Annotated in this window: 57 protein-coding genes and 2 pseudogenes; 44 read left to right on the forward strand and 15 right to left on the reverse strand. The window is 30.3% G+C overall.

Annotated elements, in window-relative coordinates:
- Window positions 1-1087 precede the first annotated feature (1087 nt).
- Both HMPREF2647_RS08080 and HMPREF2647_RS08085 read left to right on the forward strand, forming a co-directional pair.
- Window positions 1088-1297: pseudogene (locus HMPREF2647_RS08080) on the forward strand (hypothetical protein); the annotation flags it as partial.
- Window positions 1298-1478: 181 nt separating this feature from the next.
- Entirely contained in the window at window positions 1479-2150 is a 672-nt protein-coding gene (locus tag HMPREF2647_RS08085) for a type 1 glutamine amidotransferase (protein ID WP_070859900.1), read from the forward strand.
- A gap of 50 nt (window positions 2151-2200) precedes the next feature.
- On the opposite strand, the gene HMPREF2647_RS08090 is transcribed toward HMPREF2647_RS08085, so the two are convergent.
- On the reverse strand, window positions 2201-3487 hold the full coding sequence (locus HMPREF2647_RS08090; protein ID WP_070859902.1) for an aminotransferase class I/II-fold pyridoxal phosphate-dependent enzyme: 1287 nt from the start codon (window positions 3485-3487) through the stop codon (window positions 2201-2203).
- Window positions 3488-3956: 469 nt separating this feature from the next.
- Between HMPREF2647_RS08090 and HMPREF2647_RS08095 the strand changes: the two genes are divergently transcribed.
- From HMPREF2647_RS08095 to HMPREF2647_RS08135, 9 genes are all read left to right on the forward strand, one after another.
- Complete coding sequence (locus HMPREF2647_RS08095) at window positions 3957-4133, forward strand: SE1626 family protein (RefSeq protein WP_002455099.1); 177 nt, start codon at window positions 3957-3959, stop codon at window positions 4131-4133.
- 187 nt (window positions 4134-4320) lie between these two features.
- Window positions 4321-4701, forward strand: a complete 381-nt coding sequence (locus tag HMPREF2647_RS08100; RefSeq protein ID WP_002450053.1) for a PSM export ABC transporter transcriptional regulator PmtR — start codon at window positions 4321-4323, stop codon at window positions 4699-4701.
- Window positions 4698-5597, forward strand: coding sequence for a phenol-soluble modulin export ABC transporter ATP-binding protein PmtA (locus tag HMPREF2647_RS08105; protein WP_019835507.1), 900 nt, complete (start codon window positions 4698-4700; stop codon window positions 5595-5597). Before HMPREF2647_RS08100 ends, HMPREF2647_RS08105 begins: the two co-directional genes overlap by 4 nt.
- On the forward strand, window positions 5594-6256 hold the full coding sequence (locus tag HMPREF2647_RS08110) for a phenol-soluble modulin export ABC transporter permease subunit PmtB (protein ID WP_017175264.1): 663 nt from the start codon (window positions 5594-5596) through the stop codon (window positions 6254-6256). Before HMPREF2647_RS08105 ends, HMPREF2647_RS08110 begins: the two co-directional genes overlap by 4 nt.
- Before the next feature lie 17 nt (window positions 6257-6273).
- Window positions 6274-7146, forward strand: a complete 873-nt coding sequence (locus tag HMPREF2647_RS08115; RefSeq protein WP_017175263.1) for a phenol-soluble modulin export ABC transporter ATP-binding protein PmtC — start codon at window positions 6274-6276, stop codon at window positions 7144-7146.
- Window positions 7147-7875 (forward strand): phenol-soluble modulin export ABC transporter permease subunit PmtD, encoded by a 729-nt coding sequence (locus HMPREF2647_RS08120; RefSeq protein WP_017175262.1) that lies wholly within the window; start codon window positions 7147-7149, stop codon window positions 7873-7875.
- 144 nt (window positions 7876-8019) lie between these two features.
- The gene (locus HMPREF2647_RS08125) at window positions 8020-8505 is read left to right on the forward strand and encodes a hypothetical protein (RefSeq protein WP_002450066.1); all 486 of its coding nucleotides are present in this window, start codon (window positions 8020-8022) and stop codon (window positions 8503-8505) included.
- Window positions 8506-8553: 48 nt separating this feature from the next.
- Complete coding sequence (locus HMPREF2647_RS08130; RefSeq protein WP_048679601.1) at window positions 8554-9108, forward strand: HAAS signaling domain-containing protein; 555 nt, start codon at window positions 8554-8556, stop codon at window positions 9106-9108.
- Between the two features lie 141 nt (window positions 9109-9249).
- Window positions 9250-9951 (forward strand): DUF4097 family beta strand repeat-containing protein, encoded by a 702-nt coding sequence (locus tag HMPREF2647_RS08135; RefSeq protein ID WP_256326484.1) that lies wholly within the window; start codon window positions 9250-9252, stop codon window positions 9949-9951.
- A gap of 65 nt (window positions 9952-10016) precedes the next feature.
- Here the strand turns inward: HMPREF2647_RS08135 and HMPREF2647_RS08140 are convergent, their stop codons facing one another.
- Window positions 10017-11057 (reverse strand): C45 family autoproteolytic acyltransferase/hydrolase, encoded by a 1041-nt coding sequence (locus tag HMPREF2647_RS08140; RefSeq protein WP_070859904.1) that lies wholly within the window; start codon window positions 11055-11057, stop codon window positions 10017-10019.
- Window positions 11058-11336: 279 nt separating this feature from the next.
- Here HMPREF2647_RS08140 and HMPREF2647_RS11205 point away from each other — a divergent pair, with 279 nt between their 5' ends.
- Complete coding sequence (locus HMPREF2647_RS11205; RefSeq protein WP_002450085.1) at window positions 11337-11510, forward strand: hypothetical protein; 174 nt, start codon at window positions 11337-11339, stop codon at window positions 11508-11510.
- Window positions 11511-11632: 122 nt separating this feature from the next.
- Window positions 11633-12679: a 6-phosphogluconolactonase gene (locus HMPREF2647_RS08145; protein WP_070859906.1), complete on the forward strand. Its 1047-nt coding sequence runs from the start codon at window positions 11633-11635 to the stop codon at window positions 12677-12679.
- Between the two features lie 57 nt (window positions 12680-12736).
- Here the strand turns inward: HMPREF2647_RS08145 and HMPREF2647_RS08150 are convergent, their stop codons facing one another.
- The 3 genes from HMPREF2647_RS08150 to HMPREF2647_RS08160 all read right to left on the reverse strand — a co-directional run bounded on the left by HMPREF2647_RS08150 (window position 12737) and on the right by HMPREF2647_RS08160 (window position 15837).
- Entirely contained in the window at window positions 12737-14119 is a 1383-nt protein-coding gene (locus HMPREF2647_RS08150; protein WP_002450045.1) for an aldehyde dehydrogenase, read from the reverse strand.
- A 179-nt stretch (window positions 14120-14298) separates the two neighbouring features.
- A complete protein-coding gene (locus tag HMPREF2647_RS08155) occupies window positions 14299-15228 on the reverse strand; it encodes a manganese-dependent inorganic pyrophosphatase (protein ID WP_002450056.1) in 930 nt (309 codons plus the stop codon).
- A 48-nt stretch (window positions 15229-15276) separates the two neighbouring features.
- Window positions 15277-15837 carry a cysteine hydrolase family protein gene (locus HMPREF2647_RS08160; RefSeq protein WP_002450084.1) on the reverse strand — a complete coding sequence of 187 codons (561 nt, stop codon included), beginning with the start codon at window positions 15835-15837 and terminating at the stop codon, window positions 15277-15279.
- A 133-nt stretch (window positions 15838-15970) separates the two neighbouring features.
- Here HMPREF2647_RS08160 and HMPREF2647_RS08165 point away from each other — a divergent pair, with 133 nt between their 5' ends.
- Window positions 15971-17053, forward strand: a complete 1083-nt coding sequence (locus HMPREF2647_RS08165; RefSeq protein ID WP_039984319.1) for a glycosyl hydrolase family 28-related protein — start codon at window positions 15971-15973, stop codon at window positions 17051-17053.
- Between the two features lie 240 nt (window positions 17054-17293).
- Entirely contained in the window at window positions 17294-18853 is a 1560-nt protein-coding gene (locus HMPREF2647_RS08170) for an SLC13 family permease (protein WP_070859908.1), read from the forward strand.
- Window positions 18854-19033: 180 nt separating this feature from the next.
- Here HMPREF2647_RS08170 and pheA read toward each other — a convergent pair whose 3' ends face one another.
- Entirely contained in the window at window positions 19034-19834 is an 801-nt protein-coding gene (pheA, locus tag HMPREF2647_RS08175; protein ID WP_049379615.1) for a prephenate dehydratase, read from the reverse strand.
- 30 nt (window positions 19835-19864) lie between these two features.
- On the reverse strand, window positions 19865-20932 hold the full coding sequence (locus HMPREF2647_RS08180; protein ID WP_070859909.1) for a nitric oxide synthase oxygenase: 1068 nt from the start codon (window positions 20930-20932) through the stop codon (window positions 19865-19867).
- Between the two features lie 178 nt (window positions 20933-21110).
- Between HMPREF2647_RS08180 and HMPREF2647_RS08185 the strand changes: the two genes are divergently transcribed.
- The 10 genes from HMPREF2647_RS08185 (at window position 21111) to HMPREF2647_RS08230 (ending at window position 32475) form a co-directional block, all read left to right on the forward strand.
- Complete coding sequence (locus tag HMPREF2647_RS08185; protein ID WP_070859911.1) at window positions 21111-22580, forward strand: nicotinate phosphoribosyltransferase; 1470 nt, start codon at window positions 21111-21113, stop codon at window positions 22578-22580.
- The gene (gene nadE, locus HMPREF2647_RS08190; protein WP_019835497.1) at window positions 22573-23409 is read left to right on the forward strand and encodes an ammonia-dependent NAD(+) synthetase; all 837 of its coding nucleotides are present in this window, start codon (window positions 22573-22575) and stop codon (window positions 23407-23409) included. The genes HMPREF2647_RS08185 and nadE overlap by 8 nt, the downstream gene beginning before the upstream one ends.
- Window positions 23410-23519: 110 nt before the next feature.
- Window positions 23520-24125, forward strand: coding sequence for a DUF2179 domain-containing protein (locus HMPREF2647_RS08195; RefSeq protein WP_049379617.1), 606 nt, complete (start codon window positions 23520-23522; stop codon window positions 24123-24125).
- On the forward strand, window positions 24106-24288 hold the full coding sequence (locus HMPREF2647_RS08200; RefSeq protein WP_002455112.1) for an NETI motif-containing protein: 183 nt from the start codon (window positions 24106-24108) through the stop codon (window positions 24286-24288). The genes HMPREF2647_RS08195 and HMPREF2647_RS08200 overlap by 20 nt, the downstream gene beginning before the upstream one ends.
- 222 nt (window positions 24289-24510) lie before the next feature.
- Window positions 24511-25806 carry an adenylosuccinate lyase gene (gene purB, locus HMPREF2647_RS08205; RefSeq protein WP_049379618.1) on the forward strand — a complete coding sequence of 432 codons (1296 nt, stop codon included), beginning with the start codon at window positions 24511-24513 and terminating at the stop codon, window positions 25804-25806.
- A gap of 104 nt (window positions 25807-25910) precedes the next feature.
- Entirely contained in the window at window positions 25911-26213 is a 303-nt protein-coding gene (locus tag HMPREF2647_RS08210) for a YerC/YecD family TrpR-related protein (RefSeq protein WP_017175247.1), read from the forward strand.
- A 159-nt stretch (window positions 26214-26372) separates the two neighbouring features.
- Window positions 26373-27065: a heptaprenylglyceryl phosphate synthase gene (locus HMPREF2647_RS08215; RefSeq protein ID WP_017175246.1), complete on the forward strand. Its 693-nt coding sequence runs from the start codon at window positions 26373-26375 to the stop codon at window positions 27063-27065.
- The gene (pcrA, locus tag HMPREF2647_RS08220) at window positions 27065-29257 is read left to right on the forward strand and encodes a DNA helicase PcrA (protein WP_002450038.1); all 2193 of its coding nucleotides are present in this window, start codon (window positions 27065-27067) and stop codon (window positions 29255-29257) included. The genes HMPREF2647_RS08215 and pcrA overlap by 1 nt, the downstream gene beginning before the upstream one ends.
- Before the next feature lie 3 nt (window positions 29258-29260).
- Window positions 29261-31264 carry an NAD-dependent DNA ligase LigA gene (ligA, locus tag HMPREF2647_RS08225; RefSeq protein WP_070859913.1) on the forward strand — a complete coding sequence of 668 codons (2004 nt, stop codon included), beginning with the start codon at window positions 29261-29263 and terminating at the stop codon, window positions 31262-31264.
- Window positions 31265-31275: 11 nt separating this feature from the next.
- Complete coding sequence (locus HMPREF2647_RS08230; protein WP_049417644.1) at window positions 31276-32475, forward strand: CamS family sex pheromone protein; 1200 nt, start codon at window positions 31276-31278, stop codon at window positions 32473-32475.
- A 59-nt stretch (window positions 32476-32534) separates the two neighbouring features.
- Here HMPREF2647_RS08230 and putP read toward each other — a convergent pair whose 3' ends face one another.
- Complete coding sequence (putP, locus tag HMPREF2647_RS08235) at window positions 32535-34073, reverse strand: sodium/proline symporter PutP (protein WP_070859915.1); 1539 nt, start codon at window positions 34071-34073, stop codon at window positions 32535-32537.
- Window positions 34074-34498: 425 nt separating this feature from the next.
- Between putP and gatC the strand changes: the two genes are divergently transcribed.
- The 7 genes from gatC (at window position 34499) to dinB (ending at window position 42291) form a co-directional block, all read left to right on the forward strand.
- Window positions 34499-34801, forward strand: coding sequence for an Asp-tRNA(Asn)/Glu-tRNA(Gln) amidotransferase subunit GatC (gene gatC / locus HMPREF2647_RS08240; protein ID WP_002450027.1), 303 nt, complete (start codon window positions 34499-34501; stop codon window positions 34799-34801).
- 1 nt (window position 34802) lies between these two features.
- The gene (gene gatA / locus HMPREF2647_RS08245) at window positions 34803-36260 is read left to right on the forward strand and encodes an Asp-tRNA(Asn)/Glu-tRNA(Gln) amidotransferase subunit GatA (RefSeq protein ID WP_070672024.1); all 1458 of its coding nucleotides are present in this window, start codon (window positions 34803-34805) and stop codon (window positions 36258-36260) included.
- A gap of 12 nt (window positions 36261-36272) precedes the next feature.
- A complete protein-coding gene (gatB, locus tag HMPREF2647_RS08250; RefSeq protein WP_017175240.1) occupies window positions 36273-37700 on the forward strand; it encodes an Asp-tRNA(Asn)/Glu-tRNA(Gln) amidotransferase subunit GatB in 1428 nt (475 codons plus the stop codon).
- 313 nt (window positions 37701-38013) lie between these two features.
- On the forward strand, window positions 38014-38934 hold the full coding sequence (locus HMPREF2647_RS08255; protein WP_048761651.1) for a diacylglycerol kinase: 921 nt from the start codon (window positions 38014-38016) through the stop codon (window positions 38932-38934).
- 131 nt (window positions 38935-39065) lie between these two features.
- A complete protein-coding gene (gene rlmD, locus HMPREF2647_RS08260) occupies window positions 39066-40427 on the forward strand; it encodes a 23S rRNA (uracil(1939)-C(5))-methyltransferase RlmD (protein ID WP_037541699.1) in 1362 nt (453 codons plus the stop codon).
- 136 nt (window positions 40428-40563) lie between these two features.
- Complete coding sequence (locus HMPREF2647_RS08265; protein WP_017175237.1) at window positions 40564-41112, forward strand: DUF3267 domain-containing protein; 549 nt, start codon at window positions 40564-40566, stop codon at window positions 41110-41112.
- A gap of 108 nt (window positions 41113-41220) precedes the next feature.
- Complete coding sequence (gene dinB, locus HMPREF2647_RS08270) at window positions 41221-42291, forward strand: DNA polymerase IV (RefSeq protein WP_017175236.1); 1071 nt, start codon at window positions 41221-41223, stop codon at window positions 42289-42291.
- A 27-nt stretch (window positions 42292-42318) separates the two neighbouring features.
- Here the strand turns inward: dinB and HMPREF2647_RS08275 are convergent, their stop codons facing one another.
- Window positions 42319-42876, reverse strand: a complete 558-nt coding sequence (locus tag HMPREF2647_RS08275; RefSeq protein WP_070859918.1) for a 3'-5' exonuclease — start codon at window positions 42874-42876, stop codon at window positions 42319-42321.
- Window positions 42877-43117: 241 nt separating this feature from the next.
- Between HMPREF2647_RS08275 and HMPREF2647_RS08280 the strand changes: the two genes are divergently transcribed.
- Together HMPREF2647_RS08280 and HMPREF2647_RS08285 are read left to right on the forward strand one after the other, a co-directional pair.
- Complete coding sequence (locus tag HMPREF2647_RS08280; protein WP_064207052.1) at window positions 43118-44428, forward strand: lipid II isoglutaminyl synthase subunit MurT; 1311 nt, start codon at window positions 43118-43120, stop codon at window positions 44426-44428.
- A gap of 2 nt (window positions 44429-44430) precedes the next feature.
- Entirely contained in the window at window positions 44431-45147 is a 717-nt protein-coding gene (locus tag HMPREF2647_RS08285; protein WP_002450023.1) for a lipid II isoglutaminyl synthase subunit GatD, read from the forward strand.
- Between the two features lie 44 nt (window positions 45148-45191).
- On the opposite strand, the gene HMPREF2647_RS08290 is transcribed toward HMPREF2647_RS08285, so the two are convergent.
- Complete coding sequence (locus tag HMPREF2647_RS08290) at window positions 45192-46181, reverse strand: FUSC family protein (protein WP_049417637.1); 990 nt, start codon at window positions 46179-46181, stop codon at window positions 45192-45194.
- A gap of 173 nt (window positions 46182-46354) precedes the next feature.
- Between HMPREF2647_RS08290 and map the strand changes: the two genes are divergently transcribed.
- A complete protein-coding gene (gene map, locus HMPREF2647_RS08295; protein WP_049382583.1) occupies window positions 46355-47107 on the forward strand; it encodes a type I methionyl aminopeptidase in 753 nt (250 codons plus the stop codon).
- 254 nt (window positions 47108-47361) lie between these two features.
- Here the strand turns inward: map and HMPREF2647_RS11480 are convergent.
- Window positions 47362-47454 (reverse strand): annotated as a pseudogene (locus tag HMPREF2647_RS11480) (hypothetical protein); the annotation flags it as partial.
- Window positions 47455-47784: 330 nt separating this feature from the next.
- On the opposite strand from HMPREF2647_RS11480, the gene HMPREF2647_RS08300 reads away from it, so the two are divergent.
- Genes HMPREF2647_RS08300 through vraR form a run of 4 tightly spaced genes read left to right on the forward strand, consistent with a single transcriptional unit; the run spans window position 47785 to window position 50556 of the window.
- Window positions 47785-48171, forward strand: coding sequence for a hypothetical protein (locus tag HMPREF2647_RS08300; protein WP_049415632.1), 387 nt, complete (start codon window positions 47785-47787; stop codon window positions 48169-48171).
- A gap of 21 nt (window positions 48172-48192) precedes the next feature.
- Window positions 48193-48894, forward strand: coding sequence for a cell wall-active antibiotics response protein VraT (gene liaF, locus HMPREF2647_RS08305; RefSeq protein WP_017175229.1), 702 nt, complete (start codon window positions 48193-48195; stop codon window positions 48892-48894).
- Entirely contained in the window at window positions 48891-49925 is a 1035-nt protein-coding gene (locus tag HMPREF2647_RS08310; protein WP_049415634.1) for a sensor histidine kinase VraS, read from the forward strand. Before liaF ends, HMPREF2647_RS08310 begins: the two co-directional genes overlap by 4 nt.
- A gap of 1 nt (window position 49926) precedes the next feature.
- The gene (gene vraR, locus HMPREF2647_RS08315) at window positions 49927-50556 is read left to right on the forward strand and encodes a response regulator transcription factor VraR (RefSeq protein ID WP_049415635.1); all 630 of its coding nucleotides are present in this window, start codon (window positions 49927-49929) and stop codon (window positions 50554-50556) included.
- Between the two features lie 79 nt (window positions 50557-50635).
- Here the strand turns inward: vraR and HMPREF2647_RS08320 are convergent, their stop codons facing one another.
- The 3 genes from HMPREF2647_RS08320 to HMPREF2647_RS08330 all read right to left on the reverse strand — a co-directional run bounded on the left by HMPREF2647_RS08320 (window position 50636) and on the right by HMPREF2647_RS08330 (window position 52687).
- Window positions 50636-51844 (reverse strand): YihY/virulence factor BrkB family protein, encoded by a 1209-nt coding sequence (locus tag HMPREF2647_RS08320; RefSeq protein ID WP_049415638.1) that lies wholly within the window; start codon window positions 51842-51844, stop codon window positions 50636-50638.
- 91 nt (window positions 51845-51935) lie between these two features.
- Window positions 51936-52217, reverse strand: coding sequence for a hypothetical protein (locus HMPREF2647_RS08325; RefSeq protein ID WP_002450075.1), 282 nt, complete (start codon window positions 52215-52217; stop codon window positions 51936-51938).
- A gap of 5 nt (window positions 52218-52222) precedes the next feature.
- Window positions 52223-52687, reverse strand: coding sequence for a low molecular weight protein-tyrosine-phosphatase (locus tag HMPREF2647_RS08330; RefSeq protein WP_017175226.1), 465 nt, complete (start codon window positions 52685-52687; stop codon window positions 52223-52225).
- A gap of 141 nt (window positions 52688-52828) precedes the next feature.
- On the opposite strand from HMPREF2647_RS08330, the gene HMPREF2647_RS08335 reads away from it, so the two are divergent.
- Genes HMPREF2647_RS08335 through HMPREF2647_RS08345 form a run of 3 tightly spaced genes read left to right on the forward strand, consistent with a single transcriptional unit; the run spans window position 52829 to window position 54860 of the window.
- Entirely contained in the window at window positions 52829-53035 is a 207-nt protein-coding gene (locus HMPREF2647_RS08335; protein ID WP_002450082.1) for a DUF1128 domain-containing protein, read from the forward strand.
- A gap of 11 nt (window positions 53036-53046) precedes the next feature.
- Window positions 53047-54294, forward strand: a complete 1248-nt coding sequence (locus tag HMPREF2647_RS08340) for an aminopeptidase (protein WP_061544624.1) — start codon at window positions 53047-53049, stop codon at window positions 54292-54294.
- Between the two features lie 32 nt (window positions 54295-54326).
- Window positions 54327-54860 carry an acyl-CoA thioesterase gene (locus HMPREF2647_RS08345; protein WP_017175224.1) on the forward strand — a complete coding sequence of 178 codons (534 nt, stop codon included), beginning with the start codon at window positions 54327-54329 and terminating at the stop codon, window positions 54858-54860.
- A 302-nt stretch (window positions 54861-55162) separates the two neighbouring features.
- Here the strand turns inward: HMPREF2647_RS08345 and yfkAB are convergent, their stop codons facing one another.
- Window positions 55163-56308 (reverse strand): radical SAM/CxCxxxxC motif protein YfkAB, encoded by a 1146-nt coding sequence (gene yfkAB / locus HMPREF2647_RS08350; RefSeq protein ID WP_049420015.1) that lies wholly within the window; start codon window positions 56306-56308, stop codon window positions 55163-55165.
- 143 nt (window positions 56309-56451) lie between these two features.
- On the opposite strand from yfkAB, the gene HMPREF2647_RS11215 reads away from it, so the two are divergent.
- Window positions 56452-56613 carry an SE1561 family protein gene (locus tag HMPREF2647_RS11215; RefSeq protein ID WP_002450046.1) on the forward strand — a complete coding sequence of 54 codons (162 nt, stop codon included), beginning with the start codon at window positions 56452-56454 and terminating at the stop codon, window positions 56611-56613.
- Between the two features lie 109 nt (window positions 56614-56722).
- Window positions 56723-57241, forward strand: a complete 519-nt coding sequence (locus HMPREF2647_RS08355; protein WP_002450071.1) for a type 1 glutamine amidotransferase domain-containing protein — start codon at window positions 56723-56725, stop codon at window positions 57239-57241.
- The last annotated feature ends 62 nt before the right edge of the window (window positions 57242-57303 follow it).

The raw sequence follows: 57303 nt of genomic DNA on the forward strand, positions 1-57303 counted from the left end.
TAAGTTATTAATTATTTTAAGACGCTGAGAGAGGCTCTGTGTTGCATCGAGAAACGAAAAGACGGATAACTATATCACAAAATGTTTAGTATAGTGAATGTATATAACTGAAATATTCAAATACAGAAAAAATATTTAAAAATTAAAAATGATGAAGATTTTTGACTAACATCAAATATAAATCAGTTAATCCAAGACAAAATATACATATCAATCTTTTATTGGCGTGTGCGTATAAAAAAAGACAAATATATTGATACTGAAGAAGTAGAAAAAGTTAAATATTCTTATCCGTATTTTAAACGAGTATCAAATATTAAAATAGATAATATAGATGAGTTGGAAATCTATGATGAAACAAATCATGTTTTTGTTGGTAAATCGACTGTGGTAATTAAGGGTAGCGACATCTTTTTCTTAGAGTTTGTGTCATGACATAATTATGACATAATAGAATAGAAAAACTGAAAATAATGGTATAATTAAAATATGAAAGTACTGATTTAATAAGATTTTAAACATGTATTATATCTTATTTTTAGTTATACATAATGCCAGGTATGATGTAAAAACGCCTATAAATGTTGATATATCAATGTTTTGTGTTTTTACTGGTCATAATTTAGTTATAGAAATTTAGGAAATATAATAAAAAGACTGATAAGTTCATTTTGAAGTGTGCTTTGTCAAATAGACAAGTAAATAATTAAAAGATATGGTTGGTTTTGTTTTATGCAAAATCAGCCATTTTTAATGTTAGTTTTTTATATTAAAAAAATGGACATATTCTTTAATTATTTGTTTAGCTTCACTGATATCTTTAAATATAATTTAAATATTTTTTACATAAAACTTGTCGAAATTTTACATCTTTTGATTTTCAACAATTTTATTTAATATACAAATTGAAAAAAAGAAAAAGATAATAAATAAAAATGCTAAATTTAATAATCAAAATAATAATATAGATTAATATAGTGATAAAAGAATTCTTGCTTTTTATATTTATGTTGTTATTTAATTTTCTGACGGTTTTGATTATAGAGTGAATCTGTACTGAAATATTGATTAGTTAATTCAAAATAATCCAGTTAAAGGTGATGTGTGGGCTAAATAGTATGCAAATTTATTAAATGTTAATCCTAATATGAATATTGAACTAGCGTCTTCATTTGAACGTGGTGCTAGTAATGAAAAATTCAAAAAACAAGGTGGAACACTGATTTATACTACATGGAAAGATGGAATGAACCCTATTAAATACTATAGTGACTTAATAGGGAATAGAAAAGTATGAGTTTTATATTGGAGTCTATGGCAAAAAATGATTGTCTTAGATTCTTTATATATATTGGATTGCTTATAAAAGTTTTTAAATATAAAAATTATATAATTTTTATGATATTTATTTTAAGTGTTTCGAAGTATAATGATAGCAAAGATATAAATAAACATTGACTTTTAAAGGAGAATCAACAATGAGGATTAATATTTTACAACATACCCCTAATGAAGGTCCTGGAGTTATCAGAGATTGGGCTACCGAGCATCACCATGAATTATATATTTATCATCCTTATTTTAATGGCGGTATCATTCCCAATGTTAAAGAAACAGATTTACTTATTATTTTAGGAGGACCCATGAGTCCTAATAATGAGAATAAATGGATTTTTGAAGAAAGAGAATTAATTCGCAATTTAATACAGCAAAATAAGCCAATATTTGGTATATGTTTTGGCGCTCAACAAATTACTAAAGCACTAGGATATACTGTAGGAAAATCTCCAGTAAAAGAAGTCGGTTGGGATAAAGTTTATCTTGAGTCACCGATCATTCCTAATATTCCAAAAGTATTGATGGCATTACATTGGCATGAAGAAACATTTTATATACCTAAAAATGCACAATTATTATTTTCAAGTCAATATTTAAAAAATCAAGGATTTATTTTGAATAATAATATTATTGGACTACAATTTCATTTTGAACCAGATGCTCATGATATAAAAGAGATTGTCATGAATGATGCTTCATACGCGGTTGATTCCGTATTAAATCAAACGTCAGAACAGATTCTTAACCAAGAAGTACCAAAAGAGAATAAAGAAGTAATGTTTAAATTATTAGATTTTATTACAAGTCATTAAAAAATAGCGAGAGCCTTCCTGGTTAGGTCTCTCGCTATTATACTTTTATGTTATTTTAAGTCATCAATTGCTTTAGCAATAGAATCAAAAACATGTGGAATATCGTTTTTTTCAACACAACTAAAAGCAATACGAATATCTGTATCATTAAGTGCAATAATACCAATTGAGTATTTATCGATTAAATGAACACGAAGTTCTTCAGGGTTAACACCGATTACTTTAAGTGCCATAAAATATCCAGAGTTAAAATCATATGCTTGCCAATATTGTTTATATTTTTCATCATAAACTACTTCTTTTGTTACTTCATAACGCTCTTGTAGTGTTTTTACATTAGCTTGTATTTCTTTATCAAATTGTTCATGGTTCTCTAGTATATATTTAATTGCACTTTGAGAAGGCATTGCTCCACTTGAAATATTACTTCTAATTAATCCTTTAACTTTAGCCTCTAATACGTCTTTAGCTTTTTGATTATTTAATCCAAATGTAAGGAAGCCAACACGTAAACCCCAAGCAAAAAATTCTTTAGTTGCACCGTCAAGGCGTATCGGTAGAATGTTTTTTGAATCTAATTGAGTAATTGCAGTAAAAATAGATTGTGTATAGACATCTTCATAAAATAAACCATAGTATGCATCATCTACGACTGTAATCACCTTAGTTCCTTTTTCTGCTAAGCGTTCAATTGCTGAGACAATTGTATGAACTTCTTCTTGAGTAGGTGTATAGCCTGTTGGATTATTAGGATAATTTAAGATAATAATTGCTTTATCTTGTTTAAAATTATCTAAAGTAGATACAAGTGAATTTGTTGTATAATGTCCATCTTGATCGAAAATAGCATAAGTTTCAATATTTGCATTATGTCTTGTATTAAAAATAAGTTTATAGTTTCCCCAGTTATGTGTTGGTAATAAAATTGTATCTTCATCATTTACAAATAAGTCAGCAACTAAAGATAAACCATGTGTTAATGCATTCGTCACGATTGGACGGCTTATAGATGAAGCTTTTAAACTAGGATTTTCTTTTAACATTTTTTGTTGCCATAAATCTCTTAAAGTTTCAATTCCTTGTGGCGGAGCATATGGGAAAATCTCATCCGGAGAAAGATGATTGTAGACATCAAATAATGTGTCTGCATACATTTTTCCTTTATCATTAGTTGCCATACCAATTGTTGCATTGTATTTTGTTGATTTAGCTTCTGCAGACTGAGACAGAATACCTTTGGGATAAAACATAGATTGACCTAATGTCGATAACATGCTTAATATTTCAGGACGGTCATCGCCTAGTTGATCGTTTAAATGTTGTGCTAAAGGATTCATTTTCATAACCTCGCTTTAAATTGTTATTCACATTATATATTATCTTGAATTAAACAAAATATAAAGTTTTCTAATAAAAATAAAGCAGAGAAGTGTTTTTATTAGAAAACGGAACGTATGTTCTGTTTGTGTGTTAAAATATATATATAGGTCATCATGAGATATGACACTTTACTTTGTGGAGGTGTAGTGTAATGTCGTGGTTATTAGAAGGTTTAGTCACACTTATAACAGGGAGTATGCTAATTATATTTCGAGTTTGGTTAGAAACTAAGTGGAAAAATAAATAAGATGACCTTACACAAAAACCCCTTAACTTGATGTGGCAAGTTAGGGGGTGTAATGCAATTTGTGGATATAACACTATCTTAACATAGAACATATACAATTCAATTTTAATTAAATAAATGATTAATGCATATAAAATAAAAAATTTGATATAATTATTATAATGAGGTGACTAAAAATGATGAAACACCTAACAAAAATTTTTGTAGGTTTAGCTATTGTTTTGTTTGTCATTGGATATTATCTACAAGCCACTGGACATGAAAGTCAAGGTATAAAGTTATTATTGGCTGCCATTATGTTTATGATATGTGCATTTATTAATCGTAGCAATGACAGACGTAAAAATAAAAAGTAACATATGAAAACTATGATGCAATTACCACTGTAATACTGTATCATAGTTTTTTTGTTTAACTATGTTTATAGTGTATATACAACTTATGTCTTAAGAATACTGATTTTATCTTATTTTTATTATTTCACTTTACAAATCTGTATATACTGTATATATTATTTATATACAGTTGTAAAGGGGGACATAAATGAAAGTTATTCTAAAAAACACCAGTGAACAGCCCATTTATGAACAAATTAAACAACAAATTAAAGAAAATATATTAAAAGGTTACGTTGAAGCTGGAAGTCACTTACCATCTATGAGGGAACTGGCGAAAGATTTGCAAGTCAGTTTAATTACAACAAAGCGTGCCTATGAAGATTTGGAAAAAGAAGGGTTTGTCACAACAATAAGAGGTAAAGGAACATTCGTAAAAGAACAAGACAGTTCAATTTTAAAAGAAAAACAATTTTTTGTAATTGAACATCTTGCACGTTCCATGGTAAAAGAAGCAAAAACAATTGGTATGCCTCTAAAAGAATTAAATGAAGTTTTAGCTTTAATTTACGAGGAGGAAGATGAATGAAAGCGATTGAAGTTAAACACGTAAGTTATAACACTAAAACTTTCCAAATCAAAGATCTTTCATTCAGTATTCCTCAAGGGTTTGTTACGGGCTTTATTGGGAGTAATGGTGCTGGCAAGACAACAATGATTCGATTAATGATGGATTTACTTGAACCTAATACTGGAGAAATTAAAATCTTAGGACGACAAATGAAAGAATCAGCAAAATGGATTAAAAATAAAATTGGTTTTGTTTACTCAGAAATGTATTTCAACCAACAATGGAATATAAAAAAACTAGAAAATATGATTTCTCCTTTTTATTCTAAGTGGGATAGTCATATATTCCATCAGTATTTAGAGCGATTCAATATACCAAGTCATCTTAAAATTAAGCATTTCTCTAGTGGAATGAAAATGAAGTTATCTTTAGCCATTGCTTTAAGTCATCACGCTGAGTTATTTATATTAGATGAACCAACAGCAGGTTTAGATCCAATTGTAAGAAATGAAGTTCTAGAAATATTGCAGCAAGAATTAATAGATGAAAATAAAACGGTTTTTATTTCGACTCATATTATTTCAGACTTAGAAAAAATAGCAGATTATCTTGTATATATAAAAACAGGCAATCTTGTACTTGAAGGCTATTGTGATGATATAAAAGAGAAATATTTTATCGTAAAAGGTGATAACAAAGATTTAGATGATGAATTAAATCAACTCCTTTTATATAAAGAAGAAAAGCAGACAGGTTATGTTGGTTTTACAAAACATGGTCAAACATTTAAGGAACTATTTGGAAAACAAGTTGAAATAAAACATCCAACGATTGAAGAATTAATGATTTACCTTGAGAAAATGAAAGAAACTAATGATGTTGAAACTCAAAATAGAAACGGGTTGATGACATGAAGCAACTAATAATAAGAAATTTTAAGTTAAGACGTTGGACGCTTATCATTTATTTAGTGCTTATTGTTATTAATCCTATTTATACACTATTTTTTTCAAAAACAAGCTATGGTTTCGTTGTATATATTCCACTTGCCATTACATTAATGATTATAAGCATTTTAGATTCAGGACAATTATTTAGAGTACATAGACGGTTAGGTGGAAAAGAGGCGTATCTTTTTTATGAAAGTTTACCAATAACTAAGAAAGAATTGCTTAATGCAAATTATCTGACATGTATTATATTAACGATTTTAGGAACATTGATTATTGGATTATATAATTTTCAATCAACAAATATTCAGGTAAATGAGTTGCGTTATTCAACAGCACTTTCATTTTTAAGTGTAAATTTATTTAGCATTCCTATTGCCTTTAGTAAAAGTACAGAAAGAAAAAGAGAATATATTTCTTACACTGTTTATATTATTTTAATGGTACTTGCTATACCGATGGCAATTGCATTTATCTTTTTGACTATTAATTTATTTATCTTTCATAATGCACTTGATCCAAATGTATTTAATAAATATTTAAGTATTGGATTAGTTATTATAAGTGTGATTTGGCTAGTTATAAATTATTTTATTCAAATAGCACGTATTAATCGTCGCTAGAAAAAAGGAGGACTTTTATGAAATTAGAAAATATTACTAAAACATACGGTAATCATAATGTTTTAGACAATATAGATTTTGATTTTGGAGATAGCAAAATTGTAGGACTCATTGGTAAAAACGGTGTAGGTAAAACTACACTGATGAAAGTGATGAATGGAAATATTATTAATTACAAAGGTAAAGTTAATTTAAAAGATGATGAAAATATTGGCTATCTCATTGAACATCCAAAACTTTATGATAATAAAACGGGGCTTTATAATTTAAGACTCTTTGCTCAGGTGCTTGGTCAAGGATTTGATAAAGCCTATTCAGATAAAATTATAGATGCTTTTGGTATGCGTCCTTATATTAAGAAAAAAGTTAAAAAATATTCAATGGGTATGAAACAAAAATTAGCGATTGCCGTATCATTAATGAACAAACCAAAATATCTTATTTTGGATGAACCTACGAATGGTATGGATCCAGATGGCTCAATCGATGTTCTAGAAACGATACAATCTTTAGTAAATGAATTAAATATGAAAATTCTTATTTCAAGTCATAAATTAGAAGACATCGAATTGATTTGTGATAGAGCTGTCTTTTTAAGAGATGGACATTTCGTTCAAGATGTCAATATGAAAGATGGTAGTGCAGAAGAAAGTACCTCTATTACGTTGGACAATGATGATTTTGATCAAGCGCTAAATTATTTACAAGAACATTTTAATGTTATTCATTCTTATAAACAAAATGGAGAAATTCTTATTAAAGCAGAACGAGATTATCGAACATTGCTTAAAGCGCTCGCACATATTAATGTGTATCCTAAATATATTGAAACACGTAAAAATTCGCTTCGAGATACGTACTTTAATATTAATCAAAGAGGTGACCATTAGATGAAGAGTTTACAATTAGTTAAATATGATATATTAAGTTTTTTTAAAAGTTATTTAACATATATCGCGCTTATATGTATCTGGGGTATCATCACAGCAATGACTGTACTATTAGCAAAAAATAATGATAAAGTCGATTATTCAATGATATTACCAATGGCAAATTGGATGTTTCTATTCTTTGGTTTACTCGTTGTTATTAAAACAATTACACGTGACTACTCTCAAGGAACGATTCAACTTTATATGAATAAAGTGAAAAATAGAGTAGGTTATGTGATAGCGAAAACGATTTCGATTATTATTTTTTCGTTCATATTTACACTTATCACGTATGTTACACTTTTAGTTATTCAGACTTTTACAGATGGTAAAAATTTAAATGGAGATAAATTCCTAACGAATATTTGGTTCTATCTTATCTTCTTACTATTTTTTGGACTATTATTATTCTTAATTACTTTAATTGTCCAAAAACCAGCAGTCATTTTTACATTAGGTATCTTTTTAGTGTTTATCGTACCATTTTTACAACCATTTTTAGGTTTAATCCCTGAATGGGGCGATAATATTCAAAAATCACTCAAATATATACCTTTTAGTTACTTAACAGAAAAATCATCATCAGGTAGTATTAAATTTACGAATTGGCAATGGTTCATTTCTATTGCATCTATTGTTATTTTATTTATCGCTGATGTACTTTATGCTGCTAAACGAGACATTTAAATTAATAACTTTTTAATAAAACTGGCGACGATACGTTCAATTTTTGTCGCCAGTTTTATTTGCATTGAAAGGTACTTTAATATTTTTTGAATATAATCATAGTTATGATATATTAAAAAAATAAGTATATAAGTGGTGGTCCTATTGCATATTCAAAATAGATGGGTTATCTCAATTTTATTTATTGTCATTTCTTTATTAGTTGTACTAGGATTGACAATTTATAAAAATGAAAAAACGGTTGATTTAAGTGATGTAGAAATTAATCATTTAAAGCTTAATGAAACGTTTGATAACTCAGAATATAGTTTAAATAAGCATGTGAAATTAGATAGGTATGTTTTTTATAATCATAATAAATATAAAAATTTAACAATAAAAGTCAAGAAAAAACATCACAAAATTAAAGGAATTATCTTAGTTAAAGATACTTTTGTTAACACAAATTTTGATGTTCATATAGGTGACCAAATCGATGCTGTTATAGATAATCTAGGTTATAACTATGACAAAGATAAGGTAGGTAAAGGTTATGATGCTTTAGTGTATCTTGATAAAGATCATCACATGAAATTATCAATTTTATATAAAGATAATATTGTTAAGCGAATTGAATTCTTTAGTCGTTGATAGTTAATAAAAATAAATTTATGTTTTAAGAAAGTATGTGAAAGAGAAATGGATAAAATTACTTTTTTGAATGAACTGGAAACGGAACTTGATGATTTACCACGTAAAGAAAAAGATAAAGTTATGAATGAATATGAAGATATCTTTTATAATCAAGAAACAAAAGGCAAGACAGATGCTCAAATATTAGATGATTTGAAAAATCCTTATACTATTGGAAAAGAAATAAAAGCTAAAGAAGCAATTTCACATGCTAAAGTTACACCTAACTTTCGTAATATTGTAAAAGCTATTATGGCATCATTAAGTTTGGGCGTTATTTCTTTCTTCTTAATTGTTATCCCAATGATAATATTCTTAATATTTCTAGCCTTTGTTTTCGTCATTTCAATTGTGCTTATTTGTTTACCTATCTTATTAATTATTATTAGTATTCTTAAAGGTACTCCTGACTCTTTAAGTAATTTTCTTTATAGTATTTCTTATGCTGGTATAGGTATATTAGTGTTCGTTGCAATAATAAAAATTGTTCAGAATTTATATAAACTTGTTTTAAAATATTTATCATGGTATATAAAAATAATTAAAGGAAGAATCCAGTGATGAAAAAATTAACAATAAGTGGATTAGTTATATTTGTTGTTTTTTTTTCTAGCAGCCACGTTAGTATGGTTTGTTCATGATAAAGATATCTATAAACGACTGAAATATAATGAAACGTTTCATCAATCATCTATCTCTAAATTGAATATAGATAGTTATAGTTCTGATATCACTATTACTCAAGGTTCTTCATTTAGAGTGAAATATTACGGGGACAATAGTATAAAAGTGAACACTCAAAAAGACAGCTTAAATGTAAAAGAATCACGTTCTTCTAAAAGAGGATATAGTTTTAATTTAAACCCTTTTAAAAGAAGCAAGTTTAACATACATATAACCATTCCACCTGATAAATTAAAACAATTAAATATTGATGCTAAATTAGGAAAATTAAATATTAATAACATAGATATCAAAAAAGCTAGAATTAGAAAAGACGGAGAAAATTTAAATATCAAAGAAGCTAAACTTGATCATATTGATTATTATAGCGATCATGGCACAATTAATATTAAAAATAGTGATATTAAAAATAGTCAATTTAAAGTAATAAATTCTAATATTGTGGTTAATCATTGTACCTTGAAAAATGGGTTATTCATTACAAATGAAGGAAAGCTTGACTTTAAAAACATGCCAAGTCAAATTGATATGAAGAGTTCAAGTAAAAAAGGTGATATAAACATTGAGTATAAAACTAAGCCTAAAGACACCTTGTTAAAACTACATCCAGGAATGGGTGACAATAACATTAAGAATCCTTATTTTAAAGATAGCAAAGTAGGTAATAGTTATAATATTATAGAGTGTTATAACGTTAAAGGTGATATAAATATTAAATAGGATGAAAAAGATTAGACAAAACGTTGATTAATTAAATTTTAAAACGTTTATCTAATCTTTTTTTATTAATACGTAGCAAATGTTAAATCAGTATCTAGCTTTCCAGTAAATTCTATTAAATCAAGTTCATGACCCTCTAACCATGATTGAAAGTCGATAGATAGAGGGGGTCTATTCTCACCTAATGTCATCCAAGCTTTTAAATGCTTAGGTTCATACATTGATGTATGAATTGTTCCTGACCAACTTTTAAATAACTTACTATAAATGTCATATTTAGGATCATTAAAAAGTTTAAACGCAGTATATTTATCTATATCTTCTGAAGTTTGACTAATTGTGCGAGCAAGACGTTCTTTAGATTCTTTGGTATAGTTACGATTTTCATGTGTTAATATTTCAAAGTGATTAGTACAAACTTTATCATATCTAACATCAAATGAGCGTGGCGTAATTTCAACAATTGCATGATTTAAATGCTTATCCATTAAAATATAACTAAATGAACTTCTATGGGGTAACTCTTTTAGAAATTGAATTGCTTCTTTTACATCTTTACAATATTCTAAGACAAGTCGTCCTACCATATAACATACAAATCCATTTGCAGGATGCTTACGGTGCATAAAATTATATCCCATCACAAGACCTGCTTCATTCATACCATCCATACGACCAGTTACTCTAGAGGTTGGTCCTATTTGCGCGAGTCCACCATCATTTGGTTGATAAAGAAGATATCTGCCATCATATGTAGCAGGATGATAGTCATAATTACGAACCATATAATCTTTACCTTGAAAAACTGTACATCCACTTTCATTTAAATCAGTAAAACGATAGTGACCGAAATTTAAAATCATTTGTTTAGTCGGTAAATTTAATATCTCTTGCATTCCTAATAATTCTTCCCAGATTTCTGGTGCATACGTTTGGAAAATGCTATATGTTTCATTAACATCAATGTCAAAACGAGGTATACGCTTCTTCCATTCACGTTCTCTATTTTCTAGTAAGGGCGTCTGTTTTAACCACTGAGCAGTTTTGACACCTAAATCAAAATGTGATCCGCGAAAGGTCATAATATCTGACTTAACTTCTTGCATGAAAAATCCTCCTATCATTTGTTTTATTACTTATATTGAACAATAATTTATATTAAATTTAAAGCCTTATAATGTTTATTTATATATGATAGTAATTCACTGTGTAAATAAGACAAATGTCATTCATTATAAATAAAGAAAAAATATTTGATTTTTTAAAAATCTTTAATTTTAGGTTTGAAATAATATATAAAAAGGTATGTATTTAATCATAACGTTAACTATGTTAAAATGATTTAATGTAAACGTATTTATTTTAAGTACAGGGGTGAAACATAAATGTGGGATTTCATTAAAGGTTTATTTAAATTCTTATTAAGCTTTACAGCTATTACAGCACTAGTTGTTGGTGTAGTAGTAGTAGTATTTGGCTTTATTTTCAAAAAAGACTTTGAAGATATCGAAAGAAAAACAAAAGAAATCGTATCTGATATTGAAAGCAATAATGCTTAATGCAATGATGTACCATATACCAGTAATTTCATTTGAAGTTACTGGTTTTTTTTATTACTCTTAAATAAATACAATTAGCTAGTATAAATATTAATGATATTGAATATAATGGAGGTATTAAAATGACAACTAAAGGTTATGTGGGATCTTATACAAAAAAAGAAGGTAAGGGTATTTATATATTCGAACTTAATGAAGATAATGGAGAAATACAATCAGTAGATACAGGATATGATATCGAAGCATCGACTTATCTTGCTCAAACTGAACAATTTTTGTATGCAATTACTAAAGAGAATGAGGCATGTGGTGTAGCTGCATTTAAAAAAGGCGAGAATGGACAGCTTACACTCATTAATAAATGTTTAGCTTCAGAGAATGGAACAGGGTGTTATATTTCTGTTTCTAGTGATCATAACTTCTTATTCGAAGCGGTTTATACTGCTGGAATAGCACGTATATATCAACTTAATCCAGAGACAGGCGAAGTGGTAAAATTAATTGAAGAGTTAGAACATAGTTATCCAACTGGAACACATGAGCGTCAAGATCATAATCATGTTCATTTCATTAGAGAAACCCCTGACCATAAATATGTAGCTGTGACTGATTTAGGTGCAGATAAAATTGTAACATATACATTCGGAGTTGAAGGGTTTAAAGAACATGCGGTATCAGAATTCCATGCTGAAGATGGACCGCGTCATATTGAATTCCATAATAATGGGAAATACGCGTATGTTGTTCATGAGTTATCTAATAGAGTAAGCGTTGTACAATATCATGATGGAAAATTTGAAGAAATTGAACGTCATTTAACGATTCCTGAAGATTTCACTGGAGAAACTAAATTAGCAGCTGTGAGACTATCTCATGATGAACAAAATTTATATATTAGTAATCGTGGACATGATAGTATAGCGATATTTACAGTAGTTGATGATGGAAAAGGAATTAACCCAGTTGAAATAGTAAAAAGCGGGGGAGAATTTCCAAGAGATTTTAATATTACTGAGTCAGATGAATACCTTGTATGTGCACATCAAGAAAGAAATTACGCGTTAACAGTATTTAGACGTGATACAAATAGTGGTATGTTGATTGCTACTGACAATCAGTATACCGCACCTGAAGGTGTATTTGTTGATTTCTTGAATTCATCGTTATAGATAAAAAATACCCCTATAATGTAAACACTTGTAAAGTGAGCCATTATAGGGATTTTTTTATAAGTTTTTGAAAAATGTTCTAATATATTTGAATTTACCTTTATAAGGGGGATAGATAATACTCGAATCTAGTCGAGTAGATTTAAAAATATATGATTTCATATGACTAAATGTATCAAATGAATATTTGCCATGATATTCGCCAATTCCTGAAGCACCTACGCCACCAAAGGGTAAATTTGGGTTAGCTAAATGCATTAAAGTGTCATTGATTGCACCGCCACCAAATGACAATTCTTCTAGCACACAGTTCGTTGTATTTTCATCTTCACTAAATAAATATAAGCTTAGAGGTTTAGATTTGCTTTGAATAATATCTATCGCTTCATTAAAATCATCGTAGACGATGATTGGTAATAATGGACCAAAAATTTCTTCTTCCATAATTTTAGATTGTGGAGTAATACCGTCTAAAATTGTAGGTTCGATATATTGTTCATTTTCATCAGTATGCCCACCAAAAATCACTTCATTACGATGTATTGCTAATAATTCAGAAAGTCGATTGAAATGTTTTGTATTAACAATACGTCCAAAATCAGGGCTATTTTGAATATTTTTGCCATAGAATTCTTCAATAGATTGTTTAAATGCTTGAATTAATTCATTTTTAACTTTTCTATTCACTAAAATATAATCTGGTGCTACACAAGTTTGACCAGCATTGGTGAATTTACCGAAGCTAATACGATCACTTGCTACTTTAATATTAGCAGTTTCATCTACAATCACTGGTGATTTACCACCAAGTTCAAGTGTGACAGGAACTAAATTTTTACTTGCTGCTTCGTAAACAATTCGACCTACATTTTCGCTACCAGTAAAGAATATATAATCAAATGGAAGATTGATTAATGTTTGAGTTTCTTCAACGCCACCTTCAACGACAGCTACAAAATCGCTTGCAAACACATCTTCAATCACTTTTCGCACTACTTGTGCAACATGAGGAGTAAGTTCAGAAGGTTTAATGATGGCGTTATTACCAGCTGCTATAGCACCAATAAGAGGTTCGAATAAAAGTTGTACAGGATAATTAAATGGACCGATAATTAATATTGTCCCATAGGGCTCAGGCTTAATATAACTCTTTGATGGAAACATAAATAGGGGTGTATCTACTTGCTTAGTTTTAGCCCAGTTTTTTAATTCTTTACGAGCTGTTTTTATACTTTTTAAAAGTATACCAATTTCAGTAGCATACGCTTCTACTGAACCTTTCCCTAAGTCTATTTTTAACGACTCTAATAATTCTGTTTCATGGTCTTTAATACTTTTACTTAATAATTTTAATTGTTGTTTACGAAATTTGATATCTTTAGTTTGATGTGTTTTAAAAAACTGTTTACTTTCTTGAAATTGTTTTTCTATTAAATTCAATTGTAGTACCTCCTGTACAGTCAATCCTAATACCGTTATAGGTGTGATTGACTATATAATTTTAGTTAAATGTATCCAAGGTTAAAACATTTGAATGAATGATTAAAATAAATTAAAAAAAGGCTGAGAGTTAAGTAACCTACTATCTCAGCCTTATTATATATGAATTAAAATATGAATTATTTAGTTAAAATTTCAGTGATTTGAGGTACAACTTGTTTTTTACGAGAAACTACACCTGATAAGAAAGCCATACCATCATCTAATTGAACATTGAAGGCTTGACCAACTTTATCTTTTTCAGCCCCGACAACTAAAATTTTAGAATCACTGTTAATAATATCAGTGACAACTAATACAAATAAATCATATTTTTCGTTTGCACTTGTTTCTAACATTGCTTTTTCCAATTCATCTTTACGATTTAAGACTTCATCAATATCTACAGTATTGACTTGAGCAATACGAGTAACATAATCTCCCATATTAAATGATTTAGCATCCATATTTAATAACTCTTCAGCAGATTTATCAGTTGTTGAAGCACCTGCTTTCAACATTTCTAAACCATATTCATCTAAATCGACATTAGCAATGTCTTTTAATGCTTTAGCAGCATTTACATCTTCTTCAGTACATGTTGGAGATTTAAATAATAAACTATCTGAAATAATAGCTGAAATCATTAATCCAGCAATTTCAGGTTTAATCTTAAAGTTACGTTCTTTATACATTTTATAAAGAATTGTAGCAGTACAACCTACAGGTTCTGCACGATAGTATAAAGGACCTGCTGTTTCAAAGTTCGCAATTCTATGATGATCTACGACATTCACAATATTCGCTTTAGCAATAGTTTCAGCACTTTGTTGGAATTCATTGTGGTCAACTAAGATAACGTCTTGACCTTCTAAATCATCATTTAATAAAGTTGGTGCATCAACTTTAAAATGATCTAATGCATATTTTGTTTCAGCACTCACTTCACCTAAGCGATAAGGAGTTGCTTCAGAATTTCCAGTTTGTTGTTCAAAATCAGCCATTATAATAGCTGAAGATATTGCATCTGTATCCGGATTTTGATGTCCAAAAATATAAGTTTTTGCCATTGATTTATTCACCCTTAATTTTTAAATTTATCCTTATTTTAGCATGTTTTAATTGATAACTTCTACCTTTGCACCTAATGAGTTTTTAAAATGAGCTAAAGCGAACTGATGACCCTCTTCATTAAATGAGGCAACACCTTGTTCAGGGATAATAATATGATAGCCTAAATTATAAGCAGAAATTGCTGTATGGAGTACACATATATCAGTACATACACCTACAATTTCAACAGTATCAATATGTCTTTCTCTTAATAAACTATCTAAAGCAGTACCATAAAAAGAATCATAACGTCGCTTATCTAAATAATGTACAGTATCTTCATTTTTATATTTATCAAAAAATGATTTTACCTTACCATATAATTGACGACCTGAAGTGCCTTCAATGTTATGTGGTGGGAATAATTTAGTTTCAGGATGATACGGGTCTTCTTCAAAATGTAAATCCATCATGAAAAAGATATTATCATGTTGATGTTGATATTGATTGAGTCTTTCTACAATAAACTGTTCAATATCTTGGCCTGGTTTACCACAAGTTAATCGGCCGTCATCAGCGATAAAATCATAAGAATAATCTACAACAATCAATGCTTTGTTAGTCATAATAAACATCCCTTTCTTAATAAATGTTTGAATACCTTAAAAAATGTATAATATTAAATTATAAATATAGTATAGCTATACACCATTATGGTTACAAATATATTTAATAACAACATAAGATAGGGGATAAAAAATATTGATCAATGCACAGGATTTTGGTTTAAAAGGAAAACATAAACGAAGAGATACTAAAGCTATACAAAAAGCACTTAATGCCGCAAGATACGGAGAACATACAGTTTATATACCATCTGGGACTTATTATATTAGTAAAGCATTAGTGATATATGATCATACCACTTTAATATTAGAAGATGATACCATCTTGCAGCGTCACTCGAGAGATGCATTGTTAAAAAATGGTAAAAAATTTGGTTTCTATCATGGATATCAAGGAAATGGGCATATTAAAATAAAAGGTGGTATATTTGATATGAACGGTTCAAAGTACCCCTACAATAATACCGCAATGTCTATAGGTCATGCTGAAGATATCGAGTTAATAGATATTACAGTACTTGATGTTGTAGGTGGACATGCACTAGATGCTTGTGGAATCAATGGTTTATATATTAAGAACTGTAAGTTTAAAGGCTTTTTTGATGTAAATGGTGATCGCTCATTTTCTGAAGCAATTCAATTAGACATTCAAGTGCCTGGGTCATTTCCTAAATTTGGTACGACTGATGGCACGATTACCAAAAATGTTGTCATTGAAGATTGCTATTTTGGAAATTCAAACCAACCTAAAATGCAAGCTTGGAATAGAGCGATAGGCTCTCATGCCAGTCGTTATAATCGCTTTTACGAAAATATTCATATAAGGAATAATGTGTTTAACGGAATGAATGAATATGCATTAACTCCGTTAAAATCAAAGACAATGTTTATCTCAAATAATACCTTTATAAATTGTAATGGTGGTATTCGTTTTCTTGGAGTTAAAGATGGGAAAAATGCGGCTGATGTTTCTACAGGACAAGTTCAAAAGACTCAAGCTGGAGATAATTTGACTGTAACCGGTAATCATTTCGAAGGAGAAATGAAAAGAGATGCTATACACGTGAGAAGTTATAATAATGTAAAACATACTAATGTTTTTATTGCAGGTAATTCGTTTAATCATTCGACACAAAGATTACATTTAGAAGATATTTCTAATTTGACATTTAATCAAAATGATAAAGTTAAAGTTAAAAAAATTAATATTGATTAGTATTTAATTTAAAAAGATATAATTATAGATGAAAAATAAATGATACGCGCTTTATTATGATATATAATAAAGCGTTTTCTTTTATGTTATAATATCATTATATATTTTCAAAAAAGTCAGATTTCTATGAGGCTTGTTTGCAATATAATAGGTATCAAATCAACTTTGTTGAGATGATGCCATATTTCTAAAAATAGAATATATTAAGTTAAGTTTCTAATTTTAAAGGGGGAGAATTAGATGACTAAGCAATCAGGTTTTCGAAGAAATGCACAATACTTAACATTTTTTTCTAAAAAAGATCATACAAATCAATCTTATTCTATGGGGCAATTATTGGGGCTCATTTTAGGACCGTTATTGTTTGTTCTTATCTTATCATTCTTTCATCCAGTAGAACTTCCTTTCAAAGGGGTATATGTTTTAGGAATTACGGTGTGGATAGCTATTTGGTGGATTACAGAAGCGATACCAATTGCTGCAACGAGTTTTTTACCACTCATACTTTTGCTTTTAGGACATGTACTTTCGCCTGAACAAGTCTCTTCTGAATATGGTAATGATATTATCTTTTTATTTTTAGGTGGTTTTATTCTTGCAATTGCTATGGAAAGGTGGAATTTACATACACGTGTAGCTTTAACTATTATTAGATATATTGGGGCAAGCACGAGTAAAATATTATTAGGATTCATGATTGCTACAGGATTCCTATCAATGTTTGTATCAAATACAGCGGCTGTTATGATAATGATACCTATTGGTTTAGCAATTATTAAAGAAGCGAATGAGTTGAAAGATGATGACGTTAAATCAGATAGTATTTCGAAATTTGAAAAATCACTTGTTTTAGCAATTGGTTATTCTGGGACCATCGGAGGATTAGGTACACTTATTGGAACACCGCCACTCATTATACTAAAAGGACAATTTGAACAACATTTTGGACAAGAAATTAGCTTTGCTAAATGGATGATTGTTGGTATTCCTACAGTCATTATTTTAATAGCACTAGCATGGGCTTATTTAAGATTTATCGCATTTAGACATGATCTGAAGTATTTACCGGGTGGTCAAACATTGATTGAAGATAAACTCAATCGTCTTGGTAAAATGTCTTATGAAGAAAAAGTAGTTCAAGCTATTTTTATTCTTGCCAGCTTACTATGGATAACAAGAGAATTTATTTTAAAAAATTTTTCAATAACATCTGAAGTTGCAGACGGTACAATTGCAATATTTATTTCTATTTTACTTTTTATATTTCCGGCTAAAAGTAAAGAAAAGCATAAGCGAATTATTGATTGGGAAGTGGCAAAAGAATTACCATGGGGTGTACTTATATTATTTGGTGGAGGCTTAGCTTTAGCAAAAGGAATTTCAGAAAGTGGTTTAGCAAAATGGCTAGGTGAGCAACTGAAAATGTTAGATGGGGTGCATCCACTAGTAATCGTTATTGTCATTACAATATTTGTGTTATTTTTAACAGAAGTGACTTCGAATACAGCAACTGCTACAATGATTTTACCTATTCTTGCTGCGCTATCTGTAGCAGTAGGTGTACATCCATTGTTATTAATGGTACCTGCAGCTATGGCAGCAAACTGTGCTTACATGTTACCAGTAGGAACACCCCCAAATGCTATTATATTTGGATCAGGTAAGTTGAGTATTAAAGAAATGGCTAAAGTAGGATTTTGGGTTAATTTAATTTCTGCAGTGATTATTATAGTAGTTGTTTATTTCTTAATGCCACATATTTTAGGATTTGATATTTCTGACACATTAAATTTAAAATAAAATTAAATATCTTGAAATCATATATTCATTATGTATGTTTTATCTTAATACTTTAAATAAATACATAAAAAGAGCCTGGGACATCATGAGTTCATGAGTGATCCTAGGCATTTTTAATATGATGCGGTTAGATTTTCAGAATGAGAGGATAACTTCAACACAAATATTGTCCACTCTATTTTATTGACGATGAAAAGCGCCAATAATTTTTACTGAAAAATCTAATGTTTCTAATATCGAGATAACTTTATTCAAATTATCTGATAGACCGGTATCTGCTTGTACAAAGAAACGATACATACCCAGTTGAGTTTTCAGTGGTCTTGATTCAATCCATGATAAATTAATATCAAATAATGCAAATGTAGTCAGTATACTTGCCAGTAATCCAGCTTTGTCATACTTAGGGGTAATTAATAGCATTGTGTTATTCGTTTTAGACTCAAAGTTATTATCATTTTTTATGACTAAAAAACGTGTAACATTATGCGGATAATCTTGAATATTACTCTCTATAGCAGTATATCCGTACATTTCACCACTACCCACAGGAACAATGGCAGCTACATCTGAGGAAATTTTTTCTAATCCTTGAATCGTACTGTCAACATAATCGTAAGAAAATTGATGTTTTTGAATGTATTGGCTTGTTTGACTGATGGCTGGTGCGATAGAGTATACCTTTTTTATATTTTCTACCTTTGAATCACTTGTCGCATATAAACCAAAATTAATATCTAAATGTATTTCCCCATGTGCAAAAATATGTTGTTGAGCCAGTGCATCTGCCACAATGTTTATAGTTCCTTCAATTGAATTTTCTATTGGTACAATTGCTACAGATTGAGCGTCACTATTTACTGCCTTAATGACTTCGTATAAATTAGACTTTGGTATGAAATTAAAGTTATCTTTTGAAAAATATTTTTTAGCAGCTAAATATGAAAATGTACCTTCGGGACCTAAATAATATAAATGCATGATGAATTGTCACCTCATGAATCTTGTACACTAGTGGAATGGACATTTCATCGGTGTCGCTTTTTTATAATGGAAATTAGGATCTTTAATAATATTTTTGTATCCATGATGGTAATTAGCAGTTAACGTTGGCGATAACGGTGGGGCTAACCATGACCATTTTCCAGTAACATCACGATGATGCTGTTCCTCTTTTTCTTCAAATAATTCAAATTGTTTAGCAGCAGTTAAGTGGTCAACAATAGAAACACCCTGTGATTTAAAAGAGTGATAAACTGCATAATTTAATTCTACTAATGTACGATCTTTATTAAATGAATTATTTTTAAGTGTACCAAATTCAAATGTTTCTGCAACTTTTTCAAGCAAATTATAGCGATAAGTATCAGTAAAATTACGAACTGCAATTTCAGTGACCATGTACCAACCATTAAAAGGAGCAGTTGGATATGTAATTCCACCTATTTTCAAATCCATATTAGAAATAATAGGAACACCATACCATTTTAAATGTAAATCTTTCAGCTTTGGAAATTGATCATGTTCTATATCTACTTCTTTAATCAATGAGGCTGGAAATTCATGATATTTTATAGGTGAATTTGGTAATTGATAAATAAGAGGAAGCACGTCAAAGTCTGAACCTTTTCCTTTCCATCCCAAATGATTAGCTAATTGCGTTATCTCGCGTTCTGATGGATCGCCTTTATCTTCATATCCTGCGTAACGTATTAATTGATTGTTATATATTTTAGGTGCATCAGTTGAAGAAAATATAGTGATATATGGTTTGATTTTACCGCCATTTGTTGCTTTGCTTAAATGATTATGAAGTGCATCTAAGAAATGTTGTTCTGTATAAATATCTCGTGCATCCACAACGTTTAATGATTCCCAAAATAAGCGGCCGACACATCGGTTGGAATTACGCCATGCCATTTTAGCACCATAATTTAGTTCTTCATAAGTATGTGTATAGGTACCTGTTTGATTGATTTCTTTTTCTATCTCAGTGATACGTTTAGAAATAGTATGATTTGAGTAATTTAATTCACCATACATAGTTTGTATAAAATTTGTAGCTTCTTCTAATAGCATATAAACACCTCAATAGTATTATAAGCGAGTAACTGATATAACACATACAATAAATACTTATGTCATGAATTTGTCGAATTAAAAAAATTTAATTTTTAAATTAAAGACTATTATCGAAAATACTCACTATTACTGAATTGTGATAAAATATACAAAAAGGTTGTTAGGAGAGATGAGGATGTATCGTTACGAAGATGATAGTTTAATGTTACATAATGACTTATATCAAATAAATATGGCAGAAAGTTACTGGAATGACGGTATTCATGAAAGAAATGCAGTGTTTGATTTGTATTTCAGAAATATGCCATTTGGAAGTGGATATGCTGTTTTTAATGGGTTAAAAAGGATGATTCAATTTATAGAAAACTTCCATTTTAGTGATTCTGATATCGAATATTTACAATTAATAGGATATAAAAATGATTTTTTAAAATATCTTAAAAATTTGAAATTTACAGGGAATATTCGCGCGATGCAAGAAGGGGAATTGTGTTTTGGGAATGAACCATTATTACGAGTAGAAGCGCCATTAATTCAAGCTCAACTTATTGAAACGATTTTACTTAATATTGTAAATTTTCATACGCTTATTACAACGAAAGCTAGTAGAATTCGTCAAGTTGCACCACAAGATACGTTAATGGAATTTGGTACACGACGTGCACAAGAAATTGATGCCGCAGTTTGGGGAGCACGTGCAGCATATATTGGTGGGTTTGATTCAACAAGTAATGTCCGAGCAGGCAAATTATTTGATATTCCAGTTTCCGGAACTCATGCTCATGCACTAGTTCAAACATATGGTGATGAGTATAAAGCATTTAAGATTTATGCAGAACGACATAAAAATTGTGTGTTTTTAGTAGATACGTTCCACACTTTAAAATCAGGGGTACCAACTGCAATTAAAGTTGCAAAAGAATTAGGAGATTCCATTAATTTTATAGGTATAAGATTAGATTCTGGTGACATTGCATATTTATCGAAAAAAGCTCGTCGTATGCTTGATGATGCAGGCTTTAAAGACGCAAAAATCATTGCTTCAAATGATTTAGATGAGCAAACAATTACCAGTTTAAAGGCACAGGGTGCAAAAGTAGATTCTTGGGGTATAGGGACTAAATTGATCACGGGTTATGATCAACCAGCCTTAGGAGCAGTTTATAAGCTTGTCGCTGTTGAAAATAATGAAGGTGAATATGTAGATCGTATCAAGCTATCAAATAATGCGGAAAAAGTTACTACGCCTGGTAAGAAAAAAGTATATCGTATTATTAATACTAAAACTGGCAAGGCTGAAGGTGACTATATCACGCTTGAACATGAAAATCCTAATAAAGAAAAACCATTAAAGATGTTCCATCCAGTTCATACTTATAAAATGAAACATGTTAAGCATTTTGAAGCAATTGATTTACATCATTCAATTTTCGAAAATGGTAAATTAGTTTATGACTTACCAAGTGAAAAAGAAACTCAAGATTATTTAAAACAATCATTATCACAATTGTGGGAAGAAAATAAACGTTATTTAAATCCACAAGAATATCCAGTAGATTTAAGCATAAGTTGTTGGAATAATAAACAAAAGCGCATTCTTGAAGTGACAGAACATGTTAAGGAAATGGAGGAAGACAATGACTAATTTACAAGATATCGTAGTAAAAGAAATGAAAGTAAAGAAACATATTGATAGTCAACAAGAAAGTCGTGAGATTATCCAATTCATTAAAAACTATGTTCAATCACATACATTTATTGAGTCATTAGTACTTGGCATATCTGGTGGTCAAGATTCTACACTTACTGGTAAATTAGCGCAATTAGCAGTTGAAGAACTCCGTAAAGAAGGAAGAGAATGCCAATTTATAGCAGTTAAACTTCCCTATGGTAAACAAAAGGATGCTGATGAAGTAGAAGATGCACTTCGTTTTATTCAACCTGATGAAGTGATTACAGTTAATATTAAACCAGCAGTAGATCAAAGTGTAGCATCATTGAAAGAAGCGGGTATTGAACTTACAGATTTCCAAAGAGGAAATGAAAAAGCAAGAGAGCGCATGAAAGTACAATTTTCTATTGCTTCAAATCGTAGTGGTATTGTTTTAGGAACGGACCATTCAGCTGAAAATATCACAGGTTTTTATACTAAATATGGTGATGGTGCTGCTGACATTGCACCTATCTTTGGACTAGATAAACGCCAAGGTAGACAGCTTTTAGAATATTTAGAAGCGCCAACACATTTATATGAAAAAGTACCTACTGCTGATTTAGAAGATGATAAACCTCAATTACCTGATGAGGAAGCATTAGGGGTAACTTATAATCAAATTGATGACTACTTAGAGGGCAAAGAAGTACCAAGTGATGCAAAAACAACGATAGAGAATCATTATGTTAAAAATGCACATAAAAGAGAATTGGCATATACTCGCTATACTTGGCCTAAACATTCACATGCAAAAGAATAAATGAATACGTTAATAATTAAATGATTTAATTACTATTAGTTTTTAGTGACAAAATTATTTGTGACTGATAAAATTATTTCGAATTTTAGTTAAATGAAATGAGGAATAATATGTCAGTAATAACGTCAAATCCATGGATAATGGTATTAGCGATATTCATCATTAACGTTTTTTATGTTACATTTCTTACAATGCGCACAATTTTAACGTTAAAAGGATATCGTTATATGGCAGCAATAGTAAGTTTTCTTGAAGTTTTAATATATGTTGTTGGATTAGGGCTAGTGATGTCTAGTTTAGATCAAATTCAAAATATTATTGCATATGCCTTTGGATTCTCAATAGGTATCATTGTTGGAATGAAAATTGAAGAAAAGCTTGCGTTAGGCTATACAGTTGTAAACGTAACATCTTCAGAATATGAGCTCGATTTACCTAAAGAGTTACGAAATTTAGGTTATGGTGTTACTCACTATGAAGCACATGGTAGAGATGGAAGTCGAATGGTAATGCAAATTTTAACACCTAGACGTTATGAACGAAAATTAATGGAAACTGTTCGTAGTTTAGATGAAAAAGCATTTATCATTGCGTATGAACCTAGAGCCATTCACGGTGGATTCTGGACTAAAGGTGTTCGAACTAAGAAAGTAAAAGCATATGAAGTAGAAGAAATAGAAAGTGTTGTGGAACATAGTGAAGTTCAAGGTAAATGAAAATGAAACTATTTCAGATTGTATTGCACGTATGAGAAAAGAAGGATACATGCCAGTCAGACGTATTGAAAAACCTGTGTACTTTGAAGATAAACAAGGAAATATAAAGATATTACGACAAGATATTCAATTTGTTGGTAAGAAAATCGAAAACGACATTTAATAACTGCTCATATATAGGTCTTTGACAATTTAGAAGTCAGAGACCTTTTAATATTTTTATAAAGTTCGTAAACCTATATTCAATTAGAATAAAAAATCTTTATACTTTTAGTATAGAATCTGTTAAACTATAAATATAGAGTTAAATACGAACTATTTTACTTAAAATCGATTTAATGTACAGCTTTTTATAAAAATAATTACATAAGATAGGAGTTTAATAATGATTGAACGTTATTCAAGAGAAGAAATGTCTAGTATTTGGACAGACCAAAATAGATATGAAGCATGGTTAGAAGTTGAGATTCTTGCTTGTGAAGCCTGGAGCGAATTAGGGTATATTCCTAAGGACGACGTAAAAAAAATTCGTGAAAATGCTAAAGTTGATGTCAATCGTGCAAAAGAAATTGAACAAGAAACACGTCATGATGTAGTAGCATTTACAAGACAAGTATCTGAAACACTTGGAGAAGAACGTAAATGGGTTCATTATGGATTAACTTCTACAGATGTTGTAGATACTGCATTAAGTTATGTAATTAAACAAGCTAATGAAATTATTGAAAAAGATATTGAACGCTTTATTAAAGTACTTGAAGAAAAAGCTAAAAAATACAAATATACATTAATGATGGGTCGTACACACGGTGTTCATGCTGAGCCAACTACTTTTGGCGTAAAAATGGCATTATGGTATACAGAAATGAAACGTAATTTAAAACGTTTTAAAGAGGTACGTAAAGAAATTGAAGTTGGGAAAATGAGTGGTGCAGTAGGAACATTTGCCAATATCCCTCCTGAAATTGAAAGTTACGTTTGTAAACATCTCGGAATTGACACAGCCCCTGTATCAACTCAAACACTTCAACGTGATCGTCATGCTTATTACATTGCAACTTTAGCGTTAATTGCGACATCATTAGAAAAATTTGCTGTAGAAGTTCGTAATTTACAAAAAACTGAAACGAGAGAAGTTGAAGAAGCATTTGCAAAAGGTCAAAAAGGATCATCAGCAATGCCGCATAAACGTAATCCAATCGGTTCAGAAAATATTACAGGTATTTCAAGAGTGATTCGTGGTTATATTACGACTGCTTATGAAAATGTCCCATTATGGCATGAACGAGACATTTCTCATTCTTCTGCAGAGCGAATTATGTTACCAGATGTAACAATTGCTTTAGACTATGCTTTAAACAGATTTACTAATATTATCGACCGTTTAACAGTATTTGAAGATAATATGAGAAATAATATCAATAAAACATTTGGTCTTATTTTCTCACAACGCGTTTTACTTGCATTGATTAATAAAGGTATGGTTCGTGAAGAAGCATACGATAGAGTACAACCTAAAGCAATGAAATCTTGGGAAACTAAAACACCTTTCCGTGAACTTATAGAACAAGATTCAACCATTACAAATGTTTTATCTAAAGAAGAATTAGACGAGTGTTTTGATCCAAAACATCATTTGAACCAAGTTGATACCATTTTTAAACGTGCTAATTTAGAATAGTTTACTAATATAGTTTTAGTATTTTCAATTGAAATAACTACACTTTAATTAATTAATGCGTTAAAATATAGTTATATTTAATTTGAAAATAGGGGTTGCTTGAGATGCAAATTGAAAAATTAAGAGGAGAAGCATTGGATGAATTATTTGATGCTATCTTAACACTTAAAGATAGAGAAGAATGTTATCAATTCTTTGATGATTTATGTACAGTCAATGAAATTCAATCTTTATCTCAAAGACTTCAAGTTGCTAAAATGATAAAGCAAGGTTTTACTTATGCAACTATAGAAAAGAAATCTGGTGCATCAACAGCTACGATATCTAGAGTTAAACGCTCACTGCAATGGGGTAATGATGCGTATACAATGATTTTAGATAGATTAAATGTTGAAACAAAAGAATAAATAAAGAGAGACAATTGCTTAGCTAAAAATAGCAATTGTCTCTTTTTTGTGAATATAATTTTTACAATTTATACTAGTATAAACTTAGTGTATTGATTTAGAATTGCAAAGGTAAAAATGCTATAATTTAGTGTATGTTAAAAGAAGGAGTTATGGATAATGTATGACATTAGAAAGTGGCAGCATGTATTTAAACTTGATCCTGCCAAAGAGATTAGCGACGAAAATTTAGAAGCCTTATGTATGTCAGATACTGATGCCATCATGATTGGTGGGACAGACGATGTAACTGAAGATAATGTCATTCATCTTATGAGTAGAGTTAGAAGATATCCATTACCTTTAGTGCTAGAGGTTTCAAATTTAGATAGCGTAATGCCTGGCTTTGACTTTTATTTTATACCTTCAATATTAAATAGTAATGATGTGACGTATCATAATGGTTTGCTTCATAAAGCATTAAAACAATATGGTCATATGATTAATTTTGAAGAAGTGATGCTTGAAGGGTATGTCGTTCTTAATCCAGATAGTAAAGTAGCCAAACTTACGCAATCAAATACTCAGTTAGATGTTGAAGATATTGAAGCTTATGCTCAACTCGTTGAAGAAATGTATAAGTTGCCAATTTTGTATTTAGAATATAGTGGTACATATGGAGATAAAGATATTGTAAAAGCCGCTTCCCAAATGTTAACCCATACACAATTATTTTATGGTGGCGGTATTAGTTCTTTAACTGAAGCTAAAGAAATGAAAAACTATGCCGATACAATTATTGTAGGTAATATTATATACTCAGATATTAAAAAAGCTTTAAAAACTGTAAAAATAAAGAAGGAGTCGAAATAATGAATGCTCTAGTAAGTAATATGAATAAAGAACAAAGTGAAGCAGTTAGAACGACAGAAGGTCCTCTGCTTATCATGGCTGGCGCAGGTTCAGGTAAAACAAGGGTGTTAACACATCGCATAGCCTACTTATTAGATGAAAAAGATGTGTCTCCGTATAACATTTTAGCTATTACCTTTACTAATAAAGCTGCAAAAGAAATGAAAGAGCGTGTGGAACACTTGGTTGGTGAAGAAGCTCAAGTGATTTGGATGTCAACGTTCCATTCAATGTGTGTAAAGATTTTAAGAAGAGATGCAGATCGTATTGGAATTGAACGCAACTTTACCATTATTGATCCAACTGATCAAAAATCTGTAATTAAAGATGTACTTAAAAATGAAAATATTGATAGTAAACGTTTTGAACCGAGAATGTTTGTTGGTGCCATCAGTAATTTAAAAAATGAATTGAAAACGCCCGAAGATGCGATGAAAGAAGCAAATGATTTTCATTCACAAATGGTTGCAACAGTATATAGTGGATACCAACGTCAACTATCTAGAAATGAAGCATTGGATTTTGATGATTTAATCATGAAAACGATTCGTTTATTTGAACGTGTACCAGATGCATTAGAATACTATCAAAATAAATTTCAATACATCCACGTAGATGAGTATCAAGATACAAATAAAGCACAATATACACTTGTTAAATTACTTGCAAGTAAATTTAAAAATTTATGTGTTGTAGGTGATTCTGATCAATCAATATATGGATGGCGTGGTGCAGATATTCAAAATATACTATCTTTCGAGGAAGACTATCCTGAAGCAAAGACTATTTTCCTAGAACAAAATTATCGATCAACAAAAACCATTTTAACAGCTGCAAATGAAGTGATTAAACATAATACTGAACGGAAACCTAAAGGGTTATGGACCGCAAATAATGGTGGAGAAAAGATTAAATATTATGAAGCGATGACTGAACGTGACGAAGCAGAATATGTAGTTCGTGAAATTATTAAACATCGTAAGTCTGGAAAAGACTATAATGATATGGCAATTTTGTATCGAACAAATGCACAATCACGTGTGTTAGAAGAAACATTTATGAAATCAAATATTCCTTATACGATGGTTGGTGGCCAAAAGTTCTATGATCGTAAAGAAATCAAAGACCTGTTAAGTTATTTAAGAATAGTGGCAAATAGTAATGATGATATTAGTCTTCAAAGAATTATTAATGTTCCTAAAAGAGGGATAGGGCCATCATCAGTTGATAAAATTCAACGATATGCACTAGATAACAATATTAGTATGTTTGATGCATTAGGAGAAGTGGATTTTATAGGGCTCTCTAAAAAAGTAACTCAAGAATGTATACAATTTTATGAAATGGTTCAAAACTTAATTAAAGAACAAGAATTTTTAGAAATTAGTGAGATTGTTGAGGAAATACTTGAAAAATCAGGTTATCGTCAAATGTTAGAACGTGAACAAACAATTGAATCACGTAGTCGTCTTGAAAATATTGATGAATTTATGTCTGTACCTAAAGACTATGAAAAAGATACACCTTTAGAAGAACAATCATTGATTAACTTTTTAACTGATTTATCACTTGTCGCAGATATTGACGAAGCACAAATTGATAGTGGTGTAACGTTAATGACCATGCATTCTGCAAAAGGATTAGAGTTCCCAATTGTATTCATAATGGGTATGGAAGAATCACTTTTCCCTCATATTAGAGCAATTAAAAGTGATGATGACCATGAGATGGAAGAAGAAAGACGAATTTGTTATGTAGCCATTACACGTGCAGAAGAAGTGTTATATATTACACATGCGACTTCTCGTATGTTATTTGGACGTTCACAAGCAAATCTACCATCACGCTTCTTAAAAGAAATCCCTGAAGAATTATTAGAAACACCAGCAAAATCAAAACGACAAACAATCACTTCTAAGTCAACTACACCGTCAAAACGTGGTTTTAGTAAACGTACGACTTCTACTAAAAAACAAGTATCTGCTTCAGATTGGAAGGTAGGAGATAAAGTGACACATAAATCATGGGGCGAAGGTATGGTGAGCAATGTAAGTGAAAAAAATGGCTCTGTTGAATTAGATATTATATTTAAATCTGAAGGCCCTAAGCGTTTATTAGCTCAATTTGCGCCTATAGAAAAAAAGGAGGATTAGTAAATGGATAACATTCAAAATCGTGTCAATGAACTGCATGATTTATTAAATCAATATAGTTACGAATATTATGTGAAAGATAATCCTTCTGTACCTGATAGTGAATATGATAAATTATTACGTGAATTAATTGATATTGAAAATGCACATCCTGAACTAAAAACTGACGATTCTCCAACAGTTAGGGTTGGTGGAGAAGCTCAATCATCATTTGAAAAAGTAAATCACGAAACACCTATGCTTAGTTTAGGTAATGCTTTTAATGAGGAAGAACTAAGACGTTTTGATGAACGTATTCGAGAACATATTGGTAACGTGGAATATATGTGTGAGCTAAAAATTGATGGTTTAGCAGTTTCTTTAAAATATGAAGATGGACGATTTGTGCAGGGATTAACGCGAGGAGATGGGACCACAGGAGAAGATATTACAGAAAATCTACGTACTATTCATGCGATTCCTCTTAAAATTAAAGAACCTTTAAATGTTGAAGTTCGTGGAGAAGCATATATGCCACGTCGTTCCTTTATGAGATTGAATGATGAGAGAGAAAAAAATGAAGAACAACCATTTGCTAATCCACGTAATGCAGCAGCAGGTTCTTTAAGACAATTAGATCCTAAATTAGCTGCTAAACGTAAACTAAGTGTCTTTTTATATAGTGTAAATGATTTTACAGATTTTAGCGCTACTACTCAAAGTGATGCATTAGATGAATTAGATCGTTTAGGGTTTAAAACTAATCATGAACGTGCACGCGTAGAAGATATAGAGGGTGTACTAGAATATATTAAAAAGTGGACTAAACAACGTGAACAGCTATCTTATGATATTGATGGAATTGTTATTAAAGTGAATGATCTTGATCAACAAGACGAAATGGGATTTACTCAAAAATCTCCACGTTGGGCAATCGCTTATAAGTTTCCAGCTGAAGAGGTTGTCACAGAACTTAAAGATATTGAATTAAGTATAGGACGTACTGGCGTCGTTACACCGACAGCCATTTTAGAACCTATTCGTGTTGCGGGTACTACAGTTTCAAGAGCATCACTTCATAATGAAGATTTAATTAAAGAACGTGATATTAGAATCGGTGATAGCGTTATAGTGAAAAAGGCTGGAGATATTATTCCTGAAGTCGTAAGAAGTATTATTGACCGTCGTCCAAATGATGCAAAACCATACCATATGCCAACGCATTGTCCAAGTTGTGGTCATGAATTAGTGCGTATTGAAGGAGAGGTTGCGCTTAGATGTATCAATCCAAAATGCCAAGCGCAACTTGTGGAAGGATTGATTCATTTTGTTTCTCGACAAGCGATGAATATAGACGGACTAGGAAATAAAATCATTCAGCAACTGTATCATCATCAGCTTATTAAAGATGTAAGTGACATTTTTTATTTAACTAAAGAAGATTTATTGCCTTTAGAACGAATGGGCACAAAAAAAGTAGAAAACTTATTAAGCGCTATCGAACATGCAAAACAAAATTCTTTAGAACATTTATTATTTGGTTTAGGTATACGACATCTTGGCGCCAAAGCAAGTCAAATTTTAGCAGAGAAATTTGAAACCATGGATCGTTTACTTAAAGTAACAGAAGAAGAACTGGTAGCGATCCATGATATTGGAGATAAATTAGCACAATCTGTAGTAACGTATCTAGATAATGAGGATATTAAAGCACTTATTGAAAAATTAAAAGATAAAAATGTCAACATGACATATAAAGGTGTTAAATCCTCTGAAATTGAAGGACATCCGGAATTTCAAAATAAGACTATTGTTCTTACTGGAAAATTACAACAAATGACACGTAAAGAAGCAACAACATGGTTAGAAATGCAAGGTGCTAAAGTAACAAGTAGTGTAACTAAAAGTACAGATTTAGTAATAGCTGGTGAAGATGCTGGCTCAAAATTGTCTAAAGCTGAACAATTTGGTACAGAAATATGGTCCGAATCACAATTTATTGAAAAACAAAATGAAATAGCAGAATAGAGGAGAACGTAATGAAGCGGTTATTATTATTAGTTATAACGTCGCTTATGATATTGACAGCGTGTGGCAATGGGAATGATAAAAATAGTCAGTCAAATAATAAGCAACAAGAACAAAATTCAAATAATGTAAAAACAGTTGCCACTGATCAAGAAGTTCAAGGAGATAATTATCGTACAATCTTACCATTTAAAGAAAGCCAAGCTCGTGGAGTATTACAAGATAATATGGCTAATAGCTATAATGGTGAAGATTTCGAAAATGGTTTATTACATCTAAGTAAGTCTGTATTTCCAACTGATAATTTTTTATATCAAGATGGGCAGTATTTAGACAAAAATACAGTTAACGCATATTTAAATCCCAAGTATTCTAAAGACGAAATTGATCACATGAGTGAAAGTGAAAAAGAATCAAAAAAAGCTACTGAAAATTTAGGTCTTAATCCATCACATGATGGAGAAACTAAACCAGAAAAAATAGCAGAAAGCTCTCCTGCTTATTTATCTAATATCTTAGAACAAGATTTTTATGATACAAATGATACAAAAGGAAAAAAAATTAAAGGCATAACAATTGGTCTTGCTATGAATAGTGTCTATTATTATCAAAAAGAAAAAGATGGAGAAACATATAGCAAATCGCTAGATAATAAAGAAATTGAAAAACAAGGTAAAGCAATGGCTCAAGAGTTACTTACACGCCTTAGAGCAAATAAAGATTTGAAAAATATTCCAATTCACTTTGCAATATATGTTCAATCGAGTCAAGATGCAATTACGCCAGGACACTTTATTGCTAATACGATTGTTGATGATAAACAAACTAAAATTAATAAATGGAATAAAATTGATGAGATTTCAGCACTTTTACCTTCAACAGAAGCAGAAAAATATGACAAAAATCTAAATAATAACTTTAAACAATTTAATGACGATCTTCAATCTTATTTCTCTAATTTTACTCAAGCAATTGGAAAAGTGAAATTTGTAGATAAGAAACCTAATAGACTAGTGATTGATTTGCCAATCGATTACTATGGTCAAGCTGAAACAATAGGAATTACACAATATGTAACAGAACAAGCTAAGAAATATTTTGATAATATAGATAGTTACGAAATTCGTATAAAAGATGGTAACAATTCAAGAGCACTTATTAGTAAAACAAAAGATGACAAAGACCCACAAGTCCATATTTATAGTAATTAATTAAAAAGAGGTTGTGACACGTCGTGTCGCAGCCTCTTTTTAATTTTCAATAAATTAATTTATTTTTCGCGAACAATGGTTTTAACTTGATTTAACTGTTGTTCAATAGAATAGTCTGATTTATAGGTGAAGATGCTAACAAGGTATGTAACGATTACACTACTAATAAAACCAGGTATAATTTCATACATGCCAAATAGTTCATTAATATTAGCAAGTGGTTTAACCCAGACAATCCAAATAATGACTACGAGAGCTCCAGCAATCATACCACTTATCGCACCCTCACGTGTTAGTTTTTTCCAATATAAAGAAAAAAGAACAAGTGGGCTAAATGCTGCACCAAAACCTGCCCAAGCATTTCCGACTAGGTTTAATATGGTGTCATTAGGAGACCATGCAATAGCAAGAGCTACAATGGCTACAGCTAACACAGACAATCTGCCTACCAGTACAAATTCTTTTTGATGTGATTGAGCATGTTCTTCACCGCGAATGAGCTTATAGAAATCTTCTGTAAGTGAGCTTGAAGTCACTAATAATTGTGAAGAAATTGTACTCATAATAGCAGCTAGAATGGCAGCAAGTAAGAATCCACCTACTAAAGGATGGAAAAGAACTTGGCTCATGATAATAAATAATGTTTCTGGATCGTCCATTTTAATATGATTTTTCGAAATAAAAGCAATTCCAGTTAACCCTACACCCACAGCTCCAAGTAAACCTACAGTCATCCAACTTATTCCTAAGCGTCGTGCTTTAGGTAAAAGTTTGTGAGATTTAATAGACATAAATCGTACAATAATATGTGGCTGACCAAAATAACCTAATCCCCATGCAAATAATGAAATCATACCTAAAAAAGTAGTACCTCTAAATAAATCCATATTAGTTGGTTTCATTTCAGCTACTTGATGGAATGTATCCCATCCACTAAGTTGTATCAAAGCAACTATTGGTACCATTACCATTGCGATAAGCATGATAACCCCTTGGAAAAAGTCAGTAATAGAAACAGCTAAATATCCTCCGAAAAAGGTATATAAAATAACGATAATTGCGACTGAAATAAGTCCCAAATGATAATTTAATCCAAATGCGCTTTCGAATAATTTACCTCCAGAAACAAAGCCAGAGTGAGTATATAAAGTGAAAAAAATAACAATAATAAGACCAGAAATAATTTTAATGATACTATGTTTATCATTAAGACGGTTTTTGAAAAAATCAGGGAGCGTAATTGCATCTCTAGCAACTTCTGTATATACTCTAAGCCTTGGTGCAACAACGAGATAGTTAACATAGGCGCCAATAGTTAAACCAATTGTAATCCATATTGTCGATAAACCTGTGCTATAAACAGACCCTGGAAGTCCCATAATCATCCAACCACTCATATCTGAAGCACCGGCTGATAAAGCAGTAATATATGGGCCTATATTCCTCCCACCTAACATATACTCACTTAAATTGCCGGTTGCCTGTTTATAACCATAGTAACCAATCACTAGCAGAATAATAAAATAGATTGCAATCATAATATAAGTCTGCCAGCTTGTGTTAGCATGAGTGCCTAAATTTACACTTAATACAAACATTGTAATTACCCCCTTTAAAACTTTTAAATTTATGTTTTTCAACAACATTGTACTGAAAAAAAGAAGTGACGATTTTTAAATTAGTTACATGTAATATTATACAATGGTATTTATAGATTAGAGAAGTAAAATTTTATCTATAAATAACAGTTTATTTTAATGTAATTATAAGCGTTAACAAGAATTAGAGTATAGATAAAAAATAATTCATTTTATTATATAACGTTAATATTAGTAAATTATTAATAGAAATTAATGTATATTTATAGGTAACTATGTAAATGAGTTACATAAGCAAGTTGTTTTAATTCTTAACTTTGCTAAGAATAGTTAATACACCGAGTATCATAATAAATATTTAGATTTTTAACTGAAAATTTGATACAATTTTATGATGAATGAGTAATAAGGAGGCTTTTTTAATAATGACTAAAGTTACACGCGAAGAAGTTGAACATATAGCACATTTAGCAAGACTTCAAATTTCTCCTGAAGAAACTGAAGAAATGGCTAATACACTTGAAAGTATCTTAGATTTTGCAAAGCAAAATGATTCAGCAGATACTGAAGGTGTGGAACCAACATATCATGTCTTAGATTTACAAAATGTGTTACGTGATGATAAAGCAATCGAGGGTATTCCTCAAGAACTTGCATTAAAAAATGCGAAAGAAACAGAAGACGGTCAATTTAAAGTACCAGCTATCATGAATGAGGAGGACGCTTAAGATGAGTATTCGCTATGAATCTGTTGAAACACTTTCAGAAATGATTAAGAATAAAGAAATTAAACCTTCTGAAGTAGTTAAAGATATTTATGATGCTATTGAAGAAACAGATCCAACAATTAAATCATTTTTAGCTTTAGATAAAGAAAATGCAATTAAAAAAGCTAAAGAATTAGATGAGTTACAAGCTAAAGATCAATTTGAAGGTAAATTATTTGGAATCCCAATGGGAATTAAAGATAATATTATTACTAAAGATGTCGAAACAACTTGTGCAAGTAAAATGTTAGAAGGTTTTGTACCGATTTATGAATCAACAGTGATGGATAAATTACATCAAGAAAATGCAGTATTAATTGGTAAATTAAATATGGATGAATTTGCAATGGGTGGTTCTACAGAAACATCTTATTTCAAAAAAACTGTCAATCCATTTGATCATCAAGCAGTGCCAGGGGGATCTTCTGGAGGTTCAGCTGCAGCAGTAGCAGCAGGATTAGTACCATTTAGTTTAGGTTCTGATACTGGTGGATCAATCAGACAACCAGCTGCATATTGTGGTGTAGTAGGTATGAAACCTACATATGGCCGTGTATCACGTTTTGGTTTAGTTGCTTTTGCATCTTCATTAGATCAAATTGGACCAATTACTCGTAATGTTAAAGACAATGCGATGGTATTAGAAGCAATTGCAGGCGTAGACAAAAATGACTCTACAAGTGCACCGGTTGAAGATGTTGATTTTACTTCTGAAATTGGTAAAGACATCAAAGGTCTTAAAATTGCACTTCCTAAAGAATACTTAGGAGAAGGTGTTAACGAGGAAGTAAAAACTTCTGTAAAACAAGCAGTAGAAACATTAAAGTCACTTGGTGCAGAAGTTGATGAAGTGTCATTACCAAATACTAAATATGGTATTCCTTCTTATTATGTAATTGCATCATCTGAAGCATCTGCAAACTTAGCACGTTTCGATGGTATTCGTTATGGCTACCATTCAAAAGAAGCGCAAACATTAGAAGAATTATACAAAATGTCTCGTTCGGAAGGCTTTGGAGACGAAGTTAAACGTCGTATCTTCTTAGGTACATTCGCATTAAGTTCTGGTTATTATGATGCATTTTATAATAAATCTCAAAAAGTTAGAACATTAATTAAAAATGACTTCGATAAAGTATTCGAAAATTATGATGTTGTTGTAGGGCCTACAGCTCCAACAACGGCGTTTAATTTAGGCGAAGAAATTGATGATCCTTTAACAATGTATGCAAATGACTTATTAACTACGCCTGTTAACTTAGCTGGTTTACCTGGCATTTCTGTGCCATGTGGCCAATCAAACGGACGTCCAATCGGTTTACAATTTATTGGTAAACCATTTGATGAGAAAACATTATATCGTGTGGCATATCAATATGAAACACAATTTAACTTACACGACGCATACGAAAAATTATAAGGAGTGGAAATAATGCATTTTGAAACAGTTATCGGACTTGAAGTTCACGTTGAATTAAAAACAGACTCAAAAATGTTCTCTCCATCACCAGCACATTTTGGGGCTGAACCTAACTCAAACACTAATGTTATTGATTTAGCTTATCCGGGTGTCTTACCTGTTGTAAATAGAAGAGCAGTAGATTGGGCGATGCGTGCGTCAATGGCTCTAAATATGGACATTGCTACAAATTCTAAATTTGATCGCAAAAACTATTTTTATCCAGATAATCCGAAAGCATATCAAATTTCTCAATTTGATCAACCAATCGGTGAAAATGGATATATTGATATTGAAGTTGATGGTGAAACGAAACGTATTGGTATTACTCGTCTTCATATGGAAGAAGATGCAGGTAAATCAACTCATAAAGATGGTTACTCTTTAGTAGACTTAAACCGTCAAGGTACACCATTAATAGAGATTGTATCTGAACCAGATATTCGTTCTCCCAAAGAGGCATATGCTTATTTAGAAAAATTACGTTCAATTATCCAATATACTGGTGTATCTGATTGTAAAATGGAAGAAGGTTCACTACGTTGTGACGCTAATATTTCATTACGTCCTTACGGTCAAAAAGAATTCGGTACTAAAACTGAATTGAAAAATCTAAACTCATTTAACTATGTTAGAAAAGGTTTAGAATACGAAGAAAAACGTCAAGAAGAAGAATTATTAAACGGTGGTACGATTGGTCAAGAAACACGTCGTTTTGATGAATCAACTGGTAAAACTATTTTAATGCGTGTTAAAGAAGGTTCTGATGATTATCGTTACTTCCCAGAACCAGATATTGTACCTTTATATGTCGATGATGAGTGGAAAGAACGTGTGCGACAAACCATTCCAGAATTGCCTGACGAACGTAAAGCTAAATATGTTAATGAATTAGGCTTACCTGAATATGATGCACATGTATTAACCCTTACTAAAGAAATGTCTGATTTCTTTGAAGGTGCGATTGAACATGGCGCAGATGTTAAACTAACATCTAACTGGTTGATGGGTGGCGTTAATGAATATCTTAATAAAAATCAAGTAGATTTAGAAGATACAAAATTAACTCCTGAAAATCTTGCTGGAATGATTAAGCTTATTGAAGATGGAACAATGAGTAGTAAAATTGCCAAAAAAGTATTCCCAGAATTAGCTGAAAATGGTGGAGATGCTAAACAAATTATGGAAGATAAAGGTTTAGTTCAAATCTCAGATGAAGCTACACTATTAAAATTTGTTAATGAAGCTTTAGATAATAATCCACAATCTGTTGAAGATTATAAAAATGGTAAAGGCAAAGCTATGGGCTTCTTAGTGGGTCAAATTATGAAAGCTTCAAAAGGTCAAGCTAATCCTCAAAAAGTCAATCAATTATTAAAACAAGAATTGGATAAAAGATAATAGCTCATCTCATATGAGGTATTAAATATAAGTTTAAGATAAACTGTTCACAAAGCGTTTGAGATTGTGAACAGTTTTTTATTCATATTTCTAGAGAAAAGGATATTGGATTTCAATGGGATAGATAAGCAAAGTATTTAGTTTGTTCCTAGTGTTAAAAGAATGAAATATTTTTTACTTCGGTTAGTTTCTTACAACATTTGTACAACAAAATGATACCTACAAAAATTTAAAAGAATGGGTATAAATACTTTTAACTCATTCATAAATCATTTAATATAGTGTTATGTAATAAAAAGTAGAGGGATAACTTATGAGAAAACGAGCAAGAATCATTTATAATCCAACTTCTGGAAAGGAGCTATTTAAACGCACTTTACCAGATGTTTTAATAAAATTAGAACGTGCAGGTTATGAAACAAGTGCTTATGCAACTGAACGAGAAGGAGATGCTACACTTGAAGCGGAACGTGCACTTGAACAAAACTATGATATTATTATAGCCGCTGGCGGTGATGGCACTTTAAATGAAGTTGTAAATGGAATTGCTGAACAACCCAATAGACCTAAATTAGGTATTATACCTATGGGTACAGTGAATGATTTTGGACGAGCTTTACATTTACCAAATGATATTATGGGTGCAGTAGATGTTATTATTAAAGGTCATACGACAAAAGTAGATATTGGAAAAATGAATAACCGATATTTTATAAATTTAGCTGCTGGAGGTAAGCTCACGCAAGTATCCTATGAAACACCTAGTCGCTTAAAATCTATTGTTGGACCTTTTGCATATTATATAAAAGGTTTCGAAATGTTGCCGCAAATGAAGGCAGTCGATTTGAGAATTGAATATGATAATGAGGTATTCCAAGGAGAAGCACTATTATTCTTACTAGGGCTTACCAATTCAATGGCAGGCTTTGAAAAACTTGTACCTGATGCTAAGTTAGATGATGGGTATTATACTTTAATTATCGTTGAGAAAGCAAACTTAGCTGAATTAGGCCATATCATGACATTAGCTTCTAGAGGTGAACATACCAAACATCCTAAAGTAATATATAAAAAAGCAAAATCAATTAATATTTCATCATTTACAGATATGCAATTAAATGTAGATGGAGAATATGGTGGTAAATTACCTGCAAACTTTTTAAATTTAAAACAGCATATTGAAGTTTGTACGCCTAAAGATATTTATAATGATGAGCTATCTGAAAATCATTAAAGTATTTAAGAATTAAACGAATTAGGGAAAATGAAATAAGAAGTTAAAAAGAGGTTATCTATAATTTCTGGTTTGAAAAGGTAAGAAGTTATACGTACCTCTTTTTCATATGGAGTGAAAAAATAATAGTGATGATTAATAAAAATGATGTAATAAAAGGAAAAGTGATAGATTTAACGCATGAAGGACATGGTGTGATTAAATTAGATCGTTATCCTATTTTTGTTCCTAATGTGTTAATTGATGAAGAAGTAGAGTTTAAGGTAATTAAAGTAAAGAAAAACTTTGCTATTGGTAAACTATTAAAAGTACTAAAACAAAGTGAGCAAAGAGTAACACCTCCTTGTATATATTATGAGAAATGTGGAGGATGCCAGTTACAACATATGTCTTATGAATCTCAGCTAAAAATGAAAAAACAACAAGTTGTTAATTTATTTCATAAAAAGGCGAAATTAGAGGAAACAGTGATTCACGATACTATTGGTATGAATCATCCATGGCGGTATAGAAATAAATCCCAGCTTCCTGTAGGTAAAGATAAAAATAATAAAACGATAATGGGATATTATCGTCAAAGAAGTCATGACATCATTGATATGGATAGTTGCTTAATTCAAGATGAAAAACAACAAGAACTAATGAATGATATAAAACAGTGGTTAAATGAATTGAATGTAAGCATTTATAATGAAAAAAATAAAAAAGGGTTATTACGTCATGTAGTCATTCGAACAAGTCATTATACAAATGAAGTTATGATTATATTTGTAACAAATGGTTCTAAATTTAAAGAAGCTGAAACGCTAGTACATAGACTAACAGAGGTATATCCTGACATAACAAGTATTAAACAAAATATTAATAATTCACATTCAAATGTCATAATGGGTAAGCAATCGATGACTTTATATGGAAAAGATAAAATTACAGATAAGTTAAGTGAAACTATTTTTGAAATTAGTGATCAATCGTTTTATCAAATTAATTCTGTTCAAACAGAAAAATTATATCAGAAAGCTATTGACTATGCTCAATTAAGTGGAAATGAAATTGTTTTAGATACATATTGTGGTATAGGAACGATTGGGCTTTACATGGCATCAGTGGCTAAACATGTATATGGTGTCGAAATTGTGCCATCAGCTATTGAAGATGCCAAGCAAAATGCTTTAATTAATCATTTTGATAATACAACGTTCGAATGTGGTAAAGCAGAAGAAGTGATAATTGAATGGAAACAAAAAGGAATAGAACCTGATGTTATCATGGTCGATCCTCCACGAAAAGGATGCGATCAAGTCTTTATAGAAACATTATTAGAGTTAGCCCCTAAGCGCATTATCTATATTTCATGTAATCCTTCAACACAACAAAGAGATGCTCAACTTTTAGCTAATCTATATCATTTAAAAGAAATAACACCAGTCGATATGTTTCCACATACAACACATATTGAAACTGTGGCCTTATTCGAAAGAAAAACAGTGTAATTAAATTAAAGTAAATGAGGAGAAGTTTATTAAAATAAGATTACAAAGGGTTTAAGTTATTTATAATCGCTTTCATTCTAACACTTCTACATGTATACTATGAAAGAGTTTTAGTGAAATGAGTGGAGGTTGACAGATGCACAAAATTGATTTATCACACAATCGAATCAAAATATCAAAATTACTTACCATTCAAGTTGTTATGATGTTATTTGCAATTTTATTTACATATAAGTGGGCAGTTAATTATGTTGATATTATTGAACAACGTTTTTTGACAAATGTCATTTATGGAATACTTGGTTTTATTGGAGTATTAATTATTCACGAATTAATACATAAATGTTTATTTTTTATTTTTTCTAAAGGACAGAAACCACAATTTAAATATAAAAATGGAATTTTGCTCATTTATTTGTCATCTAAATACTTTAATAAATGGCAATTTTGTGCAGTCATGCTTGCACCATTAGTAATCATTACAATAGGGTTAATGATTTCATTTTACCACTTTGCTTACTCTTCTATTATATTTATATCAAGCATACACATCGGATATTGTTTGATTGATATATATCTAGCAGGTATAACAATTATTAACAAATTTAAATATATTCGTTCTACTGATGAAGGTATCTTTATGTATCATCATTTGCCTATATCTATAAATAATGATTATGAATAAACATCTGCATAAGTCTTAATATTATTATAAATGCATTTATAAAGTGTTTTCTTTTAGGGTGCAGTATAATAGTATTGAGGCTTATTTTATTTAAAAAGGAGTGAGACAATGACAGAAAGGAGAATCGTTCATATTGATATGGATTGTTTCTACGCTCAGGTAGAAATGAGAGATAATCCTAAATTACAAGGAAAACCTGTCATTGTAGGTGGAAAAGCAAGTCATCGAGGAGTCGTTTCAACCGCTTCATATGAAGCACGTAAATATGGTGTTCATTCAGCAATGCCTATGTCGCAAGCACATAAACTATGTCCAAATGGGTACTATGTTAGAGCAAGATTTGATGTATATCGTGAAGTTTCAAGTAAGATAATGGAAATTTTTAAACAGTATACTGAAATTGTAGAACCTTTAGCACTAGATGAAGCGTATTTAGATATTACTCATTTAGTTAAACCTCATCGATCAGCATCAAAAATTGCTTCAAACATACGTAAAGATATCTTCAATAAAACAGGTTTAACGTCTTCTGCTGGTGTTTCTTATAATAAATATTTAGCTAAATTAGCTAGTGGAATGAATAAGCCTAATGGAATGATGGTTATTCATTATCAGAATGTGCATGACATACTAATGAACTTAGATATAGGTGATTTTCCAGGCGTTGGAAAAGCTTCTAAAAAAATCATGCATGAACATGATATTTATACTGGTAAAGATTTATATAGCAAATCGGAATTTGAATTGATTCGCTGGTTTGGAAAAAAAGGACGAGGACTTTATCAAAAAGCAAGAGGCATTGATGATAGTGAAGTAAAAGCAAGTAGGATTCGTAAGTCAGTAGGAACCGAACGTACTTTTTCAACAGATATTAATGATGATAAAGAGATTCTACAAAAAATATGGGAACTTTCTCGTAAAACATCTGAACGATTAACTCAATTGCAAAAGTCTGGCACAACAGTTACTGTCAAAATTAAAACGCATCGCTTTGAAACTTATTCTAAACAAAGAAGTTTGAGAGAAGCGGTAAGTAAAGACATTGATATTTATAATATAGCTTATGATTTATATCATGAATTAAAAGACCCTGATGTACCTATCAGATTAATTGGTGTTACAGTAGGTCATCTAGAGCAATCAACATATCAAAATATGACCATTTATGATTTCATTTAAAGATAGAAATAGATAAGATGTTTTAAATTATCTATTTCTATCTTTTAAATTTTTACCATGAAATTGAAGCACACTTTGTAAGCTATCATAGTGTTTTAATAATCTATAAGTAATCATTGCGCAAGCTTTTGCGTCATTCAGGGCATCATGATGGCCATGAAAATTTAAGTTGTAATGGTTCATTAGATGTTTTAATCCATATCGATAAGCTTTGATCGTACGTCTAGCAAGTTGATATGAACAGAAATAGGTAAGTGAGGGAACAGCTATGTTTAAATGTTTTAAGCTTTGATGTAATACACCCATATCAAAAGCAGCATTATGTGCCACTACGGGTAATTGATTTATAAATTGCAACATATATGGAAAGACTTCTTTAAAATCTGGCGCACCTTTAACATCCTCAGGATGAATACCATGAACATGAATATTTGTTTCCGAAAAATAGTCATGAGGATTAACAAGCGTGTAAAACGTTTCGACTATTTCGTTATCTACTACTTTTACCATGCCAACAGAACAAATACTTGTTCTTTTTTTATTTGCAGTTTCAAAATCCAAAGCTATAAATGAATTTTTAACCATTCTATATTCCTTTCTAAATACTTAAATTGAATTATTCACAGTTTAACAGAAAGTACGGTTTAAATATAAATAATTGCTTTTTTTCATAATCTATAAATAACAAAGTAAAAAAATAGATACGGAATTTAAAGTGAAAAAGTTATAATTAGAAGTGTATTTAGTTACTTTTAATTGAGAATATTTTTTGTTACTTTAGATACATGGTATAATTACTCGAGTGAATTATGCGAGGAGGAAAGACATGAGACAATGGACAGCAACACACTTGGCTAAATTAGCACGCAAGATAAGTATCGCAGTAGGAAAAAAAGGAACTGATTTACCAGGTCAAATTGCTCGCAAAGTAGATCAAAATATTTTACGAAAGTTAGCTTCACAAGTTGATGATATTGTTTTTATCAGTGGAACAAATGGGAAAACAACAACTTCCAATTTGATTGGGCACACTTTAAAAGCAAATAATATTGAAATTATACATAATAATGAAGGTGCTAACATGGCTGCTGGAATTACCTCGGCATTCATCATGAAAAATGTAAAAGGTATTAAAGTAGCGGTTATTGAAATTGATGAGGGTTCAATTCCAAAAGTATTAAAAGAAGTTACACCTTCAATGATGGTATTTACTAATTTCTTTCGCGACCAAATGGATCGATTTGGTGAAATTGATATTATGGTTAATAATATTGCAAAATCAATTAGTAATAAAGGGATTAAATTAATTTTAAATGCCGATGATCCATTTGTAAGTCGTTTGAAAATAGCGAGTGATACAATTGTATATTACGGAATGAAAGCTCATGCATATGAATTTGAACAAAGTACTATGAATGAAAGTAAATATTGTCCGAATTGTGGTAGATTATTAACTTATGATTATACCCATTATAATCAATTAGGACATTATCATTGTGAATGTGGATTTAAGCGTGAAACACCTAAATATGAGGTTTCACAATTTGAGGTACAGCCATTTATTGATATGGATGTGAACGATGCACACTTTGAAATGAAAATTGCTGGTGATTTTAATGCTTTTAATGCACTTGCTGCATATTCAGTATTAAAAGAATTAGGCTTAAATAATGATGCAATTCGTAAAGGATTTAACACATACACTTCAAATAATGGCCGAATGCAATACTTTAAACGTGGTCAAAAAGAAGCAATGATTAATTTAGCTAAAAATCCTGCTGGCATGAATGTGAGTCTATCAGTCGGAGATCAACTTAAAGAAAAAAAAGTATATGTTATCAGTCTGAATGATAATGCAGCTGATGGCAGAGATACATCTTGGATTTACGATGCAGATTTTGAAAAGTTACGTAATCAAAATATAGAAAAAATTATTGTAACGGGTACAAGAGCAGAAGAATTACAACTTAGACTGAAATTAGCTGAAGTAGATGTTCCAATTATTTTAGAGAAAGATATTTATAAAGCTACAGCTTTAACTATGAATTATGCAGGCTTTACAGTAGCGATTCCAAATTATACGTCACTTTCACCTATGTTAGAACAACTTAATCGCTCATTTGCAGGAGGACGTTAGATATGTACGAATTAACAGTTTTTCATTTTATGTCGGACAAATTAAATTTATATAGTGATATAGGAAATATTATTGCTTTAAAACAGAGAGCAAAAAAACGCAATATTAATTTAAAAGTTATCGAAATTAATGAAACTGAGGGAGTTACATTAGAAAATTGCGATATTTTCTTTATTGGTGGGGGTAGTGATAGAGAACAAAGTATCGCTACTAAAGAGTTAAGTAAAATTAAAACAATATTAAAAGATGCAATAGAAGATGGAATGCCAGGTTTAACCATTTGTGGTGGATATCAATTTTTAGGTACTAAATATATTACCCCTGATGGTACAGAGTTAGAAGGACTTGGAATTTTGGACTTTTATACAAAATCAAAAACAGATCGTTTAACAGGGGATATCGTAATTAAAAGTGATACATTTGGAACAATAGTAGGTTTTGAAAATCACGGTGGTCGTACATATCATAATTTTGATACATTGGGGCATGTAGTAACAGGGTATGGAAATAATGATGATGATAAAAAAGAAGGTATTCATTATAAAAACTTATTAGGAACTTACCTGCATGGCCCTATATTACCGAAAAATCATGAACTTACTGATTATTTATTAGAGAAGGCATGTGAACGTAAAGGGATTCCATTTACACCTAAACAGTTAGATAATACTGAAGAAGAAGCTGCGAAATATGTTATTATTGAACGTTCAGAAAAATAAAAAAACGTTGGATGAATTGAATTATTTCAATTCATCCAACGTTTTTATGTTTTAACAAATCGATTATCTAGTAAATTATAGATAAGTAAAATTTCATAAATAACATGACTCTTAATTTGATTCTTATCGAATTCTTCTAATATTTTGACTGAAGATTTTAAAGTAGATACAGACTTAGATTCTCTTTTAAAAACTCCATCTAAAGGAATATTGTTGATACTATTACTAATTTTTATAATTGCCATTTTTTCCTCAGTAGTAAAACAAATATTTACATTTTTTGGTAAATAAATAATATTTGATAAATGTGTAGCAAGGAGTCTATCAATATACGCTCTATTTGACATATCTTTTAATTGTTTCCATTTATCTTCGTTATTTTTATGATAGCGTAATTCATCTCGTTGATAATTCATTAAAGTATCTGTTTTTTTATTCATATCAGATAAAGTTGATAATGAAGTATTACTATTATCTGAATCAAATTTTCCTAATAATAATTCATAACATCTAGAAGCGAATAGTTCATACAATTTAGTTTCTGAATGAATTAAGTTCTCTTCGATTTGATGATAATATTTAGGCGGTAATACGAAAAAATTTACTAATCCAGCAGTTACTAGACCAATTAAAGCTGTTAAGAGTCTTGAGAAAAAATTAAAAAGATAGGCTTCATGAATACCAGGTATCATAGCAACTGAAGTTAATACTGCAACAGTTGTACCAACTTGGAGATTTAATTTCGTACACGCTAAAATAGTAAAAATAGCACTAAAGGTGTAAGTAAATGGAGATTGATCGCCGAAGATATACGTAAAAATAACTGCAAACAATGCACCAATGACGGTAGCAGGAAGTCGACGATAACCTTTTCGTAAAGAAGCTTTAGCAGTTGGTTCGATCGAAACAATTGCTGTTAAAATTGCAAATATAGGAGTTAAGTTTAATAGTAAACAAAATAAAGTTGTTAGAAAAGTAGCTAGACCCGTTTTTATTGTTCTAGCGCCTATAATATGTTTATACCATTGATTCATATTGTTAAATCCTCTCAAAGAACGAACGTGATGATTATAATGTTAGAATAAGTTTAATATCAAGTTTGATGTAGTGAGACATCAAGTCAGTAGATATTACATTTCTTATTTAGTATATCAAAAAATTTTTGGTATAATAAGGTGGAATATTTTTTAAAAAGGAACGGGATAATATGATTGTAAAAACAGATGAAGAATTACAAGCGTTAAAAGAAATAGGATATATATGTGCAAAAGTGCGAGATACAATGCAAGAAGCAACTAAACCTGGGATTACTACAAAAGAATTAGACAATATCGCTAAAGAATTATTTGAAGAACATGGTGCAATCTCAGCACCTATTCATGATGAAAAATTCCCAGGTCAAACTTGTATTAGTGTTAATGAAGAAGTCGCTCATGGAATACCTGGTAAACGTATTATTCGTGAAGGGGACTTAGTTAATATAGATGTTTCAGCATTAAAAAATGGATATTATGCAGATACTGGCATTTCTTTTGTAGTAGGAGAAGCGGATAACCCTTTAAAACAAAAAGTATGTGATGTAGCACTTGAAGCATTTGATGCAGCAATGGCTAAAGTAAAACCAGGTACAAAACTAAGTAATATTGGTAAAGCGGTACATGCTACAGCACGTAAAAATGATTTAACTGTTATTAAAAATTTAACAGGTCATGGTGTAGGACAATCTTTACATGAAGCGCCAAGTCATGTTATGAATTATTATGATCCTAAAGATAAGACGCTTTTAAAAGAAGGCGTAGTCATTGCAGTAGAACCTTTTATTTCATCTAAAGCAACATTTGTTACTGAAGGCAAAAATGACTGGGCATTTGAAACTAAAGATAAAAGCTTTGTGGCCCAAATTGAGCATACTGTCATTGTTACGAAAGATGGTCCGATGTTAACAACAAAAATTGATTAAGAAAAATGAAGTTGAAAAGAAGTCATTTTGATGTCGTCGTCCCATACTGATAATGATTCCCCAACATAGAGATGTTCCATAAAGAACGTCTCTATGTTGGGATTCAGCGTCTCTGATGATGTTGAAAAAACTTGTGATAAAATGTATTTTCAAGAATTGTTAGTATATTAAAAAGAGTCCGGAACATAAAGTTTCTGGATAAGTGAAAAAAGACAATTTCTATGCCTAAGACAACAATGATGTCTTAGGCTTTTTTATGACCAACGTTGTTCTACTTTGCCAAATTTCCAAATAAGAGTGGACATAAAACATGTAATCAAAAATAAAGCTACCAAAATATAGCTTAATTAGTCAAAGTGAATCGACTGAACAATATTACAAAATACTCATTTTACTGAAACACCTAAAAGAACAGACTTTAAAAACACAACACCAAATAATAAATAGTTAGTATCAGCGATAAATGAAAAACTAAATTCGAACATGTGAAGTAAAATAATGTTTAAAATATATGGACACCATCTTAAATCACTCTTCTTAATGGTATTCAACTCATATCCTTATTTTTAAATTAAAATTAATCGTACTTAAGTATGAGAAGAAAATGGTTCCTAGGACTATATTAAGTAAGATTTCACTCATTTATAATAAAGTTTAGTAAACAACGAGGTGGTTCTATGAATTATTTAGATTTATATTTACAACACTTTTTAAAAATAATTATAAAAAATAATATTAATGATTATCGTTCATTATTAGATGATAAGCTCCAGAGTATGGAACGATATATAAAATATTTAAAAAATAAAAAAGAAAAAATCAATACTTTAATTGACAGTTTATCTGCTACACTAGAGAATAAGTATATTGATATGATAAATATGTACAATATAAAGAATGCTCAGGAAGTTCATAATAATGAAATAGATTTATTAAAACAACGATTAGGTAAATTTGAAGCATATTATGCCAAAATTGAAGCTAATATTCATCGTTGTACGAAAGAACGTATTGCTGCAGAAGAACAATATTCAATAATTGAACAAATGAGTTATGTAGCTTAATTAAAATCAGGAGGCGACACATTGACACGTAAATATATATCTACTGAATTATTAATTATTTTTACAGCGCTAATGATTATCGCTAACTTTTATTACATCTTTTTTGAAAAAATTGGATATTTATTTATTTTATTATTAGGATGTATATTAATTTATGTAGGGTACCTTTACTTTCATAAAGTAAGAGGGTTATTGGCGTTTTGGATAGGAGCACTACTCATAGCGTTTACCTTGTTATCCAACAAATATACGATTATTATTTTATTTATATTTTTAGTAATAATCATTATTAGATACTTAGTTTTTAAATTTAAACCTTTGAAGATTGTGGCCTCGGAAGAAGAAGTGACCTCTCCTCAATTTATTAAACAACGTTGGCTAGGTGAACAACGTACTCCAGTATATGTATATAAATGGGAAGATGTGCAAATTCAACATGGGGTTGGAGATATTCATATTGATATGACAAAAGCAGCAAACATCAAAGAAAATAATACGATTGTAGTTAGACATATTTTAGGTAAAGTACAACTGATTGTTCCAGTTAATTATAATATTAATCTTCACATGGCATCATTTTATGGTACCGCTTATATAAATGGAGAAGCATATAAAGTAGAAAATAATCATGTCCAAGTAGAAGAAAAACCGAAAGAAGAAAATTATAGTGTAAATATATATGTATCAACATTTATTGGTGATGTTGAGGTGATTTATCGATGAATCACTATTTAAGAGCAATAGGATCCATGCTTATTTTAGTGTATAGCATGCTAACTGCGTTTTTATTTATAGATAAAGTTTTTGTAAATATTATATATTTTCAAGGAATGTTCTATACTCAAATATTTGGTATACCTGTGTTTCTATTTCTTAATTTAGTGATTATTTTACTTTGTATTATCGTTGGCTCTGTATTAGCTTATAAAATAAATCAGCAAAATGATTGGATAAAGAATCAAATTGAACATGCCATTGAAGGTGAAACGGTAGGGATTAATGACAAAAACATAGAACTATATAATGAGACGATTGATATTTATCAAATGTTAGTGCCTTTAAATCAAGAATTACAGAAATTAAGAATTAAAACTCAAAATTTAACAAATGAAAACTACAATATGAATGACATTAAAGTTAAAAAAATCATAGAAGATGAGCGTCAGCGTTTAGCAAGGGAACTACACGATTCAGTAAGTCAACAACTTTTCGCAGCAAGTATGATGCTATCAGCGATAAAAGAAACAGAACTAGCACCACCTCTTAATCAACAAATTCCAGTACTTGAGAAAATGATACAAGAATCTCAATTAGAGATGCGAGCGCTGTTACTACATTTGCGACCTTTAGGTCTCAAAGATAAATCATTAGGGGAAGGTATTAAAGATTTAGTCATTGATTTACAAAAGAAAGTACCTATGAAAGTCATTTATGATATACAAGATTTTAAAGTTCCTAAAGGAATTGAAGATCATCTATTTCGAATTACACAAGAGGCAATTTCAAATACATTAAGACATTCTAATGGAACTAAAGTGACAGTAGAATTATTTAATCATCAAGATTATTTATTATTAAGAATTCAAGATAATGGTAAAGGCTTTAACGTAGATGAAAAAGTAGAACAAAGTTATGGATTGAAAAATATGAGAGAACGTGCATTAGAAATAGGTGCAACGTTTCATATCGTATCTCTACCAGATTCAGGAACTAGAATAGAGGTAAAAGCACCTTTAACGAAAGAGGAGGGTTAATATGACGATTAAAGTATTATTTGTAGATGATCATGAAATGGTTAGAATTGGTATTTCAAGTTATTTATCTACTCAATCTGATATTGAAGTAGTAGGAGAAGGATCATCAGGAAAAGAGGCAATTGAAAAAGCACATACGTTAAATCCTGATTTAATTTTAATGGATTTGTTAATGAATGATATGGACGGTGTAGAAGCGACGACACAAATAAAAAAAGATTTGCCTCATATCAAAGTAGTCATGTTAACAAGTTTTATAGAAGATAAAGAAGTATATAGGGCACTTGATGCAGGGGTTGATAGTTATATATTAAAAACGACAAGTGCCAGTGATATTGCAGAAGCAGTTAGAAAAACATATCGTGGAGAATCTGTATTTGAGCCAGAAGTTTTAGTAAAAATGAGAAATAGAATGAAGAAGAAAGCAGAATTATATGAAATGCTCACTGAACGTGAAATGGAAATATTGTTATTAATTTCTAAAGGCTATTCTAATCAAGAAATTGCCAGTGCTTCACATATTACAATTAAAACAGTAAAAACACATGTGAGTAATATTTTAAGTAAACTAGAGGTACAAGATAGAACACAAGCGGTTATTTATGCATTCCAACATAATTTAATTCAATAATAAAAAAGCTCCTTATAAAGAGGTCTAAAAATGACTATCTCATAAGGAGTTTTTTTGTTAGATATTTTCTTTTCTATAGCTATTTATTATTATCTTTATCAAATTTATCTTTAATTTTATCAACAAAAGAGTCTTGTTCACTATGTTTATCATTGGGTGTAGGATCCACATCATAATTTTTTTCATATTTAGATGATGCTGTAGAATCGTATTCATATTTTGTATTTTCATTGTAGTGATTTTCATTATTATCATCATGTTTTAAGGCAGCCTCTTCAGGTGTAAAACCTTTAATCACATGTCTTTGATGAATAATTGCATTAATTTCAGCACCAATAATGATAATAAAACATGTAATATAAATCCATAGTAATAAAATGATGATTCCAGCAAGACTACCATATGTTTTAGAATAGTTGCCAAAGTTAGATAAATACCAACCAAATGCAAATGATCCTAATAACCATACAATAGAAGTAAAGATTGCACCAGGATATACAGATTTAAACTTAGTTTTAACGTTAGGTGCTACTGAATATAATGTTAAGAATAAAATAATAATAACAATAAGTGGTAACAATATACGCACTAAATCAAATATCCAAGCGACTTGTTGATCTAAACCTAACGGACCAAATAGATGATCTTTAATAAAATTACCAAATGTAGGTAATGTTAGAGCTATAGCTAATACAATAGCCATAACAATTGTAAACAAAATGCTTAATAATTTAAGAACAATAGGATTACGAGCATCTTCAACATCATAAGCAACATTAAATGAATTCATAATTGCTGTCATACCATTTGATGCTGACCAAATAGCTAAAATCAAACCAACTGATAATAAGCTACCACTAGAGTTACTTGTAATATCTTTAAAAATTTTAGTAACAACGTCAGCAGTCTCAGCAGGAGCATTTTGACTAACTAAGTCTTTAATTTGCTGAGGATCAATTTGGAATAATGGTAATAAAGTTAATAAAAAGATTAACATTGGGAATAAAGCTAATACAAAGTGATACGTCATTTGAGCCGCTAAACCTGAAGCATCATCTTTACCAATACGATAAATAAGATAAGATAAAAAATTAGAATTTTTAGTGTATTTTGCAGGTTTATTCAACCTAGAAACGAAAAAAACTTGTTTATCTTTTTTAGGCTTCTTTGATTGAAATTCCTGAGGTTCTACGTATGTACGATCAACCTTTATTTTCTCTTTATTTTCTGTCTCTTTTTCCTTAATAGAGTTAAGGTACTTAGAGTTTGATTGATTTTTTTTTGACATAGACGTCTCCTTAAAAATTAATTCTAAAATAAAGGCAAAACTACCTAAGTAAAAAGGAATTTTGCCTTTATTTTCTGTCAATTATATTTGATTAGCTAAGACGATTGTTTTTACGATTTACAAATGTATCTTTAGCATCTTTAATTGATTTTTCTAATTCTGGATTATTACGACGAATTTCTTCGATCGTATCTTTCCAATACAATACTTCATTTTTAATTGAAGTAATTTTAGAAGGTTTACGAGAACGATTACCTTCTTTAATGTCTTTGAATGATTGTACTAATGCATTACGTGTTGATTTATCTGCTAAAGTAGCAGCTCCACCAACGATAGCACCAATAATAATACCTGGAACAAATTTGTTTTCCATTTTAGTTACCCCTCTTTCAAATTAGTATCTTTAACGATGAAATCTATTAAATTGTCACAAGATGATTGTACCATGTCATATACACCTTCAAAATTATTTGTGTAATAAGGATCAGGCACATCAGTCTCTTCCATGTTACTAAATTCTAGCAATTTGAACAATTGACCTTTAAGATTGGGATTAATTGATTTAATATTATCCACATTACTTTGGTCCATAGCGATAATATAATCAAAATCATCATCAGGTTCAAATAATTCACTAACAATACCATCAAAAGGTATATGGTGTTGTTTCAGAATTTTTTGAGTACCTTGATGAGGAGGTTCACCTAAATTCCAACGTCCAGTACCCCTAGAATGTACAATAACATCAGAAATACCGCGTTCTTTTAATCGTTGACGCATGATTGCTTCAGCCATTGTAGAACGACAAATATTTCCAAGACATACAAAAGCTACATCTACCATCTTGTACTCCTCCAAACTTTAATATATAAACTATTTTATAGTTATTTTTAACATTTATAAAGCCATAATTTTACTAATTTCTATAAAAGTTTAATAAATTTTTATACTTTGATAAAATATGATAATAAAGAGGTGAAACAAATGGCACAGAATAATGAACAAATGATTAAAAATATTCGAAAAAAATTAAATATTGTAAATCAATCTTTAATTAATCCAGAAAAATTTAAAGATACAGATACAAAGGATATTAAAGACATTCATGATTTTGTTATGTCTAAAGATTCATTTTCACCAAGTGAAATTACAGCAATTGCTGATGAATTAGGTAATTTACGTCACGAGTAAGGAGAATTTAAATGGCCAATCAAGATTATCAAGACAAATTAAAACAATATGCAGAATTATTAGTAAAGGTAGGTATGAACGTTCAACAAAATCAACCTGTGTTTATAAGAACTTCTGTAGAAACTATAGAATTAACGCGCTTAATTGTCGAAGTAGCCTATAAAGAAGGCGCTTCAGATGTAAGAGTGGTATATACAGATCCTATTTTAGAACGCTTAAAATATGAAAATGAAGCTGTTGATTATTTTGAAAATCATGCTGTTAAAGCTTATGATGTTGAAGAGCGTATGGATTATGTTCGTAGAGGAGCAGCGAATTTAGCACTTATTTCCGGTGATCCAGATTTATTAAATGGCATTGATGCAGAAAAATTAAAAGCGTCTCAGTTTAATTATGGACAAGCATTCAAAGGGTATATGGAAGGTAGCCAAAAAAATGCATTTCCATGGGTAGTAGCTGCATTTCCATCTAAAGCATGGGCAAAACGTGTATATCCTAATTTGCCTGAAGAAGAAGCATACAGTCAATTTATCGATGAAGTATTCGAAATTGTACGTGTGGATGGAAATGACCCAATAACAAATTGGGAGCAACATGTGAAATCTCTAAGTGTACATGCAAATAAACTTCAAGAAAAAAATTATAAGGCATTACATTATATGTCTGAAGGCACTGATTTAACAGTAGGACTACCAAAAGGACATATTTGGGAAGATGCAACAAGCTATGTAAATGGAAATCAACAACCATTTATTGCTAACATCCCAACGGAAGAAGTATTTACTGCACCAGATAGAAATCATGTAGATGGCTATGTAACTAATAAATTACCATTAAGTTATAATGGTAATATTATTGATGGATTCACTTTAACATTTAAAAATGGTGAAATTATCGATGTTAAAGCAGAAAAAGGTGAAGAAGTTTTAAAAGATTTAATTAGCACAGATGAAGGCTCTAAGCGATTAGGAGAAGTTGCTCTAGTTCCAGATGATTCGCCAATTTCAAATCGTAATACTATCTTTTATAATACTCTATTTGATGAAAATGCATCTTGTCATCTTGCTATTGGTTCAGCCTACGGGTTTAATATTAAAGGTGGCACAGAAATGTCTACTGAAGAAAAAATAGCAAGTGGGTTAAATGATTCTAATGTTCATGTGGATTTTATGATTGGAAGTTCAGATCTAACGATATATGGTATTTTACAAGACGGCTCTAAAGAATTAGTTTTCGAAAATGGGAATTGGGCACAATAACTCATTTAAATTAGGAATAGGAGAAATAAAGTATGTCAAATTCTCAAGTTAATAAAAAATCTATGTCTGAATCAAAAAGTATTAAAACACGACAAGTATTTCCTCAAGATACCAATCATCACCATACAATGTTTGGTGGATCATTGATGGCTAATATTGATGAAATAGCTGCAATTACAGCTATGAAACATGCGAATGCACAAGTGGTTACTGCTTCTACTGACTCGGTGGATTTTTTAAGACCTATAAAAACAGGGGATATTACGTCTTATGAAGCAATGGTAAGTTACGCAGGATCAAGTTCAATGGAAATTTGTGTGCAAATTATTATTGAAGATGTGCTAAATAAGGAAAGACATTTAGCAGCATTGAGCTTTTTAACATTTGTTGCCCTAGATGAAAATGGAAAACCAACACGTATTCCTAAAGTGTACCCTGAAACTAAAATAGAAAAGTGGTTCTATGAAGGAGCACCAAAACGTGTTCAACGAAGAAAAGAACGACGTGAAGAAAGTAAAAAAACCATTGAATTTTTATCTGAAGCACAGCACATAGAAGATATTTAAGATTTATAATAAAAGTCAATACATATGATATAAATTATATGTATTGACTTTAAATTATACGAAAGGGTTTTAGGGCCTTGTTTTTTAAAAATAATTCAATGTAAAATTACATATAAATACAAAGTGTTTTGGTGAGACTCTTGAGGCAATAGGATATGCTAAAGACTACAGGCTGAAGTTGTGCCCTAAGAAAGCGAGCCAACAATACGCAGTATTATAAAGAAAGAAGCCAGTAAATGAGTTTACAATAAACTCATTTACTGGCTATTTTGCTAGGAATTATGTCCCAGTTTCTTTTAATTTTATTGAAAACTATGTTCAGTGTGCATTGCGATTTCATTTTCTCTAAAGTTTGTATTTGGATAATACATATTTTTAACTAATACATTTGGTCCTAAACATTGGAAAGCTTCACAATGACAATTTAAAGATTTTGCTAAATCTGTTGATAACCAAGCATCAAATACATCTGTGAGCTTATCATTTTTAATATTAGAAATTGTTCCGTTTTCATCACCAAAATCTGTTACAATAACGTCCCCACTAAATACATTTACATTTAAGCGACTACGGCCATCTGGGTCATTTCGAACAGTAACATTTTTTTCATTTCTTAATCGTTCAAGTAAAAGTTGGTCATTTTCATCGTTTATGCAAGGATAGATTGGGAGAGTACCAAATAACATCCAAGTATTTTTATCACGAATGTCTAATAAATGATGAATAGCTTGCTTCATGTCTTTTAATGATAATACATTGAGTTGACTTGCAAAATCTGCTGGATACATAGGATGAACTTCATGACGACTACACTTCATATCATTAACAATTTCTTTATGTATGTTTTCTAAATGTGGTAGGGTATTTTGATTTAACATTGTTTCTGCTGAAACAAACATCCCTTGGTCAGATAATGTACTAGCATTATCTAGCATTTGTTCATATAATTTTAACTTTGCTTTTAAAGGAGGTTGTTTTTTCATTGCGCCAAAGCCCACCTCTGCAAATTCTTGGATGGTACCCCAATTATGAGAAATGTGCATGACATCAATATACTCAGCAATTTCTAGATATCGATCTTGAGGTAACGTTAAATTAGAATTCATTTGCACATATATGCCTCTTTGATGCGCATATTTCAATAATGGTTTAACAACATTATTTATAGATTTCTTTGAAAACATAGGTTCTCCACCTGTAATCGACATAGTACGTAAATTGGGAATTTCATCTAAACGTTGATAAATAAGATTCATAGGTAATGGATCAGGATCTTTTGTTTGTAATGTATAACCAACTGCACAGTGACTACATCTCATATTACATAAATTTGTTGTGGTAAATTCTACATTACTCAAAGTGAGTTGATCGAATTGTTTAATATCATTATAAGCTTCCCACGGATCATTATAAATTGAGATTGCTTGTTTAATTTTTGATGTTGTCATTATAAAAACTCCTAAACTTTTAAAACATTCTTCTTTATAAAATTACAATAAATATTATTAGAATTATATCTCTTTTTGTCAAATTTTGTTAGGATAGTTATGAATAAAAGCTAAAAATATTATATATAAGGAGTTAAATTCCGATGGATGAAAAACAAACTATTGAACAAATTAAAACAAGATTGTCTAAATTTTTAGAAGATATTGACCACGTTAATCCTGATGAAGTAAGTGTAAAAGATATTGATGAATGGATTGGATTATTAGATCAATTAGAAGAAAAAGTTAAGTTAGTTTCTAAGTAATTGTGGAGTATGAAAAAGTTTTTAACTAAATTTAATATTTATGTTTAAACCATCTTAAATTTGTCTATATATTAAATATAATAAAACGAAAGAAAAGGTGATTTTGGTTATGACTAAAAAAGTAGCAATTATTTTAGCTGATGAATTTGAAGATATAGAATTAACAAGTCCTAAAGAAGCATTAGAAGAAGCAGGATTTGAAACTGAAGTTATTGGAGATACTGCGAACGCTGAAGTTGTTGGGAAACATGGCGAAAAAGTTACAGTAAATGTAAGTATTGCTGATGCTAAACCAGAAAATTATGATGCATTATTAATTCCTGGTGGTTTCTCTCCAGATAATTTACGTGGAGATGCAGAAGGACGTTATGGAACATTTGCAAAATACTTTACTAAAAATGATGTTCCAACATTTGCTATTTGTCACGGACCTCAAGTTCTAATTGATACTGATGATTTAAATGGTCGCACTTTAACTGCAGTATTAAATGTTCGTAAAGATTTATCAAATGCAGGTGCCAATGTAGTTGATGAATCAGTAGTAGTTGATAATAATATTGTAACAAGTCGTGTACCTGATGATTTAGATGATTTCAATAGAGAAATCGTTAAAAAATTAAATGATTAATTTAAAATAACTTTTTGAAAGTTATATTTGAGAGGCTGGGACATAATTCCTAACAAAATAGC

Origin of the sequence: Staphylococcus sp. HMSC035D11 (assembly GCF_001836075.1) — a bacterium.
Taxonomy (GTDB): Bacteria; Bacillota; Bacilli; order Staphylococcales; family Staphylococcaceae; genus Staphylococcus; species Staphylococcus hominis.

What these genes read in the sequence shown, in the direction of transcription:
- HMPREF2647_RS08085 (WP_070859900.1), top strand. Translation starts at nt 1,479, where the DNA reads ATGAGGATTAATATTTTACAACATACCCCTAATGAAGGTCCTGGAGTT.
- HMPREF2647_RS08090 (WP_070859902.1), bottom strand. Translation starts at nt 3,487, where the DNA reads ATGAATCCTTTAGCACAACATTTAAACGATCAACTAGGCGATGACCGT.
- HMPREF2647_RS08095 (WP_002455099.1), top strand. Translation starts at nt 3,957, where the DNA reads ATGAAACACCTAACAAAAATTTTTGTAGGTTTAGCTATTGTTTTGTTT.
- HMPREF2647_RS08100 (WP_002450053.1), top strand. Translation starts at nt 4,321, where the DNA reads ATGAAAGTTATTCTAAAAAACACCAGTGAACAGCCCATTTATGAACAA.
- HMPREF2647_RS08105 (WP_019835507.1), top strand. Translation starts at nt 4,698, where the DNA reads ATGAAAGCGATTGAAGTTAAACACGTAAGTTATAACACTAAAACTTTC.
- HMPREF2647_RS08110 (WP_017175264.1), top strand. Translation starts at nt 5,594, where the DNA reads ATGAAGCAACTAATAATAAGAAATTTTAAGTTAAGACGTTGGACGCTT.
- HMPREF2647_RS08115 (WP_017175263.1), top strand. Translation starts at nt 6,274, where the DNA reads ATGAAATTAGAAAATATTACTAAAACATACGGTAATCATAATGTTTTA.
- HMPREF2647_RS08120 (WP_017175262.1), top strand. Translation starts at nt 7,147, where the DNA reads ATGAAGAGTTTACAATTAGTTAAATATGATATATTAAGTTTTTTTAAA.
- HMPREF2647_RS08130 (WP_048679601.1), top strand. Translation starts at nt 8,554, where the DNA reads ATGGATAAAATTACTTTTTTGAATGAACTGGAAACGGAACTTGATGAT.
- HMPREF2647_RS08140 (WP_070859904.1), bottom strand. Translation starts at nt 11,057, where the DNA reads ATGCAAGAAGTTAAGTCAGATATTATGACCTTTCGCGGATCACATTTT.
- HMPREF2647_RS11205 (WP_002450085.1), top strand. Translation starts at nt 11,337, where the DNA reads ATGTGGGATTTCATTAAAGGTTTATTTAAATTCTTATTAAGCTTTACA.
- HMPREF2647_RS08145 (WP_070859906.1), top strand. Translation starts at nt 11,633, where the DNA reads ATGACAACTAAAGGTTATGTGGGATCTTATACAAAAAAAGAAGGTAAG.
- HMPREF2647_RS08155 (WP_002450056.1), bottom strand. Translation starts at nt 15,228, where the DNA reads ATGGCAAAAACTTATATTTTTGGACATCAAAATCCGGATACAGATGCA.
- HMPREF2647_RS08160 (WP_002450084.1), bottom strand. Translation starts at nt 15,837, where the DNA reads ATGACTAACAAAGCATTGATTGTTGTAGATTATTCTTATGATTTTATC.
- HMPREF2647_RS08170 (WP_070859908.1), top strand. Translation starts at nt 17,294, where the DNA reads ATGACTAAGCAATCAGGTTTTCGAAGAAATGCACAATACTTAACATTT.
- pheA (WP_049379615.1), bottom strand. Translation starts at nt 19,834, where the DNA reads ATGCATTTATATTATTTAGGTCCCGAAGGTACATTTTCATATTTAGCT.
- HMPREF2647_RS08180 (WP_070859909.1), bottom strand. Translation starts at nt 20,932, where the DNA reads ATGCTATTAGAAGAAGCTACAAATTTTATACAAACTATGTATGGTGAA.
- HMPREF2647_RS08185 (WP_070859911.1), top strand. Translation starts at nt 21,111, where the DNA reads ATGTATCGTTACGAAGATGATAGTTTAATGTTACATAATGACTTATAT.
- nadE (WP_019835497.1), top strand. Translation starts at nt 22,573, where the DNA reads ATGACTAATTTACAAGATATCGTAGTAAAAGAAATGAAAGTAAAGAAA.
- HMPREF2647_RS08195 (WP_049379617.1), top strand. Translation starts at nt 23,520, where the DNA reads ATGTCAGTAATAACGTCAAATCCATGGATAATGGTATTAGCGATATTC.
- purB (WP_049379618.1), top strand. Translation starts at nt 24,511, where the DNA reads ATGATTGAACGTTATTCAAGAGAAGAAATGTCTAGTATTTGGACAGAC.
- HMPREF2647_RS08210 (WP_017175247.1), top strand. Translation starts at nt 25,911, where the DNA reads ATGCAAATTGAAAAATTAAGAGGAGAAGCATTGGATGAATTATTTGAT.
- HMPREF2647_RS08215 (WP_017175246.1), top strand. Translation starts at nt 26,373, where the DNA reads ATGTATGACATTAGAAAGTGGCAGCATGTATTTAAACTTGATCCTGCC.
- pcrA (WP_002450038.1), top strand. Translation starts at nt 27,065, where the DNA reads ATGAATGCTCTAGTAAGTAATATGAATAAAGAACAAAGTGAAGCAGTT.
- ligA (WP_070859913.1), top strand. Translation starts at nt 29,261, where the DNA reads ATGGATAACATTCAAAATCGTGTCAATGAACTGCATGATTTATTAAAT.
- HMPREF2647_RS08230 (WP_049417644.1), top strand. Translation starts at nt 31,276, where the DNA reads ATGAAGCGGTTATTATTATTAGTTATAACGTCGCTTATGATATTGACA.
- putP (WP_070859915.1), bottom strand. Translation starts at nt 34,073, where the DNA reads ATGTTTGTATTAAGTGTAAATTTAGGCACTCATGCTAACACAAGCTGG.
- gatC (WP_002450027.1), top strand. Translation starts at nt 34,499, where the DNA reads ATGACTAAAGTTACACGCGAAGAAGTTGAACATATAGCACATTTAGCA.
- gatA (WP_070672024.1), top strand. Translation starts at nt 34,803, where the DNA reads ATGAGTATTCGCTATGAATCTGTTGAAACACTTTCAGAAATGATTAAG.
- gatB (WP_017175240.1), top strand. Translation starts at nt 36,273, where the DNA reads ATGCATTTTGAAACAGTTATCGGACTTGAAGTTCACGTTGAATTAAAA.
- HMPREF2647_RS08255 (WP_048761651.1), top strand. Translation starts at nt 38,014, where the DNA reads ATGAGAAAACGAGCAAGAATCATTTATAATCCAACTTCTGGAAAGGAG.
- rlmD (WP_037541699.1), top strand. Translation starts at nt 39,066, where the DNA reads ATGATTAATAAAAATGATGTAATAAAAGGAAAAGTGATAGATTTAACG.
- HMPREF2647_RS08265 (WP_017175237.1), top strand. Translation starts at nt 40,564, where the DNA reads ATGCACAAAATTGATTTATCACACAATCGAATCAAAATATCAAAATTA.
- dinB (WP_017175236.1), top strand. Translation starts at nt 41,221, where the DNA reads ATGACAGAAAGGAGAATCGTTCATATTGATATGGATTGTTTCTACGCT.
- HMPREF2647_RS08275 (WP_070859918.1), bottom strand. Translation starts at nt 42,876, where the DNA reads ATGGTTAAAAATTCATTTATAGCTTTGGATTTTGAAACTGCAAATAAA.
- HMPREF2647_RS08280 (WP_064207052.1), top strand. Translation starts at nt 43,118, where the DNA reads ATGAGACAATGGACAGCAACACACTTGGCTAAATTAGCACGCAAGATA.
- HMPREF2647_RS08285 (WP_002450023.1), top strand. Translation starts at nt 44,431, where the DNA reads ATGTACGAATTAACAGTTTTTCATTTTATGTCGGACAAATTAAATTTA.
- HMPREF2647_RS08290 (WP_049417637.1), bottom strand. Translation starts at nt 46,181, where the DNA reads ATGAATCAATGGTATAAACATATTATAGGCGCTAGAACAATAAAAACG.
- map (WP_049382583.1), top strand. Translation starts at nt 46,355, where the DNA reads ATGATTGTAAAAACAGATGAAGAATTACAAGCGTTAAAAGAAATAGGA.
- HMPREF2647_RS08300 (WP_049415632.1), top strand. Translation starts at nt 47,785, where the DNA reads ATGAATTATTTAGATTTATATTTACAACACTTTTTAAAAATAATTATA.
- HMPREF2647_RS08310 (WP_049415634.1), top strand. Translation starts at nt 48,891, where the DNA reads ATGAATCACTATTTAAGAGCAATAGGATCCATGCTTATTTTAGTGTAT.
- vraR (WP_049415635.1), top strand. Translation starts at nt 49,927, where the DNA reads ATGACGATTAAAGTATTATTTGTAGATGATCATGAAATGGTTAGAATT.
- HMPREF2647_RS08320 (WP_049415638.1), bottom strand. Translation starts at nt 51,844, where the DNA reads ATGTCAAAAAAAAATCAATCAAACTCTAAGTACCTTAACTCTATTAAG.
- HMPREF2647_RS08325 (WP_002450075.1), bottom strand. Translation starts at nt 52,217, where the DNA reads ATGGAAAACAAATTTGTTCCAGGTATTATTATTGGTGCTATCGTTGGT.
- HMPREF2647_RS08330 (WP_017175226.1), bottom strand. Translation starts at nt 52,687, where the DNA reads ATGGTAGATGTAGCTTTTGTATGTCTTGGAAATATTTGTCGTTCTACA.
- HMPREF2647_RS08335 (WP_002450082.1), top strand. Translation starts at nt 52,829, where the DNA reads ATGGCACAGAATAATGAACAAATGATTAAAAATATTCGAAAAAAATTA.
- HMPREF2647_RS08340 (WP_061544624.1), top strand. Translation starts at nt 53,047, where the DNA reads ATGGCCAATCAAGATTATCAAGACAAATTAAAACAATATGCAGAATTA.
- HMPREF2647_RS08345 (WP_017175224.1), top strand. Translation starts at nt 54,327, where the DNA reads ATGTCAAATTCTCAAGTTAATAAAAAATCTATGTCTGAATCAAAAAGT.
- yfkAB (WP_049420015.1), bottom strand. Translation starts at nt 56,308, where the DNA reads ATGACAACATCAAAAATTAAACAAGCAATCTCAATTTATAATGATCCG.
- HMPREF2647_RS11215 (WP_002450046.1), top strand. Translation starts at nt 56,452, where the DNA reads ATGGATGAAAAACAAACTATTGAACAAATTAAAACAAGATTGTCTAAA.
- HMPREF2647_RS08355 (WP_002450071.1), top strand. Translation starts at nt 56,723, where the DNA reads ATGACTAAAAAAGTAGCAATTATTTTAGCTGATGAATTTGAAGATATA.